The sequence below is a fragment of the Streptomyces sp. TP-A0874 genome, assembly GCF_001748085.1.
Classification (GTDB): domain Bacteria; phylum Actinomycetota; class Actinomycetes; order Streptomycetales; family Streptomycetaceae; genus Streptomyces.
The window spans coordinates 55,972-113,642 of record NZ_BBZK01000014.1; the positions used below are offsets into that span (position 1 = coordinate 55,972).

A 57,671-nucleotide genomic window follows, 5' to 3' on the forward strand; every position below is an offset into this window, starting at 1 on the left:
TCGTGGTGCGTGAAACGGTGGACGTCGCGGTCGGAGAGGCGCGGGTACGGTGCGAAGAAGCGGTAGTACTTCGACTCGTCCGAGACCCGTTCGTAGAAGTCGACCAGCCGCTGGGCGTCGTCCGGGGTGATGGGCCGGATCCGTGCGGTACCGCCGTCGCGCAGCACCACGTCGGCTTCCCAGTGGGCCGGGTAGACGTGCTCTGACGGCGTCTCCATGGAGCCACCCTAACGACTTGGTGCGCGGTGGCGGGGGTTCGGCGGGTGGCGCTGCGCGGCTCGGCCGTAACGGAAAGCGTGGCTGGGCGGAGGAGCCGGCACGGCAGTGGACCGGGGCGAGGCCGCGGCTCGCAGGCTCAACCGATGTTTTTCGAAAACGTCCTAAGATGACCGAAGGCGACCTGAAGGGCAGCAGACATGGTTGAACGCCGCGTCACCATCGGCTGGGCCGAGGGCTTGCACGCCCGCCCTGCCTCGATCTTCGTCCGCGCCGCGACCGCGTCGGGGGTGCCGGTGAAGATCTCCAAGGCCGACGGCGCGCCCGTCAACGCCGCCTCCATGCTGGCCGTGCTGGGCCTCGGGGCGGAGAACGGCGACGAGGTGACCCTCACTTCGGAGGCCGAGGGGGCTGAGGGGGCCCTGGACCGGTTGGCCAAGCTGGTCGCCGAAGGACTGGACGAACTGCCCGAGACCGTCTGACCGCCGCAGCGTCGCCGTCGCTCCGGCCACGGCGTCGGCCGGCGGCCACAGGGCTCCGGAGCACGTGTTCCGGGAGCCCGTGGCCGCCTCCCGGTCAGCCCGGGACCACCTCGACGCGGCCGATGCCCAGGGCCCGTACCGGCTCCTCGATGACCGCGGCGTCGCCCACGAGGACCGTGACCAGCCGATCCGCCGGGAAGGCGCTGACCGCGGCAGCGGTCGCCTCAACGGTGCCGGTCTCGGCGAGCCGCGAGTAGATCTGGGCCTGGAAGTCGTCCGGCAGATGCTGCTCGACCTGGTCGGCCAGGGTCCCGGCGACGGCCGAAGCCGTCTCGTACCTCAGGGGCGCCACGCCCACCAGGTTCTGCACCGCGACATCGCGCTCCTCCTCGGTCAACCCCCCGGCGGCCAGCGCGCCCAGCACCTTCCAGGTGTCCTCCAGCGCGGGGCCGGTGACCTCGGTGGCCACCGAACCGCTGATCGCCAGGATCGCGGCACCGCTTCCGTCCGGACTGGAGCGCAGCACCTGGCCGAAGGCGCGCACCCCGTAGGTGTAGCCCTTCTCCTCCCGGAGCACCCGGTCGAGCCGCGAGGTGAGCGTCCCGCCCAGGCAGTAGACACCGAGCACCTGTGCGGGCCACACCCGATCGTGGCGGTCGGGGCCGATCCGGCCGATCAGCAACTGGGTCTGCACCGCACCGGGCCGGTCGACGATGACCACCCGGCCGGTGTCGTCCGCGCGGACGGGGGGTGCGGTACGCGGCTGGGCGCTGTCCCCGGTCCAGGCGCCGAGGGTGTCGGCGAGCGTCTCGGCGAGCGGGATTCCGGTGAAGTCCCCGACGATGACCACCGTCGCGGTGGCCGGCCGGATGTGGGCCCGGTAGAAGGCGCGCACGGCCGCCGCGTCGATCGCCCGGACCGTCTCCTCGGTGCCCTGACGGGGCCGGGACATCCGGAGATCGGCCGGGAAGAGTTCCTTGTAGAGCTCCTTGGCCGCCCGGCGGGCCGGGGTGGCCAGCTCGTGCGGGATCTCGTCCAGGCGGTTGCTGACCAGGCGCTCCACCTCGCCCTCCGGGAAGGCCGGAGCGCGCAGCGCGTCGGCGAGCAGACCGAGCGCCCTGGCCAGCCGGGAGGCCGGCACCTCCAGGGTGACCCGGACACCCGGGTGGTCGGCGTGGGCGTCGATGGTCGCGCCGCAGCGCTCCAACTCGGCGGCGAACTCCTCGGCGGAGTGCTTGTCGGTACCCTCGGAGAACGCCCGCGCCATGATCGTGGCGACGCCGTCGAGTCCCTCGGGTTCGGCGTCCAGCGGGGCGTCGAGCACCACCTCGACCGCGATGACCTGTTGGCCCGGCCGGTGGCAGTGCAGCACGGTGAGCCCGTTGGGCAGGACATCGCGCTCGGGCGCCGGGAAGGCCCACGGCCTGGGCTCGGTGCCCTTCGGCTGGGGGTGGAGCGTCATGGTCGTGCCGGCGTCGCTCACTGGGCCGCCGCCTCCTCTTCGTCGTGACCGTCGTCGCCGGACTCGGTGCCGGCGGACTCCGCGGGTTCGTACACCAGGACCGCGCGGTTGTCGGGCCGCAGCCGGGCGGCGGCGACCTCGCGGACCTCCTCCGGGGTGATCTCCAGAATCCGCTGGACGGCGGTGAAGGCCAGCTGCGGGTCGTCGAACAGCACCGCGTAGCGGCAGAGCTGGTCGGCCCGGCCACCGGCGGTGGCGAGTTGGTCCAGCCACTCGCGCTCCAGCTGCGCCTGGGCGCGCTCCATCTCCTCCGGGGTCGGACCCTCCTCGGCGAACCGGGCCAACTCGTCGTCCACAGCGGACTCGATCTCGGGGACCTCCACCCCGCCGGCCGCCTTGACGTCCAGCCAGCCCAGCGAGGGGGCGCCGGCGAGCCGCATAAGGCCGAATCCGGCGGCGACGGCCGTACGGTCCCGGCGCACCAGGCGGTTGTGGAGCCGGGAGGACTCCCCGCCGCCCAGGATGGTGAGCGCCAGGTCGGCGGCGTCCGCCGCGCGACCGCCGTCCTGCGGCAGCCGGTAGGCGGCCACCAGGGCACGGGCCGGGACCTCCTCGACGATCTCCTGCCGCAGTTGTTCCCCGATGATCTCCGGGAGCGTTCCGTCGCGCGGCGGCTGTTTGCCGTCGTGGGAGGGGATCGTGCCGAAGTACTTCTCGATCCAGGCGAGTGTGGTGTCGGGGTCGATGTCGCCGACGACCGAGAGAACCGCGTTGTTCGGCGCGTAGTAGGTGCGGAAGAAGTTCCGGGCGTCCTCGAGGGAGGCGGCGTCGAGGTCGGCCATCGAGCCGATCGGCGTGTGGTGGTAGGGGTGTCCCTCCGGGAAGACCTGGGCGGTCAGCCGTTCGAAGGCGGTGCCGTAGGGGACGTTGTCGTAGCGCTGGCGCCGCTCGTTCTTGACGACGTCGCGCTGGTTCTCCATGCTCTCCTCGTCGAGCGCCGAGAGCAGGGTGCCCATCCGGTCGGCCTCCAGCCAGAGCGCGAGCTCCAACTGGTGGGCGGGCATGGTCTCGAAGTAGTTGGTCCGCTCGAAGCTGGTGGTGCCGTTGAGCGACCCGCCGGCGCCCTGCACGAGTTCGAAGTGTCCGTTGCCCGGTACGCTCGCCGAGCCTTGGAACATCAGGTGCTCGAAGAGGTGAGCAAGGCCGGTGCGGCCCTTGACCTCGTGGCGCGATCCCACGTCGTACCAGAGGCAGACCGCGGCGACCGGGGTCAGGTGGTCCTCGGAGAGCACCACGCGCAGGCCGTTGGCCAGCCGGTGCTCCGTCGCTGTCAGGCCTGCCCCGGCCTGGGGCGTGGCCGTGTGACCCATGGGCATGTACGTCCCTTCGATCGCTGGTGGTGCGGTGCTGACACTGTATGCAAGCACGTGGGAGCCCGGGGAAGTTCCCGTAGCGTGCGGGAGCGTGCCGGGTCGCGGATCACGCTGTCACCCGCTGGGTCCACAATGGTCGTCGGCACCGGCACATGGAGCCCCGAACAATATGCGTGCCAGACGCCACAAGCTGATCAAATCCCCATATTGTTCGGAGCCCTTACGCCCACCCGCAGTCGTTCGAGCAGCTAAGGAGCAGCAGCCGAGATGGCCCGCCGCAGCAAGACCCCACCATCGGGAGGCGACTCCCGGGCAGAGACGGGGACGGACTTCGAGGAGCGCATTCTCGACATCGACGTCGTCGACGAGATGCAGGCGTCCTACCTCGAGTACGCCTACTCGGTCATCTACTCGCGCGCGCTCCCCGACGCCCGGGACGGCCTGAAGCCGGTGCACCGGCGCATCGTCTACCAGATGAACGAGATGGGGCTGCGGCCCGACCGCGGCCACGTCAAGTGCGCCCGGGTGGTCGGCGAGGTGATGGGCAAGCTCCATCCGCACGGTGACGCCTCCATCTACGACGCCCTGGTCCGGATGGCCCAGCCGTTCTCGATGCGGCTTCCGCTGGTGGACGGCCACGGCAACTTCGGCTCGCTCGGCAACGACGACCCGCCGGCCGCGATGCGCTACACCGAGTGCCGGATGGCCGCCGCCACCTCGCTGATGACGGAGTCCATCGACGAGGACACCGTCGACTTCGCGCCGAACTACGACGGCCAGGAGCAGGAGCCGGCGGCCCTGCCGGCCGCCTATCCGAACCTGCTGGTCAACGGCGCCTCCGGGATCGCGGTGGGCATGGCGACGAACATGCCGCCGCACAACCTCGGCGAGGTGATCGCCGCCGCCCGCCACCTGATCAGGCATCCGGGGGCGGACCTGGACACCCTGATGCGGTTGGTCCCCGGGCCCGACCTGCCCACCGGCGGCCAGATCGTCGGCCTCGAGGGGGTGCGGGACGCCTACGAGTCCGGCCGGGGCACCTTCAAGATGCGCGCCACGGCGGCGGTGGAGGAGGTCACACCGCGCCGCAAGGGACTGGTGGTGACGGAACTTCCGTTCGCCGTGGGCCCGGAGAAGGTGATCTCCAAGATCAAGGACCTCGTCGGCGCGAAGAAGCTGCAGGGCATCGCGGACGTCAAGGACCTGACCGACCGGGAGCACGGACTGCGGCTGGTCATCGAGATCAAGAACGGCTTCAACCCCGAGGCGGTGCTGGAGCAGCTCTACAAACTGACCCCCATGGAGGAGTCCTTCGGCATCAACAACGTCGCGCTGGTGGACGGCCAGCCGCTGACGCTGGGGCTGAAGGAACTGCTGGAGGTCTACCTCGACCACCGCTTCTCGGTGGTGCGCCGGCGCAGCGAGTTCCGTCGCACCAAGCGCCGGGACCGGCTCCACCTGGTCGAGGGCCTGCTCGTAGCTCTGATCGACATCGACGAGGTGATCCGCATCATCCGCTCCAGCGATGACTCCGCGGCCGCCAAGACGGGGTTGATGACCCGCTTCCAGCTGAGCGAGACCCAGACCCAGTACATCCTCGACACCCCGCTTCGGCGGCTGACCAGGTTCGACCGGATCGAGCTGGAGTCCGAGCGCGACCAGCTCAACACCGACATCGAGGCGCTGACCCGGATCCTGGAGTCGGACGCCGAGCTGCGCAAGCTGGTCTCAAGCGAACTCGCCCAGGTGGCGAAGAAGTTCGGCATGAAGCGGCGCACGGTACTGCTGGCGTCGGAGGACGCCCCGGTGGCGGCGGTGCCGTTGCAGGTCGCCGACGACCCCTGCCGGGTACTGCTCTCCTCCACCGGGCTGTTGGCGCGGGCCGAGGGTGAGGCGCCGCCGTCGGAGGCGGGAGGCGGCAAGCGGACCAAGCACGACCTGATCGTCTCCGCCGTGTCCACCACCGCCCGCGCCCACGTCGGGGCGGTGACCTCCAGGGGCCGGCTGCTGCGGCTGCCGGTCATCGACCTGCCCCAGCTGCCTCCCTCCACCGGGGCGCCGAACCTGGCCGGCGGCGCTCCGATCGCCGAGTTCCTCTCGCTGGAGGAGGACGAGCAGCTGGTCTGCCTGACCTCGTTGGACGAGAACTCACCGGGGCTGGCGATCGGCACCGCGCACGGGGTGGTCAAGCGGGTGGTGCCGGACTATCCGGGCCACAAGGAGGAGTTGGAGGTCATCAGCCTCCGGGAGGGTGACCGGATCATCGGGGCGGTGGAGCTGCGCACCGGTGAGGAGGACCTCGTCTTCGTCACCGACGAGGCGCAGCTGCTGCGCTACCCCGCGTCCGCGGTGCGACCGCAGGGCCGGCCGGCCGGCGGCATGGCGGGCGTCAAACTGTCGGGAGGAGCGAGGGTGATCGCGTTCAGCGCGGTCGACCCCGCGGCGGAGGCCGTGGTGTTCACCGTGGCGGGCGCCGAGGGCACCCTCGCCGGCTCGGTGCGGACGGCGAAACTCACCCCCTTCGACCAGTACCCGCGCAAGGGGCGGGCGACGGGCGGGGTGCGCTGCCAGCGCTTCCTCAAGGGAGAGGACCGTCTCGTCTTCGCCTGGGTCGGGCCCGTGCCGGCCCGGGCTGCGACCAAGTCCGGGGCCCAGGTGGCACTTCCGGAGATCGACCCCCGCCGCGACGGCTCGGGGACCCCGTTCACCAAGACCGTCGCCGCGGTCGCGGGCCCGGCCTAGCCCCTCGGGTGGCTCCTTCCCCACGGGTGGGGTGGGAGTCACCCGTTCCGCGGGGGCCGCGGCGGGGGCGGCCGAGGGGGCGGCGCTCCCCCTCCCACCCGGTGCGGTGGCGTGTTCCGGCACCCCTTACTTTCGTCCCCATGAGCACAGCCACCCCGCTGGAGCGCGGTCCGGCGTCGCGATGGCGCATCGGCCGCCCCCGCCGCGTCTTCTCCCAGGTGCTGCTGATGCAGTTGGCCATCGCAACCGGGGTCACCACCCTGGCCACCGGCCTCTTCCTCGCCCCGCTCGGTGACCAGCTCGACGACCAGTCGATGCGGCGCGCCCTCGCCATCGCCCAGACCACCTCGGCCCGTCCGGTCCTCGCGGACCAGTTGAGGAGCACCCGGCCCAGCCCGGAGGGCCCTATCCAGGCGTACGCCGAGCGGATCCGCCGCTCCACCGGTGCGGAGTACGTGGTGGTCATGGACCGCTCGGGGATCCGCTGGTCGCACACCTCCCCCGAGCAGATCGGCCGGCGGGTATCGACCGATCCGAGCAGTGCGCTGGCCGGGCAGGAGGTCATGCAGATCGACGTGGGCACCCTGGGCCGCACCGCCAGGGGCAAGGTGCCGTTGCGCGACGGCAACGGCCGGATCGTCGGAGCGGTCTCGGTCGGCATCGCCTACGAGAGCGTCCATGACCGACTGCTGTCGGCCGTGCCGGGGCTGCTGGCCTACGCCGGCGGCGCACTCGCGGTGGGTGCCCTGGCGGCCTACCGGGTCTCCCGCAGTCTGCAGCGCCGCACCCACGACCTGGCCTTCTCGGACATCTCCGCCCTCCTCGCCGAGCGTGAGGCGATGCTGCACGCCATCCGCGAAGGGGTCGTCGCGCTCGACGGAGCCGGCCGGGTGCGGCTGGTCAACGACGAGGCGCAGCGGCTGCTCGGCCTCGACGAGACGGCGATCGGGCGGCCGGCGGCCGAGCTTCTGGGACCGAGTCGGACCGCCGAGGTGCTCGCCGGCCGGGTGACCGGGGACGATCTGCTGACGGTGGCCGGTGGGCGGGTGCTCGTCGTCAACCGGATGCCGACCGACGACGGCGGGGCGGTGGTGACGCTGCGCGACCGCACCGAATTGGAACGGCTCGGCAGGGAACTCGACGGCACCCGCGGGCTGATCGACGCACTACGCGCCCAGGACCACGAGCACGCCAACCGGATGCACACCCTGCTGGGGTTGTTGGAACTGGGCCTCCACGAGGAGGCGGTGGAGTTCATCACCGAGGCCGTGGGGGCGCACCGGGCGACGGCGGAGCAGGTGGCTGAGCGGGTGCGCGATCCGCTGCTGGCGGCACTGCTGGTGGGGAAGGCCACGGTCGCGGCGGAGCGCGGGGTCTCGCTGCGGCTCTCCCCGGGCACGCTGCTGCCGGACCGCGTGGTGGACCCGCCCGGTCTGGTGACCGTGGTCGGCAATCTCGTCGACAACGCCCTGGACGCGGCGAGCGGCAGCGCGGAGCCGGAGGTGGTGGTGGAGATCAGGGCGGACGGCCGCCGGGCCGTACTGCGGGTCGAGGACTCCGGACCTGGCATCCCTGCGGAGCAGCGGGAGTCGATCTTCACCGAGGGCTGGTCCACCAAGGAGCCGCCCGCTCACGGCGGTCAACGCGGCCTGGGCCTCGCGCTGGTGCGGCGGCTGGCGCAGCGGCAGGGCGGCAGCGTCCGGGCCGGGGTCGGCGCGGGGGGCGGGGCGCAGTTCACCGTCGTACTGCCGGAAGCCCTCACGGACAGGGAGACCGCCGGGCGGTGACCTTCGGGTAGGGGTGCGGCTGCGCGGCGGCCCGCGAAGCCGCACCCGCGGGGAGAGCGCCGGCCGGTCGGCTCCTCCGGGCCGGACCGGCGCTCCCCCCTCCGGATGCGGTTCAGGCGTCGATGCGCGATCGGTCCAGGGTCGCGGCGGAGCTGGTGATGAACTCCTTGCGGGGCGCCACGGCGTTGCCCATCAGCAGGTCGAAGATCTGCTCGGAGGCCTCCAGATCACCGATGTTGATCCGGCGCAGGGTGCGGTGCCGCGGATCCATCGTGGTCTCCGCCAACTGGTCCGCGTCCATCTCACCGAGGCCCTTGTAGCGCTGGATCGACTCCTTGTACCTGATCCCCTTGCGCTGGAACTCCATGAGGGTGGCGCGGAGTTCGTTGTCGGAGTAGGTGTAGACGTACTTGTCCTGGCCCTTCTTGGGGTGGGTCAGCTCCACCCGGTGCAACGGCGGGACGGCCGCGAAGACCCGTCCGGCCTCGACCATGGGCCGCATGTAGCGCTGGAACAGGGTGAGCAGCAGGCAGCGGATGTGCGCCCCGTCGACATCGGCGTCCACCAGCAGCACGATCTTGCCGTAGCGAGCCGCGTCAAGGTCGAAGGTCCTGCCGGACCCGGCTCCTATGACCTGGATGATGGCACCGCACTCGGCGTTCTTGAGCATGTCCGAGACCGAGGACTTCTGGACGTTCAGGATCTTGCCGCGGATCGGCAGCAGCGCCTGGAACTCCGAGTTCCGGGCGAGCTTCGCGGTACCGAGCGCCGAGTCCCCCTCCACGATGAACAACTCGCTCCGCTCGACGTCGTCGCTACGGCAGTCGGCGAGCTTCGCGGGCAGCGAGGAGGTCTCCAGGGCCGTCTTCCGCCGCTGTGCCTCCTTGTGCTGCCGGGCCGCGATCCTGGTGCGCGCGGCGGCGACGGCCTTCTCCAGGACGGCCCGCGCCTGCTGCTTGGCGTCCCGCTTCGTGGAGGTCAGGAAGGACTTCAGCTCCTTGGCCACCACGTTGGCGACGATCCGGGAGGCCGCGGAGGTACCGAGCACCTCCTTGGTCTGCCCCTCGAACTGCGGCTCGGCCAGACGTACGGTGACCACCGCCGTCAGCCCCTCGAGGGCGTCGTCCTTGATGATGTCGTCCTCCGCGACCCGCAGCAGCTTGCTGGAGCGGAGCACCTCGTTGACCGTCTTGGTCACGGAGCGTTCGAAGCCGGATACGTGCGTTCCGCCCTTCGGGGTGGCGATGATGTTGACGAAGGAGCGGACCGTGGTGTCGTAGCCGGTTCCCCAGCGGAGCGCGATGTCCACGCCGAGGTCGCGTTTGACCTCGGTCGGGGTCATGTGGCCGCGCTCGTCCAGGACCGGCACGGTCTCCTTGAAGGAACCGTGTCCAGTGAGCCTCAGGACGTCGCAGACCGGCTTGTCCTGGGCCAGGTACTCGCAGAACTCGCTGATCCCGCCGTCGTACCGGAAGGTCTCCTCGGTCGGCCGCTGCTCGGCGCCGTCCGCGCCGGTGAGCATGCGCTCGTCCCGGACGACGAGGGTGAGCCCGGGGACGAGGAAGGCGGTCTGCCGGGCCCGGGCGTACAGCGTCTCCAGGGAGAGCCTGGCGTCCTTGAGGAAGATCTGCCGGTCCGCCCAGTAGCGCACTCGGGTCCCGGTGCGGTTCTTCGGCACCTTCTTCTTCCTGAGCAGACCGCTGCCCGGGTCGAAGGGCGCGTCCGGGCCTGACTCGGTGAAGATCCCCGGGACACCCCGCCGGAAGCTGATGGCGTGGGTGTGCCCGCCCCGGTCCACCTCCACGTCGAGTCGGGCGGAGAGGGCGTTGACCACCGAGGCTCCGACACCGTGCAGACCCCCGGAGGCGGCGTAGGTGCCGCCGCCGAACTTCCCGCCGGCGTGCAGCTTGGTCATCACCACTTCGACACCGGACAGTCCGGTCTTGGGCTCGACGTCGACCGGGATGCCTCGGCCGTTGTCCCGGACCTCCACCGACCCGTCGTCGCAGAGCACCACCTCGATGTGGTCGCAGTGGCCCCCGAGGGCCTCGTCGACGGAGTTGTCGATGATCTCCCAGAGGCAGTGCAGCAGTCCCCGGCTGTCGGTCGATCCGATGTACATACCGGGGCGCTTGCGCACCGCCTCGAGGCCCTCGAGGACGAGCAGGTGCCGCGCGGTGTAGTTGGAACCGTCTCGGTCTGCTCCGGTCAGAAGCGCTGTGGACGGCACGGACGTCTCGGCGGTCACGCGGTTCGCTCCTCGCTGAATTTTTTGTCCGGCCCGTTCCCGGGCCAGGTCGGCTTGGGTCACCGGTGAGAGGGTACCGAGGCCTGGTAGAGCCTTTGTGCAGCCACCCAAGAGAAAGGTCACGACCATGATAATTCGATCGCGCGTTCGATAGACTGGGGGTGTGACGCGTACATCACGTTCCTTTCCGCGCATGAACCCTTTAGGCTCCGGGCACGTCCTCATGGACAAGCCGGCAAGCCAGCCGGAAGGACGAACCCAGACAAGCGCGATGAATACGTAAGCCCACGCACTACGGCTCATTCGCCGCCACCCGGCAACATCCGCACCACTTCGAAGAAATTTCGAGCGGAAGGGCAGAAGCGGGAACGTTTTCGGCCCGATCGGGTGTTGACCCTGGTACGACAGCTCGTCGAGCTAGAGAAGAGGCGACGTGACTACAGTTCTGACCCCCGCGAGCCCCCTGACCGCCGCCGATCGCTGCGACCGTTGCGGCGCCCAGGCTTATCTGCGCGTCCTGCTCAGCAGCGGTGGCGAGCTGCTCTTTTGCGCCCACCACGGGCGCAAGTTCGAGCCGGAGCTCAAGAAGGTCGCTGCGGAGATACAGGACGAGACGGAGCGACTCACGAGCGATTCGGCCTCCAGGACCGAAGAGGAACGCTGACACATCGCATCCACGACGAGCCACGCCGGCCTCCCTGGCCGGGGTTCGGGCGGTGCTTCTGGAGACAGAAGCACCGCCCGAACTCGTCTTGGCTGCCGCTCCACGGCCGCGGCCCCTGACGGGCCGAGCCGGCTCGCCCCCGGGCGGGGCGCACCCGCCCGAGCTCCGACGCGGCGCTCACATCCGCGCCGCCACGGCATCCGCGACCGCGGAGATCTTCGTGTAGACGCCCGGGCTGCCCGCCCGCCCGCAACCACTCCCCCATGACACCAGGCCGATCAGACGGCCCCGAGCGACCAGCGGCCCGCCGCTGTCACCCTGGCAGGCGTCACCGCCGCCACCCGGCTCCCCCGCACACACCATGGAGCCGGCCTGGTAGGTACCCTCGGGGTTTCCCGGGTAGGCCCGCTCACAGACGGCGTCCGCCAGCACCCGCACCGGTGCCGCGTGCAGCACGGCGGCGTAGTCCCCCTCACCGCTCGTGTCGCCCCAGCCGTACACCGTCGCTTCGGTGTCCGGCCTGTACCCTTCGTCATCCGGCTCCTCCGCCATCGGCAGGACATACCGCCCGGGCAGTGGCTCGCGGAGCGTCAGCACCGCGAGATCGCCCCGATTGGTCGTGCTGTCGTAGTCCGGATTGACCCAGCTCCGGAGTACCGGCAGCTCTTCACCCCCGCTCCGGCCCAGGTCCTCGCGCCCCGCGATCACCCGCAGGTCCCGCACCTTCGCCCGGTCCACCCCCAGCACCTTCTCACTGAGGCAGTGCGCGGCCGTCAGAACGGTGCTGCGCCCGACCACCACGCCCCCGCAGAACTGGCCCGACCGGTGGTCGCCGAACCGCTCCCGGCTGCCCAGCGCCACCGCCCAGGGGCTCTCCTCCACCTTGGCCGCCTGCCCGCCCACCACCACCTGGTCGGCGGCCGCGGACGGCGCGCCGGCCAGCAGCAACGCCACAGCGCCCGGCAGCAGTACCGGCAGTCCGCTCAATGCTCGCGAGATAGGGCCCATACCGTCTCCTCACTACGCGGTGCATCGGCAACACCCAGAGTGAGCCAGACGAGACCGGCCTGCCACCCGGACGGGGCACGGCGGCAGGCCCGGAACCCAGGTCGGGTTCCGGGCCTGCCGCCGTCGTATACCGGGAAACAGTCCTGCCGGGGATCAGTCGAGGTAGTCGCGAAGGACCTGGGAGCGGGACGGGTGCCGCAGCTTCGACATCGTCTTGGACTCGATCTGCCGGATGCGCTCGCGGGTGACGCCGTAGACCTTCCCGATCTCGTCCAGCGTCTTCGGCTGGCCGTCGGTGAGCCCGAAGCGCATGGAGACCACGCCGGCCTCCCGCTCGCTGAGCGTGTCCAGGACGGAGTGCAGCTGCTCCTGGAGCAGGGTGAAGCTGACCGCGTCGGCCGGCACCACGGCCTCGGAGTCCTCGATGAGGTCACCGAACTCGCTGTCGCCGTCCTCACCGAGCGGGGTGTGGAGGGAGATCGGCTCACGGCCGTACTTCTGGACCTCGATGACCTTCTCCGGGGTCATGTCCAGTTCCTTGGCCAGCTCCTCCGGGGTGGGCTCGCGGCCCAGGTCCTGGAGCATCTGGCGCTGCACCCGCGCGAGCTTGTTGATGACCTCCACCATGTGCACCGGGATGCGGATGGTGCGGGCCTGGTCCGCCATCGCACGGGTGATCGCCTGCCGGATCCACCAGGTGGCGTACGTGGAGAACTTGTAGCCCTTGGTGTAGTCGAATTTCTCGACGGCCCGGATCAGACCGAGGTTGCCCTCCTGGATCAGGTCGAGGAAGAGCATCCCCCGGCCGGTGTAGCGCTTGGCCAACGAGACCACGAGCCGGAGGTTCGCTTCGAGCAGGTGGTTCTTGGCCCGTCTGCCGTCCTCGGCGATGATCTCCAGCTCACGCTTGAGCTTGGGAGCGAGCTTGTCGGAGTTGGCGAGCTTGTCCTCGGCGAACAGCCCCGCCTCGATCCGCTTGGCCAGCTCCACCTCCTGCTCGGCGTTGAGCAGCGGCACCTTGCCGATCTGCTTGAGGTAGTCCTTCACCGGGTCGGCGGTCGCACCGGCCGCCGCGACCTGCTGCGCCGGGGCGTCGTCCTCGTCCTCGTCGGACAGCACGAAGCCCTGGCTCTCCGGTTCGGCCTCGACGGCAGGCCCTTCGGCGCCCGGCTTGGCCGCCGAGGGAGCGGCGGTCTCCTCGGCCACGCCGTCGACGTCGAGCAGCGCCTCGGTGTCCTTCTTGGCCGCGGTCTTCTTGGCGGTCTTCTTCGCCGCTGCCTTCTTGGCGGTGGTCTTCTTGGCCGCCGTCTTCTTCGCGGCCGCCTTCTTCGCGGGCGCCGGCGCCTCGTCGGCGGCTTCGACGGCCACGGGCTCGGCAGCCTTCTTGGCCGCCGTCTTCTTCGCGGTCACCTTGGTCGCGGTGGTCCTGGCGGAGACGGTCTTGGTGGCGGTGCGCTTCGCCGGAGCCTTCGCTGCGGCGCTCTTGCGAGTGCGCTTGGGTGCTTCTGCGGCACTGACCATCAGCGTCACACCCTCCTCGTCGAGGACCTGGTTGAGGCTGCGCAGAACGTTCTTCCACTGGGTTGGCGGAATCTGGTCAGCTTCGAAGGCCCGACGCACGTCATCGCCGGCGATCTGCCCCTCAGCCTTTCCCCGCTCGATGAGCGCCATGACAGACTCGGACTCGGCAATCTCCGGCGGGAGCGTACGGGAAGTGCTGGCCGACACGAACAACCTCTCGGAACGATGGAAACGGCTTCCGACCCCGGGGGATCCGGAGCCGACGACCGCCGGCGGGGATGGGCCGACGGCGCGCGGGCGGAGCCGCAGAGCAACTCAGCGTCGCGAACGACGGCCGTATTCCTGCAGCGGCTATCACCTCTTAAGTCATCGCGCTTCCCCAAAGAGCGTTACGCCCATCCCGCGTGTCCCGAGTCACACCGCACAACAGATCGAAACCCCGCAAAACGGTACGTACACCCCCAGCGGGCCCGTCAAACCGGGCGCTCAGGGACCTTCCAGGCCCGCACCGACGCTCCGGCGTCGGCGGTGCGGGGCCTGGAGCGTCGGGGCGGGGCGACGGCGTCCGCTGCTCCGTCAGTGCTCACGCGGAGCCGGAACCACTCGTTCCACCTCGGGCTGCGCGGTCAGCAGATGCCGCATCGCGGACTCGGCGGCTGCGGCGTCACCGGCGGCCACGCCCTCCACCACCCGCGCGTGGTGGCCGACCGAGGTCTCCGTCGGCCGGTCACATCCGGTGGCCTGCCCACCGGACACCTGGAGCGCCGAGGAGACGATTCCCGCGAGGTGCTCGAGCATCCGGTTGCCGGCGAGCTGCAGCAGCAGACCGTGGAACTCCGCGTCGGCGCGGGAGAAGGTCAGGGCGTCACCCTGACCGAGGGCGTGGCCCATGATCTCGGTCATGTCCCTGAGCCGCTGCTGGACCTCCTCCCGGTTGCGGCCGGCGGCCAGCCGGGCCGCCAGCGGCTCGATGGCCCACCGCAGCTCGGACAGTTCCCGCCGCTGGTCGTCGCGCTGCGGCCCGAAGGCCCGCCACTCGATGATGTCCGGGTCCAGCAGGTTCCAGTCGCTGACCGGACGGACCCTGGTGCCGACATTGGGGCGGGCGCTGACCAGGCCCTTGGCCTCGAGGACGCGCAGCGACTCGCGTACGACGGTCCGGGAGACCTCGAAGCGCTGGCCGATCTCCTCGGGCACCAGCGGCCGGTCGGCGCCGAGGTCGCCGGAGACGATCATCTGCCCGAGTTGCTGGACGAGTTGCCCGTGGAGTCCGCGACCTCGGTTCCCCGAGGCTCGGCGGCCGACCCGGCCCATCTCGCTCTCGCCCTCCCAGGAAGGGCTGCCGGTGCGGTCGCCCACCGGGGAATCGGCGTAGGGGTAACGGTTGAGCTCGCCCGACCCGGCGGAGCCGGGATCGACGGAGCGAGCCGTGGTCATCATGGTGTGCGCAAGGGTACTCACGCATCCTTTGTCGGCGGCCTTTCGGGCACCCTTGAGGTCTTTGGTGAAAAGCACACGAAAGGGTGATCGCCCATTACCGGATAATTGACGCTAAATCATTATGAACTGGGGTGCAAGCACTGACTCTGTGGTGGCCACTCGCCATGAACTGCCGTTATCCGCCTCCGCGCCCCATGGACTGCCGGCTCGGCGGCGGCCGATCCCCGGACGGCGATCGGCGAAGGTCTCGGCCAACACGGCGAGCGCTGCCGCCGGTTGGGAGAGCACCCGCCTGAGAACGCCTCGCACTGCTGCCCTCGTAGTTGTGGGACAGCCCTCGGCGCCTGGATGCGCCGGGGCCGGTGAATCCGGCGTCCCGGACCGCTGTCTTCGGCGGGGCGAGGCCCTCGCGTCCGCGGCAACCGGACCCCGTAAAGCAGGCCGACGCGCGTTATCCGCACGCCGCCGGTGTGCTGCCCGCGGCGGGGGGCCGTCTCCGGTCCGACTCACACCTCGGGGCGGAGCATGGGCGGGTTGAGGACCGTTGCCCCGCCCGCGCGGAAGAGTTGGGCGGGGCGACCGCCCTGGCGAGTGGTGGTTCCCCCGGTGGGCAGGAGGAAGCCGGGGGTTCCGGTGACCTTCCGGTGGAAGTTGCGCGGATCGAGAACCACCCCCCAGACCGCCTCGTAGACGCGCCGCAGCTCGCCGACCGTGAACTCCTGCGGGCAGAAGGCCGTGGCCAGCGAGGAGTACTCGATCTTGGAGCGGGCTCGTTCCACCCCGTCGGCCAAGAGCTTGGCGTGGTCGAAGGCGAGCGGTGGAGGGCTCGGCTCGGTCCCCCTGCCACCGTCCTTGCCGAGCAACTCAGACACCGGAGCCCAGCGTGCCCCGTGGACGTCGCCACCCGCCCGGGGCGTCGGCAGGTCCGGGGCCAGGGCCAGGTTCGCGACGCTGACCACGCGCATTCGCGGGTCCCGGTGCGGGTCGCCGTAGGTGGCCAGTTGCTCGAGATGGGCCCCCTTGCCACTCGCCGAAGTCGTCGGCCCGTCCGCCGAGATACCGGTCTTCTCGGACAACTCGCGAGCCGCCGCCTCCGCCAGGTCCTCGTCGGCACGGACGAAGCCGCCCGGCAGCGCCCACCGCCCCTGGAACGGCGGCTCACCCCGTCGGACCATCAACGCGCAGAGGGCGTGGCGCCGCACGGTGAGCACGACCAGATCGACGGTTACAGCGAAGTGGGAAACGGCCGACGAATCGGAGGGCGACATGCCGTGATCATAGTTGGCCCCTCCGCGGTGAACAGGCTCTTCACGGCCACTTCATCGGCGGCTCCTGGCGCCCCTTGAGCGGGATCCCCGAAAGGCGGCCCGCCGTCCGGCCGGGCGACTGCGGGACGTCCCGCCCCGGGCGGTACCGCTCCGCACCGGACGCCGGCACCTGAGGGCCTTCTTCCGCGGCCGCCTCGCAGCAGGCGCCCCCGGGGGCGCCTGCTGCGAGGCGGCGGGCGGGGCGTCCGGTGCACGCCGCGCGTCACGCTCCGCGCGTTCCTCCCGCAGGCAGCTCCGCAACTGCTCTGGATCCAGCCCCTCGTTCACGCCCTGGTGCAGGAGCCTGGCGAAGACGTAGTCCGGGTCCGCCTGCAGCGCCAAGGCCAGGGCCACCCGGGCAGTCGGTTCGTCACCGGTGGACCAGGCCACCCAGCCCGCGAGGGTCAGTGGTGCCGCGGCGTGATCGGCATAGGCTCCGACGCAGCGACGGGCCAGCGCGCGCCATAGTCGCAGCGCCGGCGCGGCTTCCGGCCCTTCCATCCACTCCGCGGCCCGGTCCCGGGTGGTGCGGTCCTGCAGACCGAGAACGACCGCCGCGGCCTCCTCCGGTGCCAGCAGCCCGTCGTCGACGGCGTCGCCCTCCGGGCCGTCTCCCTCCGGGAGCACGCCGGCGAACCGGGTCAGCAGCAGCCGGACGAGTTCCAGGGTCTCGGTCTCGACGACCTCCCGGTCCTCACCGCCCAGGATCCGGGGGACGAGATCGGCCGCGGCCTCGTCCAGCGCCTTCTCCTGCTCCTCGCCTCCGGGGCCGGACGGCGGTGCGAACCTCGCTTCCATCTCGCTGAGTGAGCCGCGGACCCTCAGGCCCGCGTAGGTGGCCGCCGCGGCCATCACCGAAGTGCCGGAGAGGGCCAGCGGTGCACCTTCGGCGGGGCAGCAGCGGGGGTCGGGGCAGCAGTACGACCAGTAGCGACCGTCCGAGACGCACAGCGCCTCCAGCACCGGTACGTCGCGTGTTCCGCAGGCCCGGCGGAGCCGCTGGGCGAGCGGCCGCAGCCACTCCATGACCTCCTGTGCGCTCTGGTCTCCGGTCGGCTCCTGACAGAGGAAGAGGACGACTCCGTCGGGCTTGCCGGTCCGCTTCTCGCTCCCCGAGATCAGGCACTCGGCGAGTTGCTCGGAGACCTCCCGCCACTCCTCCCGGTGGTCCGGGATACCGAGCCGGAGGCGGCCGCCGAAGCGGCCGCGGCGACCGTGCAGGGCCACCATCACCACGCTGTCGTTGGGATAGAAGCCCATGAGGTACGGCAGTGCGTCGGCGAGTTCTTTGGGGCTGCGCAGGGTGACCTGGTTCGCCGTCGTGGACTCGAAGGACCGGGGTGGTTCGCTGTTCTCCGTCATGCACCGAGGGTGCCGCCGCACCGGTCGTTTCCACCACCCCTGTGGATATCCCGCCCATATCCTCTGATTTTCCCTGTGGATTGTCTCGCCGGAAACCGGCAGCATCACCGACCGATCCGGGGGCAAATCCGGTTTCCGCGTGCGGTCTGCACGGCGGCGGAGTGGCACCCGGCAGGACGCGGCCGACGAGGTCGACCCACCGGATCAGGCCGAGCGGGCTACCGCCCGACGACCTGCTCTGCCGTTCACCCGACCGGGCTCAGGCCTGGCCGGCTGCGTGCCGGACGGCTTGACGGTCGGGCAGCCGGAGCAACTCCCCTCCGCCTGCCCACGGACTCGGTGCCCTGGACGGAGCCGCCTCGCGACCTCCCGGCTCGCCGGAGGCACACCTCCGCTGACGGTCTGTTTGGCGATGCCGCGCGCGCGGTAGCACAGATGCCTGGGCCGGCAGCGGCTCTGCAGCCGGTTCCCGCAGTGAGGAGACAGACCCGCTATGCCAAGCAGAACAGGGCGCAGACTGGCGGTGGTGACCGGTGGGACCGCCGGAGTGGGCCGGGCCACGGTGCGCGAGTTCGCCGCCCGTGGATACGACGTCGCCGTGCTCGCACGTGGTCGGGCGGGTCTGGACGGCACGGTGCGGGACGTGGCGGAGCTGGGTGGCGAGGCCCTGGGTATCCCCGTCGACGTCGCCGACCACGTGGCGGTGGGAGAAGCCGCCGAGCGGGTCGAGCGGGAGTTGGGCGAGATCGATGTGTGGGTCAACGCGGCCTTCGCCGGCTCGCTGGCCTTCTTCCGGGAGACCTCGCCCGAGGAGTACGAGCGAATCACCGCGGTCACCTACCTCGGTCAGGTCAACGGCGCCCGGGCCGCCTTGGAGCACATGCGGCCCCGCGACCGTGGTGTCATCGTCAATGTCGGCTCGGCCATGGCCTACCGGTCCATCCCCCTGCAGTCGGCCTACTGCGGGGCCAAGCACGCGGTGAAGGGGTTCACCGAGTCCGTCATCTCGGAGCTGATCCACGAACGGAGCAACGTCAGGATCTGCATGATCCAGCTGCCGGGACTCAACACCCCCCAGTTCAACTGGAACCTCAACCGGATGCCGCGGCACCCCATGCCCGTCCCCCCGGTCTTCCAACCGGAACTTCCGGCCAGGGGCATCGTCTTCCTGGCCGAGCACCCGAGGCGCAACATGTGGGTCGGGCTTTCCACCGCACTCACGATCTGGGGCGCGCGGCTGGCACCCAGGCTGGTGGATCTGTACCTGGGGCGCACGGGCGTGGGAAGCCAGCAGACCGAGGAGGACGATCCCCGCTGGGAGCCCAACCTCTTCCAGCCGTCCGACGCCGACACCGACCGCGGAGCCCACGGCCCCTTCGACCGCCGGGCCCACGACCGCGACCCGGTGCTGTGGATGTCGCTACGTCGGCGCCGCCTGGTCTGCGGTTTCGCCGCCGCGGCCGCGCTCGGCGCGGCCGCCGTCGGTGCGCGGGTGTGCGGGCGGGCCACGAGCGGTTCGAGTACCTGACACCGCACCGATCCCCGGTACTGACCACCCCGCCAGGGGCACCGCCCCTCCGCCGGGGCCGTACCGGACGGCTCACCGGATCGGCGGCCGGCGCAGGTCTCAGGGCAGCGGACCGGAGGCGTCACTGAGACGGACCGCGCACTCCAGCAGGGCGGCGTGCACGAATACCTGGGGCAGGTTGCCGCGCAGCTGCCGCTGCCGCACGTCGTACTCCTCCGCGAAGAGTCCGGACGGTCCGCAGGCCGCTCGGGTCCGCTCGAACCAGCGGAGCGCTCCGGTACGGTCCCCTAGACCGTCGGTGGCCAGCGCCATCATGAACCCGCACAGCAAGAAGGCGCCCTCAGCCTCGCCGAGCCGGGTGCCCGGGTGCTCGAAGCGGTAGACGTACCCGTCGGTGGCCAACCGCTCCTCGATGAAGGCGCGGGTGACCGCGGCCGCCTGGGGGTCGCGGGACGGACAGTGGCGGGCCATGGGGACGAGGAGGGCCGCCTCGGGCCCGTCGTCGTCGGCGGCCCGCCGCCACCGGCCGTCGGAGCGCAGGCACCGCCGCCGGGTCTCACCGAGAACGGCGTCGGCGATCTCGTCGAACCGGCGGGCCGCCGCCCGCGGCATGACCTCCGCGACGCTGCGGAGACCGCATACGACGCTCAGCCGGGAGTGGGTCCACCACCGGTCCTCCAACTCCCAGAGCCCGGCGTCGGGCCGCCGCCAGTTGCGCTCCACCGCCTCCGCCGCGATGTGCACCGCGCGCTCGGCGTCCGGCGTGAGCCGGTCGTGCCGCGCCGCGGCCGCCATCAGCTGCAGCACCTCACCGAAGGTGTCGAGTTGGAACTGCGCGGAGGCCTGGTTCCCGATCCGGTCGCTGCCGCCCGGGTAGCCCAGGAGTCGCAGCGGGCGCTGCTCGGGTACGGGTTCACCGGTGACGGCGTAGGCCGGCCGGACGTGTTCACCGTCCTCGATCAGGCGTTCCGCGGCGAACTGCACGGCTCTGTCGAGCAGGTCGTGGGCCCCGTGGGCGGCGATCGCGAGGCCGGCGTAGCACTGGTCCCGCAGCCAGGCGAACCGGTAGTCGTAGTTGCGCCCGGTGTCGGCACGCTCCGGCAGGGAGGTGGTGGCTGCGGCGACCATGCCTCCGTCGGCACTGGTGAGACCCCGGATGACGGCGTAGGCGTGTCGGGCGTCGCGTGGCGCGGCGAGCGCTGAGCAGTCCGGTACGGCGCTCGCCCACTCCTGCTCGGTTCTCCGCCACAGCTCGGCCGGATCGAGCGGGCCGGTGGACGGCCCGGTGGCGATTTCCAGCACGATGTCGTGCCGTTCTCCCCCGCGCAGCCGGAATTCACCGCTCAGCCCGGACCCGGGGTGCCAGCCGGCTCGGTCGGCGCCGAGCAGCCGCAGCCGCAGCCCGGGGGACTCCGCGGTCCACACTCCCCCCGCCTCCAGACGGTGGTTGCCCATGCTCCGCGCGCCGAACCCCGGGCGCGGATCGAGGCTCAGCCGCAGCACGGCCTCCCCTCGCTCGACGCGCATCCGCCGCAGCAACACCAGGCGATCGGCCGAAGCGGGCATCGCCAGCGCGTCCCGGCACTCGATCACGGAGTCGGCGGTCAGCCAGCGACTCACCCGGATGAGGGTGCCTTCCTCGTAGTAGCCGCCCCAGACGCGCCAGCGGTCGACCGGCTCCACCGAGAAGTGCCCACGCCCCCCGATCAGGGAGGAGAAAAGGGCGTCGCTGTGCCAGCGGGGCGCGCTCAGCCACACGATCCGCCCGTCGGGGTCGACCACCGCACCGCGCTCGCCGTCGGCCAGGACCGCGTAGTCCCGCAGGACCCGGGGCGGACAGGGGCCGTCCCGGGTCTCTGCTGGCATATCGGCTGTCCCGTTCGTGAGGCTCCGGTGCCACACCACCGAAGCGTTCGGTCGCGCCTCTCCCCGGCCGGGCGTGGGTGCGAAAGTGGGTGCGAAAGGGGCGTCTTCGAGGTCAGTGAAGTGGTGGGGCCGGCGGAGGCCCTCCCCCGCGCCGGCGAGGGCTCCGTAGGCCAAGGTAGGCGGCCGTCGCCGCCGTCGCCACACGTGCGCGACGGCGGCCCGGGAGGCCGGCGGGAGAACGCGCGCGGTGCCGATCCGCTCTCCGCCGCGCGGCGTCGACCGGCCGGTCAGCCCGCCGCGGCGAGGACCAACGGCAGAACTTGTTCGCTGCCGGCCCGACGGAGCAGGCGGGCGGCGACCGCGAGGGTCCAGCCGGAGTCGGTGTAGTCGTCCACGAGCAGGACCGGTCCCGAGGATCGGGCCAGCGCTTCGGCCAGCCCCTCCGAAAGGGTGAAGGCGCCGGACAGTGCCCTGAGCCGTTGGGCGGAGTTGCTGCGGCGTGCCGTGTGTGCGCCGTCCGGCCCCGTGTACGTCAGGGTGCCCAGGAATGGGAGGCGGCCGACGGTCGCGATCCCCTCGGCCAGCGAGCCGACCAGCCGCGGACGGGCCAGCGACGGCACGGCGACCACTCCCACCGGCCGGGCGGAGGCGTCCGGCACGTTCGACGCCCAGCCGCCGGGAGACCGGGCCCAGTCGGCCAGGACCTCGACCGCGGCCCGCAGGACGTCGTCGGGGACCGAAGCGTCGGGGGCGTTCTCGGCGAGCAGTGGGCGCAGCCGGTTTCCCCAGCCGATGTCCGAGAGACGCCCCAGGGCGCGCCCGGTGGAGCACTGCTCCTTGACCGGGATGCGCCCCTTGAGGTCGACGCCGAGTGCGGGCATCCCCGTCGGCCACATCCGGCGCGGCTCGACCTCCACCCCGGGGCGGTCCAGTTCCTTCGCCGCCCCGGTCAGCACCTCCGCCGAGACGGCGGCATCGGCCCAGGCCCCGGCGCAGTTGTCGCAGCGGCCGCAGGGGGCGGCGCCCTCGTCGTCCAGCTGCCGGCGCAGGAACTCCATCCGGCACCGGGACGTGCTCACGTAGTCACGCATGGCCTGCTGCTCGGCGGCGCGCTGCCGAGCGACCCAGGCGTACCGCTCGGAGTCGTAGGCCCACGGCTCGCCGGTGGCGATCCAGCCGCCCTTCACCCGCTTGACCGCGCCGTCGACATCGAGCACCTTCAGCATCGTCTCCAGCCTGGTCCGCCGGAGTTCCACCGACGCCTCCAGGGCGGGTACGGACAGCGGCCGCCCCGCGTCGGCGAGAGCCGAGAGAGTCTGCCGGACCTGCGCCTCGGGAGGAAAGGCGGTGTCCGCGAAGTAGCGCCAGATGGCCTCGTCCTCCTTGCCCGGCAGCAGCAGCACGTCGGCGTGTGCCACACCGCGGCCCGCGCGCCCCACCTGCTGGTAGTACGCGATCGGGGAGGACGGCGAGCCGAGGTGGACCACGAAGCCCAGGTCGGGCTTGTCGAAGCCCATCCCGAGAGCCGATGTCGCGACCAGCGCCTTGACCCGGTTTTCCAGCAGGTCGGCCTCGGCCTGCAGCCGGTCCGCGTTCTCCGTGCGCCCGGTGTAGGAGGCCACCGGGAAGCCGCGCTGCCGCAGGAAGGCCGTGGCCTCCTCGGCCGCCGCCACCGTCAGCGCGTAGACGATCCCCGAGCCCGGCAGTTCGTCGAGGTGCTCGGCGAGCCAGGCCAGCCGGTGTGCGGCGTCCGGTAGCCGGACCACCCCCAGCCGCAGGCTCTCCCGCTCCAGCGGGCCGCGGAGCACCAGGGCCTCGCCGGCGCCGGTACCCAGCTGCTCCGCCACGTCCGCCGTGACCCGTGCGTTGGCGGTCGCGGTGGTGGCCAGCACCGGTACCCCGGGGGCGAGTTCTGCGAGCATGGCCCGCAACCTGCGGTAGTCCGGGCGGAAGTCGTGGCCCCAGTCGGAGATGCAGTGGGCCTCGTCCACCACCAGCAGGCCGGTCGTGGCCGCGAGCTTGGGCAGCACCTGTTCCCGGAAGTCCACGGAGTTGAGACGTTCCGGACTCACCAGGAGGACGTCGGTCTCGCCCTGCTCGACCTCCTGGTAGATGGTGTCCCACTCCTCGGGGTTGGCCGAGTTGATGGTGCGCGCCCGGATACCGGCCCGGGCCGCCGACTCGACCTGGTTGCGCATGAGCGCCAGCAGCGGCGAAATGATCACCGTCGGCCCGGAGCCGCGCCGGCGCAGCAGGGCGGTGGCGACGAAGTACACCGCCGACTTACCCCAGCCGGTGCGCTGCACCACCAGCGCACGCCGGCGCTCCTCCACCAGAGCCGCCACCGCCTGCCACTGGTCCTCCCGCAGTTGCGCCGAGCCCACCGGGGCGCCGACGAGTTCGGCGAGGATGGCATCGGCTTCGGTCCGGAGCTCCAGATCGTCCATGCCCCCATGCAACCGGATGGCACTGACCATCGGCCAGTTCACCCGGTGTGACATCCGGCTCGCGGGCCGTTCCGGTCAGGGGGCGTGCCCGGCGGCGGGCGGGTACCTCGGCCGGACGCCCGTTCGGCGACTGCGAGGATCCGCCACCGCCGCTCGGCGTTGCTCCCCGGCCGGAGAGCCGGGGGGCCGGCCGGTGGCCACCGGTCGCCCCGATGTTCCCGCACGGAGCAAGGACGGCACCGGCGGGCGGCTCTCGCGACAGCCGCCTCCGGTGCCGTCCAACTGGATCCGCCGGTGGAATCCGGGGCGGAACTCAGCCGTTCGCGGTCAGCGCGTTGATCCGCTGCGGGTCTCCGCAGACGATGAGCAGCGCCGCCGCTTTCGAGCGCGCGGCCTGCAGCGCCCGCTCGGCTGTGTCGGCCGTGCCACCGTTGAGGGCGAGGACCACTACCGGCCGGGCGGCCGCTCGCTCGAAAGCGGCGGCGTCGGCGTAGAAGACGTCCTCCCCAGCATCGTGCTGCGCCCAGTAGGCATCCGCTCCGAACGACAACTCGTGGACGGCCCAGGGGTGTTGTTCCCCCGAGGTCAGCAACAGGACGTCGCTCGGCTCGCGACCCGAATCGAGCAGCAGGTCGACGGCTTCCTCAGCGGCGTCCAGCGCGCCGTGTTCAGCGGCGGGGATGAGCTGGATCTGCGGCGCCGACCCGGCCGGAGCGGCATCGGCCGCCACCCTCGCCTCCGACGGCGTCGCGGAGGCGGCGGCCGACTCGCCGGCGGCACGCTGCGCGGGCATCGAGGCGGGAGTGGTTCGGCCGGGCCGCGCTGGTCCCGGTCGGGGGCCCGGGCGCGGAGGACCGGGACGGGGGCCGGGGCGAGGGGTCGACGCGCTACGTCCGGTGGCCGGGGTCGCGCGAGGACCGGGGACTCTCTCGTGAATCGGTGGCTCCTCGGGGGTGAGAGGCATGGGCAGTTGTCTATCAAACACCGGTGCGACTCGGACAGCGGGGGCGGGGTTGGGCAGCGCTAGAAGTCAAAGCCGAGCTGTTCTTCAGTTCCGGCCGCTTCGGTCGGGGCGACCCGCTGCTTCCTGAGGTGCTGCCACCGCGGCAGCGCGTCAAGAAAGGCCCAGGAGACCCGGTGGTGCCTGGTCGGGCCGAACTTCGCCAGTGCGGCTCGGTGCACCGGGGACGGGTACCCCGCGTTGTCCTCGAAGGCGTACTCCGGGCAGTCGGCCCCCAGCTCGGCCATCAGAGCGTCCCGGCGGACCTTGGCGATGACCGACGCGGCGGCCACGACCACGCAGGACTGGTCGCCTTTGATGACCGTGCGGACTCGCCACGGCGGGCCCAGGTAGTCGTGGTTGCCGTCGAGGATCACCGCCTCCGGACGGACCGGAAGCGACTCCAGCGCTCTCGACGCCGCCAGCCGGAGCGCCGCGGTCATGCCCAACTCGTCGATCTCCTGCGGACTGGAGTGGCCCAGCCCGTAGGCGGTCACCCAGCCTTCCAACAGCTCGGCGAGCTCCGCACGCCGCTTGGGCGCTATGAGTTTGGAGTCGGTGAGCCCTTCGGGCGGCCGCCGCAGGCCGGTCACGGCGGCACACACGGTGACCGGCCCGGCCCAGGCGCCCCTGCCGACCTCGTCGACTCCGGCGACGATCTTGGCACCGGTGGTGGCTCGCAGGGAGCGCTCGACGCGATGGGTCGGCAGTTCGTACGGCATGACAGGGGTCAGGTTACGCCGGGCGCTCCCCGGACCCGAGGGCGGCCCCGCCCCGGACCCGGTTCTCGTACAGCGGCCAGCAGGACAGCTCCTTCGGGGCCGGCCGTCGGTGGAGGAGCGCCCGCGCTCGGCGCTCACCGAGACTGCTGGCGTACCAGGGCTTCGCCGCTTCCTCCGCCTCCGGTCCGATCCGCCGGGTGAGCGAGAGGAGGGAGCACGAACGCGCCGGTTCCGGTAGCCGGTCCAGAGCCGGTACCGCGTCTGCGGAGAGCTGCTGGAGGTACAGGACGTCGATCTTCCCGGTCCGCTGGTAGCGGGCCACGTTGTGCTCGGCGATCAGCGCGTCGGGAGAGAGCAGTCCGAAGAGCAGTACGGCGGCTCCGGCGCTGGCCAGCACCGCACGGGGCAGCCACCGCCCGCCGACCACCCCGGCGACCATGGCCAGGACCAGGACGACGCCCAACCACAGCTCCACCCCGGCCACGGACAGCCGCAGACGGGTCAACCCGTAGGCGTCGACGTAGAAGTCCATACGGCGGAGCGCCGCGGCCACCACGACCAGGGTGAGGACGCAGAGCGCACCGAGCACGGCACGGACGAGCACCCGGTCCCCGGGGCCACCGCGGGGCGCCCAGCGCAGCGCGAAGGCGATCACCACCAGACTCAGCAGAGTGACCGCCAGCAGCTGCCAGAACCCCTGTCGGGCGTATTCCGCGTACGTCAGCCCGGTCTCCTCCAGCACTCTCCGGTATCCGCCGAAGAGCACCGCCAACTGCACCGCTATGAAGGCGGCGAAGAGCACGTCCAGCAGGATCAGCGGCAGCGCCCACTCCAACCTGCCGCGCGGACGCCCCGGCTGGAACTCGATCCGGTCCCAGCGCAACGGGGCCGCGGCCGTCCTGGCGGCGGCCAGCGATCCCAGCAGGCCCAGCAGGAAGAACAGGGCGGACAGCGGAGTACCGTCCACCGCCAACTCGGGAGTGAGACCGTCGAGCAGCTCCGCGAAGGCCGCGTCCGCCCCCGCGAAGAGCGCACCGAAGACGAGCAGCAGCAACAGCGCCACACCCAGCGCCCGGATCACCCGCCCCCACTGCCCGCGGGAGCCCTTCAGCAGCACCACCCGGGCGCCCCGCCATCCCCAGCGCAGGCTCGGTCCCACCGAACCGAAGGTGCCCACGGTGCCCAAGAGGACACCGTGCCAGGTCCGTCCGCCGTGCAGAGCCAGCGAGGACAGCAGAACGGCGGCGCCGACCGCCAGGCCGCTGGGCCAGCCGGCGTCCCGCAGAGCGGGGACGGCGAGCAGCGCAAGGCCACCGATCCCCCAGACCAGTGTCCAGGGCCGGACCCGGCGCCCGGCTGTTCGCGCCGCGAAGGCCGCCGCCAGCGCTGCCGGGAGGGCGACCAGCAGGAGGTTGAGACCGAGTCCGTCACCGTCCAGAAGCACCGCGCTCAGCACAGCGGTGGCCAGTACGGCCCACAGGGTGTCCGGTCCGATGGCCGCTGCCGGTTTCGAGGGGTCGACCGCCGTGACCCAAGTCGGCACGGCGGCCTGCGCCCCGTGGGGCCGGCTGCTCGCGGTTGTTCTCCGGGGAGCAGCGGCGGGCGGCTGCCCCTTCGGTTCCGGTGAGACGGACACTTCTTCGGTCATCGCTAGCGGCTCCCCTCCCTGCCGGGCGCACCGCCGGGAGCGGTGTGAACGGACCCGGCCCTGTGCGAGCGGTCCCTGGCGTCCCGGCACTGTCTCTGCGCCGGCCGGAGTTGTCCTGAACCGATCGGCGACAGCGTAGGGGCCCGGAGACACGCACAGTGGATCTCGTCCCAGCCACGGCACACAGCTGTGGCATGACCGTGACATTGATCGGGTTTTGGGTTGTCCTGCCGCGCAGCGGACGCCGGCGCCGCGCCCCACGAGGTCGGCCCCGTCACGATGCCCGGCAGGCGCTCCCGGCCACCGCTGGTGGTTCTCACGCCGCACCGTCCTGGAGGCCCTGGCAGGGCGAGCACGAGGAAGACCCCCTTGCGGCCGCCCGCTATCGGCCGCCATTCCTCAGCGGACGGCCTCCGCCTGACGCGGCACTAGCTGCTGGCCCCGTACCACTCGGGCACCCGCCAACGCTGGAACGGGCGGTCCAGCGCGTACCGTCCGTCCTCGCCCAGCAGGAGCATCCTGCTCTCGGCGTTGTCCGGGTTGGTCAATGACTCGAATTCGGCCACCGTCCAGTGGAACCAGCGCATGCAGAACAAGCGCATGGTCAGTCCATGGGTCACCAGGAGCACGTTCGGCGGATGGTCCGGTTCCTCGAAGCTGCGGTGCAGACTCTCCAGGAAGGCCCCCACCCGGTCGTAGACGTCGGCCCCCGACTCCCCCTGCGCGAACCGGTAGAAGAAGTGGCCGTAGGCGTCACGGTACGCCTTCTGCAGCCGGACGTCCTCGGCGTTCTGCCAGTTCCCCCAGTCCTGCTCGCGCAGCCGGGGCTCCTCCCTGACCCGCATCCGGGAGGGGCTCAGGCCGAACAGCCGAAAAGTCTGGTGAGTGCGCCGGTAGGGGGAGACGTAGGCGCTGACCCGTTCCTCGCCGAAGAGCTCGCGGAGCCGTTCACCGGCCCGCTCCGCCTGCTGCTCACCGCGCTCGGTGAGCCCCAGGGCGTGGTCGGGCTCCCGTTCGTAGATCGTGTCGTCGTCGTTCCCCACGGACTCGCCGTGCCGGATGAGGACGATGCGCTGGGGCCGTGCCATACAGCCACCCTAAGAGCTCCGCCGGCGAGAGTACCCGCGGTCCCCGACTGCGGTCGGCGTCCGGCGCCGGTTCGCACCTTCCGCGCCGTCGGAGGGTCACGCGAACGAACGCTGTCCGCCACCGACCGGCCCACGCCCCACGAGCGTCAGATGGTCCAGGACGGCTCGAGGTCGACCACCGCGCCGTCCAACTCGGCCACATCGGCTTCCAGGCGCGCCCGCAGGGCGAGCCGCGCCACCCGATCGGCCCGGTACTTCCCGTGTTCGGCGGCGGACGACCAGAGGGAGAACACCACGAACTCGCCTGCCGGTGCCTCACCGAAGACACCCCGCAGCATGCCCGGCGACCCGGCCATCGCCGGGTTCCACACCTTCTCCTGCATCGAGGCGAAGTGCTCCGCCTGGCCTTCCCTGACCCGGCAGTGGGCGACCCGCGCCACGTCCGCCTCGGCGAACGTGGGACGGAACCCAAGCTTCACATCGAACTTGCGCTCGAACAGTCTCACCTGGGCGTCTTTGAACGTGCCGGTCTGCGCCGAGCCGAGCCGGTCATGCGAACGCGCCATGAACGAGTCGTAGAACGCACGACTCTCCCAGAAGCCGAAGAGATGGGCGACATCCGGTCGGCCCCGGCACCAGCCACCCCCCTGCGCCCGGAAGCCCGGCTCACCGAGCAACCCCGCCCACTTCCGCTGTCCCCGCTCGAAGCCTCGGCGGTCGACCACCGTGCAGCGAATCCACTTGACCAGCACCGCGCCATCGTACGGCCAGCACCCGACCCCACGGCACACCGCAGCGGCCCGACCACCCTGGGCCACCGCGGAACGTCGGCACCATCTCCGACTGGCGCGATCTTCGGATGACGCCGGAACAACTGGCGGCGCTCAACGCGGAGCTGATGGCCGTCATCGCCCGCCACACTCCTGACCCGGAATCCGAGCCGGCACCGGACGCCCTGCCCGTCGTCATCCAGCTCCAGACGTTCCCCCGCAAGCAGCGTGACACGTGAGCGGGGGTACACGCGGCGGCCTTCTGCGCCGCCACCGTGATTTCCGACTGCTGTGGTGCGGCGAGACCGCCGGCAAGTTCGGTGCCTCCGTCACCGGAGTGGCGATGCCCCTGGTCGCCGTCTGGACCTCGCATGCGAGCACCTTCGAGGTTGGACTGCTGAGCGCCGCGGCCTGGCTTCCCTGGCTACTCATCGGCCTGCCGGTCGGTGTCTGGGTGGACCGGCAGCGACGCAGACCCATCATGCTGGCCGCCGCCGCAGCCTCTCTCTTACTCTTCGTGAGCATCCCGGTTGCCACATGGTTCGGCACTGCTGACGGGCGTGGCGGCCGTCTTCTTCCAGACCGCCTACACCGCCTACATACCCAGCATCCTGAAGCCGGAAGACCAACCCGAGGGCAACGCCAAACTGCCCGGCAGCGATGCCACCGCCCAGATCGCGGGCCTCGGCTCCGCTGGCCTGATCGCTCAGTTGGCGGGCGCCGTGAACGGATGTTCGCCAACGCCGTGACCTTCCTCGTCTCCTTCCAAGCGATTGGCGAGGTACATCCGCGGGTTCAGAGCTTTTCCACGGGTAGTGCAGTTCCAATACGCCGGAGAGGGTGCCGACCAGCAGTCGGCACCCTCTCTCAAGTGCGGCCCGGCACCGTCGGCAGCTGGTACCTCAGCGCCGCATCAGACGCGACTCCGCCCCGGCTACTGGCGGAGATCACTTATTCCTGGCGTGTCGTATTCCTCGCCTCAACCGCGCTTCGTGCTCGACGTCGCGGGCCTGGCCAGCGGTAGCCGAGCTGATCGGCGAACTCCTTTGAACCGCCGCAAACCTCGGCGACCTCGCGAGGGTCTTCGGCCGTGAGACGCGCCTCAAGGCGCTCTGCTTGGTCACCCGGGTCATCTCCGGAGACCGGAAGGATCATCCTGAACTGAAGCCAGGGATGGTCTTCTCTGATCGCGGAACGGCCGGGATGGAACAGGAAGACACTGATCTGGTCAGGTTCCCAGTGCCAAGCTGAAACGGCTCCCAGTTCGCATTTCCAGGTCGTCAGCCAGCCGACACGCTCCCGGAGCCGTTGCTCCAGCAGCCTGGCGACCGTTCGGGCCGGCCACTCCCAGCTGTGGTCGGTCGAGGCCCGGCGGACCTCCGCGTCGTACTGATTGACGTCGAATCGAAGCTCTGAGAGGTCGATATCGTCCTCATCCGGGTTGCGCCAGCCGCTCCAGATCACGTGTTGTCCCTCGCGCCTGATGGTCACGTAGACAGCGCCGCAGCAACCTTCCGTGCACTCGGCCTCGGCAAGCCGAACCTCGCGGGGGGTGTCTGTCGCGTGAAGCGGCGAATCCGGCGCCAACAGATACCGAGGGTCATCTGCCGGCCCCTCGTCGAACACGTCGGCCAGGATGTCTCGTCCGTTGATGATCGGTCGGCATTCCACGGTGCCGTGTCGGCTTCCCAGCGGTGGCACGATGATGCGGAGGGACAGCAGATGCGGTTCTGTGGTCATTGGCCGATGGTCTCGGAGTCAGTGGCAGTTGTCCTGCGTGTTTCTGCTTGAAGGGAGACGGGCGACTCCGTCCTGGACATTCTTGCTCGGATGCGTCCGCATGTCGTGGGCTCGGGCGGCGAGGTAGTCGGCCCAGGAGGTCTTGGCGAAGCCTGACCAGCGGAGGCGGTGTTGGGATGGAGGCCGAGGATGCTGGCGAGGACCGGTGCGGGCAGGTCGCCAGCGAGCGCGACCAAGGCCGCGTTTCGGGCTGGCCGGGTGTCGATTCCGTGGGGCAGGAGTTTCGAGCTGAGGCCCGTCTGGGACGTGGGGCGGCCGGGGACGAGGCCGCGGAAGAGCCAAGGCTCGCCGCGGTTGGTGCGGGTGAGGGCGGCCCGGGTGTGGGGTGCTTCGGCCAACTGGTGGAGGAGGCTGGCGAGGCGGGGCGGTAGCAGGATCGGGTGCCGGTCGATGGTGAGGTAGCTGTTGCCGTCGCGGCGGCTGAGTTGGGGCGCGGAGAGGTGCCGGACGTGGGACGCGTGCAGGCCGAAGAGCAGGATCAGTGCGCCGGCGGCTCGGGTGTCCAGGGCCATGGTGGAGTCGGTCAGGCACCGTTTCAGCAGCTGCCAGCGGCCGTCTTCGTCCATCAGTTGGCTGGGCTGCTGACGTGGGATGGAAGGGACCACGAGCTTGTCGGTGAGGCCACGGCCGGTAGTCCAGGACAGGAAGTAGCGGATCGTGTAGGTGCGGGTGTTGCCTGCGTCCAACCAGCGGTCGAGGTCGTCTTGTCGAAGTCCTCCCAGGTCGAGGCCGTGATCGTCGAGCCAGGCAAGGAGCTCCAGGGCCACCAGGACGCGGGTGCGGAGGAACGAGCCCGGCTCCGCCGGGCGGCGGCGCTGGGCGGCGCGTCGTCGGGCTCGTCGCAGCAAGTGCCAGCGTGCGTAGGGACGGACCAGCTGGACGTGGCCGGCGGGACGGTCGGCCAAGACCGTCTCCAGCCAGGCGGGGATGCGGTCGAGTTCCTCATCGCGCTCTAGGAGGGCGCCGAGGTGCACGAGGGTGTGGCAGACGTAGTGCAGGTGTCGGCTGGGCGGGAGCTGATCGAGCCGCTGGTGGGTGATCGGTTCGCCGGACGCGGCCAGGCTGGCGACGAGGGCGGCGTTCGGGATGTGCTTGAGCCAGTGCAGGATGCCGCGGGGACGATCGGCCAAGGCGAGAGCGTCCCGCAGCGGCTGTAGCGGTGCCGGGATGCGCCCGTCGGGACCGGACAGTAGCTGCTGGAGGCGGGCGATGAGGACGCAGCGGGCGCACTGCGCGCCGGCGTAAGTCCGGCCGCCGAGCCCGCAGGTGCGGCAGGTGTAATCGAAGGCGGTGCCCGCGCAGGCTCCGCAGATCCCGGTGCCGTCCTCGGCGATCCCGATCAGCGGCTGGTGGCGGCCGCAGCCTGTGCAGGTTGCGGCCGCGTCCAGCACGACGGTGTAGCAGGTCGAGCAGACCGGGCCGATCGGCCAGCGGGTGTGGACGCGGCGGGCCCGTCCGCAGCGGCAGCACTCCTGGGTCAGCCCCGGGCGGCAGGTCCGGCAGGTCCATGCGCCGTCCGTCCTGCGGTGGCAGGGGCGGACTTTCCCGCAGGAGGAGCAGGTCTTGGTGGGCCCGTTGTAGCAGTCCTCGCAGATGTCCGGCCGCGAGCCGGTGGCTCGACGAGCGATGCGTCGTACTTGTCCGCAGCGGCCGCATTCCTTGATCGGCTTCTGTCGCTGGTGGTGGCAGGACGCGCAGAGCGGCCCGTCGGGGCCGTTCGACTTGGCTGGGCCGGGGATGCCGCAGCTCACGCAGGTGTACTGGGGGCCAGTCCAGCAGGACGCGCAGAGGGGCGAGTTGTCTGCGCGGCGGGCGACCGGCATGCGTAGTTGGCCGCAGGCGACGCATTCTTCGACGACGTCCGGGTCGACGCGGTAGCAGGAGTAGCAGATGAGGCCCTCGGCTCGGCGGGCGGCGAGCCGGGTGTCGGTGCGGCCGCATCGATCGCAGATGCCCTTGCTGCTGCGGGCGGAGCAGTTGAGGCAGAGGCGTCCGTTGGGGCCGAGCCGTGGGAGGTCCAGGTTGGATCTTCCGCAGTCGGTGCAGGCTGGCCGGACCACGGCTGTGTGTCCCGTGGTGTGCAGGATCTTGGCGAGGCGGACTATGACAGGCGGGCAGTGGGCTTCGCCGGAGATTAGGGCCTCGGGGTGGTCGGCGAGGTGCTGGTCAAGGTCGCGGAGCGGGATGCCTCGGGCGGCCCGTGCCTCGGAGACAGCCTGAACGGCCTCCGCGCGTTCGAGGCCGGGCAGTGAGGCCATAAGGGCGGTGATCACCCGGTCCAGGGCGGCCTGCCGCTGTTCGACTCTCCGGCGGTCGCGGGCCTTGGTCATAGTCCCTCAGGCCGGCGGATCATGGTCCGCCGGGCGGTCGGCAACGGCCGGACCGGTGCTTCATCTGCGGTCTTGCGGATCTCCTCGTTGATAACCCGGACCTCGATGAGGTCGCCGGGTTGGCAGTCGAGGATGTCGCAAAGCGCCGCGAGGGTGTCCATCGACAGCCGCTGCGGGGGCTGGGTGACCAGGCGGAAGACCTGTTCGCGGGAGAGGGTGATGCCCCGTTCGGCGAGCGGTCCGACCAGGTCGGTGGTCTGGAACATCTGCCGTGTAGCCATGATCTGCCGCAGGTGCCAGCGGTAGCCCATCTTCTTGATCACGTCTCGTCGTCCTCCCAGAGATCGCCGTGCCGTTCCTTCAACACCCGCTGGAGCAGCCGGTTGCGGTACTCGTCCGAGACGCCGGTGTAGATCGCGGTAGTGCTGGCGTATGCGTGGCCGACCTGGTCCTGGACGAACCGCTCGGGGTAGCCGAACTCGACGAGATGCGTGACGTAGCTGTGGCGGAGCCCGTGCAAGTCGAGTTCTTCCGGCAGATCCGCGGCCTTGCGGGCGGTTTCGAAGGCTTCGTCCAGACGCCGGGTCGACATCCTGCCGCGGCGTTCGGTGATCCAAAGGGCGGGGTGTTTCCCCGGGGAGAAGGCCGGGCGGACCTCCTCCAGGTACTGATCGAGGAGGCCGACGCTCCAGTCCAGTTCAGGGACGGTCAAGACGGTGCGGCGCTTGGGCGGGCCGCCCTTGGAGGACTTTCCGTAGCGTACGAACAGGCCGCCGAACCGACCGTACTGCGGCATCTTCGGGTTCCGCCGCATGTCTGCCAGGTCGAGGCCGCATGCTTCCTGGCGGCGCAGTCCGTAGGCGTAGATGGTCTTGAGGAGGATCGCGTCCCGAAGGGCGGCGAGGGATCCCTTGCGGCGCCGGGCCCGGATCTCGTCGACCCGTGCGTCCGCTGCGTCGAACAGGGCCTGGACCTCGTCGTAGGTCAGCGGGCGCCGACTGGCGTCGCCCTCGTATTCGCTGCTGTGGGTGACCGTGTTCCACTCGTGCAGGATCTGCACGGGCGCCTGGCCGAAGCGTTCCAGACAGCGCACGGGCCAGCCGTAGCGAGCGTCGGTGGCGTACTCGCAGAACATTCGGAGGGCGTTCTGGTAGTTCCGCCCGGTGGACACGGCGAACTTTTTGCGGCGCGACCTCAGGTGGTCGATGAACGCCTCGACCTCGGCAGGTTCCCACTGCCAGGGGTACTGGTTGGTGAACTCCGCGAACCGCCGCACCACCGACAGCCGCGGTTTGATCGTCCCGTCCTCATCCAGGAACCGGGTCCTCTGCTGCCGGGCCCAGCCGTCCAGCATCGCCTCGAAAACCGCTGGCTCCGGCTCCAGATGCACGACGCCGTCGGCCAGCACCAGGTGCGCGGCACCCGGAAGATCCACCCCTCGACTCACGATGCATTTAACGCAACATCGTTGAATCAGTTACGGCGGCGTCCCTGGCCAGGGGAAACGGGACTGGCCGCCCCGGGTGTAGGCCCGGGGCGGCCAGGTGTCACTTCTTCTTGGACTTGCCGGTCTTCGTCTGCGACAACGCGCTGGCCGCCACAGACTTCTGCGCCGGGGTCGACTTCGGGCTGTTCAGCTGCTTGCTGGCCTTCGCAGCAACCTTCTTGCTGGTCTGACGCTTGTTCGTCATGTTCATCACTCCCTCCCTGGTTGCTTTTGCATCGCAGACCAGGACGTGATGTCATGCAGGTTCCTACACGCGCAGGACATTACGTTCCTGACTGCAACGACCGCCCGGCCTCCTACAAGGCTGGGCGTTCGTCATTCCAGGGGCTTGAGCCCCTGGAACGATCTCTTCTCGCGCCTTCGGCGCGACGCGTGTCCTCAGAACGCAGCCGTGGTGTACCAACTGCGGAAAGGGAGGGGCGTCAGCCCAGGGCTGACGCCCCTCCCTCACAGAGATCACACTTCAGATTCAGCTACGTCGGGTGTTGCATCCGACGCAATTCCGCCCGGTATCAGCTGCAGCCGCTGGTCGAGCCGCAGCCTTCGCAGAGGTAGCAGCTGCCTGCCCGCCGCATCTTGGTGCCGCAGGAGAAGCAGAGCGGTGCGTCCGCGTTCACCCCGAGTTGCATCTCGACCAGTTCGGTGGAGCTGTGCGCCTGCTTCGGTGCCGGAGTCGCGGCGGCAGCGTGGGCCGCCTGGGCTGCCGACGGCCGCTGCGGCTGCTCCTCCAGGCGGCGCGGAGCGGTCTGTGCGAGCGTCTCCGCGTCGAACTCGTCGTCGGCGTGCTCGTAGGAGCCGGTCTCCAGGTGCCGCTGGCGCTCCTCCGCCGAGTGGATGCCGAGCGCGGACCTCGTCTCGAACGGCAGGAAGTCCAGGGCGAGGCGGCGGAAGATGTAGTCGACGATCGACTGCGCCATCCGCACGTCCGGGTCGTCCGTCATGCCGGCCGGCTCGAAGCGCATGTTGGTGAACTTCGAGACGTAGGTCTCCAACGGGACGCCGTACTGCAGCCCGACCGAGACGGCGATGGAGAAGGCGTCCATCATGCCCGCGAGGGTGGACCCCTGCTTGGACATCTTCAGGAAGACCTCACCCAGCCCGTCGTCCGGGTAGGAGTTGGCCGTCATGTAGCCTTCCGCGCCCCCCACGGTGAAGGACGTGGTGATACCGGGACGGCCCTTGGGCAGGCGGTTGCGGACGGCACGGTACTCGGCCGGCCGACCACTCGACGGCTCGGGCTCCGCCTTGGCCTTCTCCTCCCACTTCTTGGTCGAGAGAGGCTGGCCCACCTTGCAGTTGTCGCGGTAGATCGCCAGCGCCTTGAGGCCGAGCTTCCAGCCTTCGAAGTAGACCTGCTCGATCTCCTCGACGGAGGCCGACTCGGGAACGTTCACCGTCTTGGAGATCGCGCCGGAGAGGAACGGCTGCACGGCCGCCATCATGCGGACGTGGCCCAGCGGGGAGATGGAGCGCTCCCCCATCGCGCAGTCGAAGACCTCGTAGTGCTCGGACCGCAGACCGGGGGCGTCGACGACGTTGCCGTGCTCGGCGATGTGGTCGACGATCGCGTCCACCTGCCCCTGCGGGTAGCCCAGTCGCTTGAGGGCCTTCGGCACCGTGTTGTTCACGATCTGCATCGACCCGCCGCCGACCAGCTTCTTGTACTTGACCAGAGCCAGGTCGGGCTCCACGCCGGTGGTGTCGCAGTCCATCATCAGGCCGATGGTGCCTGTGGGCGCGAGCACCGACGCCTGGGCGTTCCGGAAGCCGTTCTTGGCCCCTGTCCGGATCACGTCCTGCCAGGCCTCGGTGGCGGCGGCCCAGACCGGTGTGTCCAGGTCGTCGACCCGCTTGGCGTCCGCGTTGGCGTCGGAGTGCTGCTTCATGACGCGCTTGTGGGCGTCGGCGTTGCGGGCGTACCCCTCGTACGGGCCCACCACGGCGGCCAGTTCGGCGGAGCGCCGGTAGGAGGTGCCGGTCATCAGCGAGGTGATCGCGCCGGCGAGCGCCCGGCCGCCGTCCGAGTCGTACGCGTGGCCGGTGGCCATCAGCAGGGCGCCGAGGTTGGCGTAGCCGATGCCCAGTTGGCGGTAGGCGCGGGTGGTCTCAGCGATCTTCGGGGTCGGGAAGTCCGCGAAGCAGATGGAGATGTCCATCGCCGTGATGACCAGCTCCACGACCTTGGCGAAGCGTTCGGCGTCGAACGCCTGGTTGCCCTCGTCGTCGTCGCGCAGGAACTTCATCAGGTTGAGCGAGGCGAGGTTGCACGAGGAGTTGTCCAGGTGCATGTACTCGCTGCACGGGTTGGAGGCGGTGATCCGGCCCGACTCCGGCGAGGTGTGCCACCGGTTGATGGTGTCGTCGTACTGGATGCCGGGGTCCGCGCAGGCCCAGGCGGCCTCGGCCATCTTGCGGAAGAGCGCCTTGGCGTCGACCTCCTCGAGCACCTCTCCGGTCATCCGGGCGCGCAGCCCGAACTTTCCGCCCTGCTCCACGGCCCGCATGAACTCGTCGTTCACCCGGACGGAGTTGTTGGCGTTCTGGTACTGGACGGAGGTGATGTCGTCGCCGCCGAGGTCCATGTCGAAACCGGCGTCGCGGAGCGCTCGGACCTTCTCCTCTTCCTTCACCTTCGTGTCGATGAAGGCCTCGACGTCGGGGTGGTCGACGTCGAGCACCACCATCTTGGCCGCGCGGCGGGTGGCGCCGCCGGACTTGATGGTGCCGGCCGAGGCGTCGGCTCCGCGCATGAAGGAGACCGGTCCTGAGGCGTTGCCGCCGGAGGAGAGCAGTTCCTTGGAGGAGCGGATCCGGGAGAGGTTCAGCCCGGCTCCGGAGCCGCCCTTGAAGATCATCCCTTCTTCCTTGTACCAGTCGAGGATCGACTCCATCGAGTCCTCGACCGCGAGGATGAAGCAGGCCGAGACCTGCTGCGGCTGCTGGGTGCCGACGTTGAACCACACCGGGGAGTTGAAGCTGAAGATCTGGTGTAGCAGGGCGTGGACCAGTTCGTGATCGAAGATCTCGGCGTCCGCGGGGGAGGCGAAGTAGCCGTTCTTCTCGCCGCTCTCCCGGTAGGTCCTGACCACCCGGTCGATGAGCTGCTTCAAGCTCCACTCGCGGTCCGGTGAACCGACCGCGCCGCGGAAGTACTTGCTCGTCACGATGTTGACCGCGTTCACCGACCAGAAGTCGGGGAACTCGACGCCACGCTGCTCGAAGTTGATCGAACCGTCACGCCAGTTGGTCATGACGACGTCGCGGCGCTCCCAGACCACCTCGTCATAAGGGTGCACGCCGGGGCTGGTGTGGATGCGCTCGATACGGAGTCCCTTGTTGGCCTTGCTTCCCCTGGAGCGCGAACCCCGTGCCGGGCCACTCGTCGTCTCTGTCATGCCGCCTCCCTGTACGGGCGAAAAACGCCCTGCTGTGCCCGGTTCTTCCTTGGCACGGTGTCTGTTCTGATCCGCCGGAACGCTGCCCACGCCCCCGCACGTCTAGGTGGCCGTCAGTCGGCCCGATGGCCGCCGGCCCGCGCCCCCGCGGTCTCCGGCTCGGCCTGCGGCCCGGGCACCCGGCGACCGGCGGCCGGGACCTCGTCCGCCGCCTCCGGGTCTTCGGCCGCGGGGTCCTGCCGCTGCTGCCGCAGTTCGGCCACTGCCGCCTCGAAGTCCTCAAGGGAGTCGAAGGCCCGGTACACCGACGCGAAGCGCAGGTACGCGACCAGGTCCAACTCCTGCAACGGACCGAGTATGGCGAGCCCCACGTCATGGGTGGACAGCTCGGCGCTCCCGGTGGCCCGCACCGCCTCCTCGACCTGCTGGCCGAGCTTGGCGAGGGCGTCCTCGGTGACCGGGCGCCCCTGGCACGCCTTGCGCACTCCGGAGATGACCTTGTCCCGGCTGAACGGCTCGGTGACCCCGCTGCGCTTGATCACCATGAGCGACGCGGTCTCCACCGTGGTGAAGCGGCGGGAGCAGTCCGGGCACTGGCGCCGTCTGCGGATAGCGGTTCCGTCATCGGCGGTGCGACTGTCGACGACACGACTGTCGGGATGCCTGCAGAAGGGGCAGTGCATACCTCTCCCTCCCTCCTCGACCCTCGGTGACCGGCGCACGGCACAGCGCGACTCCACGGCTCCGAAAGGCCCGGGGGACTCTCTCGGATTCTCCCACCAGCATAGGCGATACCCACCGGGCGTGGAGACCCGGGGACCACAACTTATGGGTGGTCAGCGGCTATCTAACCACTAGATCTGGTAGTCGGCAGCCAGCTGCACCCTATCCCGCGTGTCGACCGACCGGGCCCGCCCAAACACTATCGACGTCCGTCGGCCGCGCCCCACAGAGGGCCACCGACATCACGTTGCGTGACGACACCACGGCAAGCCCCGGGGGTCGGCGGCGCCCAGGCGCCGACGATACGGTGCACCGGGCACCGGATCCCGGGGGCGGTCCACGGACGCCCCGTGGCGGCAGAGCGGCGGGGCGAGAAGGGGCCGAAAAGAACCGGACACACGCTCCATACACCCGACCCTCTGATCGCGTCAGGTAAACCCATAATTTTCACTCGAACGTGTGTTTGGCGCAACCTTTCGAAAGCAACTACCGTTGTCCAGCTAGGGAGAACATATCGAGAGGGGCCGACGTGACCACCGCCGCAGAGAGCGCCACCATCACCGCAGAGGACCGCTCCCAGCATGGACTCGAACAGACACCGCCGATGACGGAATCAGCCACGGAATCCGAGGGACAGCAGCCCGCCCGCTCCCTCCCCGGCCGACCTCCGGGCATCAGGGCGGACAGCTCGGGGCTGACCGAGCGGCAGCGGCGGGTGATCGAGGTCATCCGTGACTCCGTGCAGCGGCGGGGCTATCCGCCGTCCATGCGGGAGATCGGCCAGGCGGTCGGGCTGTCCAGCACCTCCTCCGTCGCCCACCAGCTCATGGCCCTGGAGCGCAAGGGCTTCCTCCGCCGCGATCCGCACCGGCCCCGCGCGTACGAGGTCCGCGGCTCGGACGGTGCGCAGACTCCCCCCGCGGACACTGCGGGCAAGCCCGCCGCCTCCTACGTGCCGCTCATCGGCCGCATCGCCGCCGGTGGCCCGATCCTCGCCGAGGAGTCCGTCGAGGACGTCTTCCCCCTCCCTCGGCAGCTGGTCGGTGACGGCGAACTGTTCGTCCTGAAAGTGGTCGGCGACTCGATGATCGAGGCTGCGATCTGCGACGGCGACTGGGTGACGGTCCGCCGTCAGCCGGTCGCGGAGAACGGCGACATCGTCGCCGCCATGCTGGACGGCGAGGCCACCGTCAAGCGCTTCAAGCGGGAGGACGGCCATGTCTGGCTGCTGCCGCACAACGCCTCGTACCAGCCCATCCCCGGCGACGACGCGACCATCCTCGGCAAGGTGGTCGCCGTACTGCGACGCGTCTGACCCTCTCCGAACCGAGGTCCCCGGAACCACTGTGCCGGCTCCGGGGACCTCGGCCGTTGAGTGGCCTGCCGCGGACCGTCAGAAGGTCCTGCTCCACCCCTGAAACGGCGACGGCGACGAGGGTCGCCCAACACCCCGCCAGGAAACCTAGCCGGCCATCAGCGCCCCGGGCCGGTTGCGACAGCCGCACGTCAACTACCGGCCGCCAGAACAAGCGAGATCACGCCTCGGTTCCGCCCGACCGTTCAAGAGCAGCCGCCGGGGATCAACCTTCCTCATCCCCGGTAGCCGCCGCGTCGATCGCTGCCAGCGAGCGCCGCACCTGGTTACGGTCGGTGGTGCACCAGAAGTCCGGCATCGAGGCGCGCAGGAAACCGCCGTAGCGTGCGGTCGCCAGCCGGGGATCCAGTACGGCGACCACCCCTCGGTCTCCGGAGGCCCGGATAAGGCGCCCGGCCCCCTGAGCCATGAGCAGCGCCGCGTGCGTGGCCGCGACGGCCATGAACCCGTTCCCACCCTTCTCCTCTTCGGCCTTCTGACGAGCCCCCATCAGTGGGTCGTCCGGCCGCGGGAACGGGATCCGGTCCATCACCACCAGTTGGCAACTGGCGCCGGGGACGTCGACCCCCTGCCACAGCGAAAGGGTGCCGAACAGGCAGGTCCGCGGATCCTCGGCGAACCGTCGGATCAACTCGCCAAGCGTCTCCTCCCCCTGAAGCAGGATCGGCACCTCCAGCTCGGCCCTGAGTGTCTCCGCCGCCCCCTGTGCCGCACGCATCGACGAGAAGAGCCCCAGAGTCCGTCCCCCGGCCGCCGACACCAACTCGGCCAGTTCTCCGAGCATGTCGGTACGGCTGCTCTCCCGGCCGGGCGGTGAGAGGTGCCGGGCGACGTAGAGAATCCCCTGCTTCCGGTAGTCGAAGGGTGAGCCGACATCGAGCCCCCGCCACCGCGGGCCGTCCTCGCCGTTCGGGTCAGCCTGCCGGGGGCCGCCTGGCAACTCGGGAACGCCCGGGGACTCAGGGCCGAGCCCGAGCGAGGCGCCGACTCCGTTGAAGTCGCCGCCGAGCTTGAGAGTCGCCGAGGTGAGAATCACTGAGCGGTCGGTGAAGAGCTTCTCCCGGAGCAGCCCGGCCACCGACAGCGGAGCCACCCGCAGCGAGGCTCCGAAGCGGTCGTGGCGTTCGTACCAGATGACGTCGTCCTCCGCCCCGGCCACGATTCGCTCCGCCACCGCGTGGACGTTCTCCACAGAGGCCACCGCCTGCCGACGGACCGCGTCCTCGTCCGCCAGCGACTTGTCCCGGGTGTTACCGAGGGCCGTGAGCACCGTGCGGGCGGCGTCCCGCAGGGCGCTCAGAGCGTAGCCGAGGTCTTCGGGGATCTCCTCGAGCCGGCCCGGCAGGGCCAGCTCCATCAGCCGCTCGAAGCTCTCGGCCGCGGTCTGCAGGTCATCGGCGACCTTCTCGTCGACCAACTTCGCCGCGCGCCGCACCGCCCGGTTGACGGACCCCGGAGTCAGTTCGCCGGTCGTGGCACCCGTCACCCGGGAGACCAGTTCGTGGGCCTCGTCGATGACCAGCAATTCGTGCTCCGGTAGCACCGGGGCGCCCTCGATGGCGTCGATGGCGAGCAGCGCGTGGTTGGTCACCACCACTTCGGCGAGCTTGGCCCGCTCGCGTGCCGCCTCGGCGAAGCACTCGGCACCGTAGGCGCACTTCGCGGCGGACAGGCACTCCCGGGAGGTGACCGACACCTGGGCCCAGGCCCGGTCGGAGACCCCGGGGGTCAGGCCGTCCCGGTCTCCGGTCTCGGTCTCCTGGGCCCAGTCCCGCAACCGCAGCAGGTCCTTGCCCAGCTTGCTGGTCGGCGTGGCGGACTTGAAGACGTCGAAGAGCCCCTCCTCCTCTTCCTGCGGGACGCCCTCGTGCAAGCGGTGCAGGCAGAGGTAGTTCGACCGGCCCTTGAGCATCGCGTACTCGGGCCGGCGGCGCAGCAGTGGGTGCAGCGCCTCCACGGTGCGCGGCAGGTCCCGCTCCACCAGCTGACGCTGGAGCGCCAGGGTCGCCGTAGCGACGACCACCGGCTGGCCCTGTGCCAGTGCGGGCACCAGGTAGCCGAGTGACTTACCGGTGCCGGTACCGGCCTGCACGAGCAGGTGGGAGCCGTCGTCGACGGCCTCGGCAACGGCCTCGGCCATGGCGATCTGGCCGGGACGCTCGGTGCCGCCGACCGCCGTGACGGCCGCGTGCAGCAGGTCGGAGAGAGAAGGCTTCGTCATAGCTGCTCCACCCTAACGACTGGGTACGACTGCCGGTGATCTCCTGCGGGACCGGAAGGCGCCGGAGGCGCCAGCCGATGGCCCCCTTGCCGGGCGCCCCCGCCCGGTATGGCGGGGTGCGGCGCACCGGTCGCCCTCACACCCCGGCGGTCGTACCCAGCCCGTGCGGGCGGCGGCGACCGCCTCAGACTCCGTGGAGGGGGTTCGGCACGGTTCCGTGGACCGCTGCGTGCGGACGCTCCGAGCGGTCGCGGTAACCGTCCATGTGGAGTCGGTTGCGATTGAGGCAGAGGCGCTCGATCCGCGGGGAGAGCAGGTCGAAGGCCTCGAACCGCTCCTTGAGCTCCGGAAAGCGCGCGTGGTACCGCAGGATCTCCTCGCGGACCAACGCCCAGAACTCCGCCTCAGGCACCTTCAGTTGTGCTTCACAGAGTGGAGCCAGGTACCGGAAGACCCCGATGAAGAGCCCGGAGTGGATGAATTGCGGCAGGAACCCCGGCGCCTCGGTGAGCAGCACCTGCCGCACCTCGGCGGGCATGCCGACGTGCTCGGGCAGGGGTTCGGCGCTGATGTTCACGTCGTCCACGAAGTCCTTCACCGCGAGCCGGACGGGTACGTCCCGCTCGTCGAAGACGACGATGGCGTTCTCACCGTGCGGGGAGAAGACCGTGCCGTAGCGGTAGAGGAAGTGCAGCAGCGGCGGGAGCAGGGCGGCGAAGAGGTGGCGCAGCCAGACCTGCGGCTCGAGACCGGAGCGGCGGACCAGTTCGGCGGTGAACGACCGGCCCTGGGGGTCGGTGTGCGGCAGGGCGGCGAGGGTCCGGGCCCGCTCACCCGGCGCGAGCTGTGGTTCCAGCGGCTCCCGCCAGATGCATCCGAGCAGTTCCCGGTACTGGTAGGGCACGCCCGGCAGTCGGTCGTAGATCGGGTGCTCCACGGTGACCGAGGCGGTCTCACCGAGCAGGACGACCCGCGTCTCCTCGCCCAGGAAGGGGTCCGAGTCGCGGATGGCGTGCACCCAGCCGGTGACGGCCGGGGCCGCGAGCGTCCGTTGGGTGGGCAGGCCCCGCCAGACCAGGGTGTTGAGCACCGAGAGCGGGAGTTTGACCGAGCGCAGTTCGGGACGGCTGCTGTTGAGGAAGGTCCGGATGGACTGCTGGGGCAGCCGAAGGTCGCCGTCGGTGGGGAGCGGCACGATCTCTCCGGCCGCGATCTGTGGTGCGAAGAGGGTCGCGATGCTCTCGTCCCACTGCCACGGGTGGACGGGGAGCCAGAGGTACTCCTCGGGGTCCCTCCCCAGTTCTGCGACTGTCCGCGCGAAGCGGGCCCGGGCGGTGGTGGGCAGTTCCTCGGCGTAGAGGCGGTCTGGGGTGTCCAGGCCGGGGACGCCTCGGTACCGGGCGAGGCTCCGGTGGACGGCCAGCCAGGGCAGCCTCCGCGAGGTCCGTGCTTCCGGCGCCCACTCGGCGGCGTCCTGGCTGGAGAAGCCGATCCGCCCCTTGTTCGCCACGATCCACGGGTGGCCGGTCTGGTGGCCCTCCAGCTCGGCCGAGCCGAGATCGGCGAGTTGCCCGACGGGCAGCGCGGTGGCCGCCGACCGTACGTCGGCGGCCAGGGTCGCGGTGAGTTCGCGCAGCAGGTGGCCGGTGGTGTCTCCGGTGAGTCCCAGGACGGTGTCGTGGGCCTCGCTCAGGAACTTCAACGGATCGGCGGACGGGCTGATCGAGTCCGGGTCGACCCGCCAGTGGCCGTAGCAGCCGCGGGCGGCCCGGAAGCGGTAGGTGACGTCCGGCCTGACGGTGAGGCGGTACTCGTCGAGGGCGTCACCGTCCGGCTCCGGTGTGATGATCTCCTCGTAGGCGAACTCCGCGAACATCTTGGCGAGCATCCGACGGCCGGCTCGTTCCCAGTCGGCTGCGCCGGGGGGCGGGGTTGCGGACACGGTCTGGTCCTCCTCGGTTCGGGGTGCCGGTGGTGCGGGGTGGTGGTCAGTGAGGCGCGGGTCCGCTGCGCGGCCGGCACCAGTTGACTCGGCGGTGGCCGGCTGGGCCGTCGGAAGAGTTTGGAGCGGACGGGGCTGCCGGTTTCACCGGGCCACCGGGTTGGCGAGGGTGACGTAGACGGACTGGGTGTCGACCGGGCCGACGAGTTCGTCGAGCCCCTGCAGCCTGGTCAGGAAGTTCGCCTTGCAGCGGAGGGTCGGAGAGTCCAGAAGCCGTTCCGGGAGCGGGGATCCGCTGCCGGACGCCTCCTCGACGAGGAACCCGCGGAAGGCGGCGAGCAGCGTCTGTTCGTCGGCCAGCCGCTGCGAACCGAACGCGCCGATCAGGCCGAGGACGTTGTTCAAAGCCAGGTAGTAGGTGAACCGCTCGTCGGTGACCTGGTCGGAGACGAAGGTGTCGCTCTCCAGACCGATGCCGGGCAGCCGCCGGTCGAGTTGGTCACGGCGCGACTCCCGGAAGTAGTACCCCTGGTTGTCCCGGTAGCGCCCGCCGACCGGCCATCCCTCGGGGTCGAGCAGGACGAGCGTGTTCTGCTGGTGCGCCTCCAACGCGACCCCCGCGACGCCGTCCAGCCACAGGATGGGCCGGACCACCGTCCGCAGGTAGCGCAGCAGCCATTCCACCGCCACCACCCCGGCCGGTCGCCCGGCTCGGTCGGCGAGTCGTTCGATCAGGTCCGCCAGTCGGGAGCGGGTGACCGGTGGGCCCGAGGTGGGCCAGGGGCGGGGGGAGACCAGCCCTGCGAGGCAGACGGCGTCGTCCAGGGGGCCGAAGGGGTTGTGGCGGACGACCACGTCGGCCCCGTGCAGGGGTTCGCCGTCCAGGTCGGACACGGCGATCCACGCCGGGTCCCGGATGATGTCGAAGGTCGGATGGACGCTCTGCCACTCCTGTCCCAGGCCGGTCCGGAGCAGGCGGTGCACCTCCACCCCTCGACGCAGCTCCTTGCGGAGGTTCTCACGGCGGGAGTTGGTGATCCGTACGCCGAGGGAGAGCTTGAGCATCGCCGAGGCACCCGTCCGGTGGACCGTCCGGATCGAGGAGGTCGGGTGCCAGTCGGGGCCGTACGGGCCCAGGTCGCGCAGCAGTCCCTTGGCGAAGAGTTCGGCGGCGGCCGGCCTGCTCCGCAGCTGACGCGCCTGCCACGGGTGGAGCGGCAGCGCTGCACAGCCCTCGGGCAGTGGCAGGCCGGGGCCGGCCAGTCGGAGCGCGAGCTGTTCGGCGGGGACACCGCGGCCGCGCTCGGTCCAGGCCGAGTCGGTGGCCAGCACCGACCGGTCGACGGCGTACCAGTGCAGGGGGAAGGAGCCCCTCAGCTCAGGCGAGTAGGCACGGCACTCGCTCTCGGAGAGCTCCTCCCTGCTGTTGGGGGTCGGGTGGAGCGGGTGCCCGAGGATGAGGGACTGCTCGCCCTCCAGGTAGCGGTCGGTCGGCCCGGGGTGGGGCGCCGCTGCCGGGTGCGCCCTCCGGTCGGCGAGGAAGACTGCGGTACGGCGGACGGAGTCGGCGACTCGGGCCACTGTTTCGCGGCCCGCCTCCGAGGCGGCCACCGGACCGGGATGTGTGGCCGCGCCCCGGTCGTCCGCCACCGAGCGGCGGTGGCGGTGGTCGGCCTCCCTGCTGAGGAGCGCCGCGAGGGTGACCGCGTCGACCGTCGGAGCGTCGGCGGGCGCGTTCTCCAGAAGGGCCGGGCCGAAGCGGTGCCATCCGGTCGGCGACCAGTACCTGACCGGCGCCAGCAGGGCTCCGCCCGTCGCCGCGAGGTCGATGCGCAACCAGGCGGCCGGGGGGCGCGGCAGGTCGTGTTCGCGCACCCAGCAGCGCAGCAGGTTCTCGACGGTGGCGGCGTCCGCCGCCGCCACCGGGTCCGGATGGTCCAGCGGATCGACTGCGCGGCCCGCTCCGGCGCCGGCGCCGCTCTGGCGCGGCACGGTGGGCTCGGTCGCCCGCCCCTGGTCGGACCGTCCGGGCAGCACGTTCCTGGGCTCATCGGTGTTCATGGGCTGACCGGCGAGTGCTCCCGGCTTCTGGCCGGGGCGACTCACCGCCTCCTTCTCGGTCATCGGTGGGGAACGGCCATGGCGGGAGTCCTTCCGGCTGGACGGCCGGCCGTCGGTCACCACGGGGATCCCGACCGACCGCGGTACGGCGGCCGACTCCCGGCGCCGTCCGGACCGCTCGGCGGGGTGCGGTGTCCCCGTGGAGACGGAGCGGTACCGGGGCGGAACCGGCTGTCCCGTCCACCGTTGATCGCCCCTCCCGTCCTACGGCTGAGGACCGTCCCTGTAGGGACAACGACGGTGCGGGCGAAGGAACACGGGCCAGGTGGGGAGAAGCTCGGAGGGGCGGCCCGGAACCGAGGGCCGGCCGCAGCCGTCCTCAACTTCACCGGCATAGTGGCCTCAGCAAGCCGTCAACCTCAGGACCGTTCCGTCCTTCCGTTCCTCCAGGGGGAGTTCTACCCATGGCATCGATACGCCGGCCGGCTCTCGCCGCCGCCGCGCTGGTCGCCGCACTCACACTCACCGCGACCGCGTGCGATCCGCAGGACGAGGCGGGCGGCAAGCCCGACTCCACTGCCGACCACAGCAACAGCGACCTCGCCAAGGGGCTGAAGGAGCGGTTGCGCGGTCTGGGTGTCGATCTGGAGAAGTGGAAGGGCGGCGCCTGGAAGGACTGGGACCGGGACAACTGGCTCCGTGAAGCCAGCGACTTCATCAACCCGATCATCGACAACCTCTGGGATCCGGAGCGCATGCACAAGGCGAAGGATCCCGCGAACGAGGTCAACCCCGAGGCTCTCAACGAGCAGGGCGTCACCGACCCGGTGCCCGCCCCCGTCACCGCGAAGCCCGTCCCCACGCCGTACCACGAGAACGCCGCCCCGGTGGGCAAGGTGTTCTTCGACAGCCCCAAGGGGGCCATGGTCTGCTCGGCCACGGTCGTGAAGGATCCGAAGAACCCGGGCAAGTCCAACCTGGTCTGGACGGCCGGCCACTGCGTGCACTCGGGCAGCGACGGCGGCTGGTACCGGAACATCGCCTTCGTCCCGTCCTTCAACGACACCGGTGTGGAGCCCTCCCAACTCTCCAGCACCCCGCGCGAGAAGATCGCGCCGTACGGCCAGTGGTGGGCCGACTGGGCCTCCACCTCGAGCCAGTGGATCTCCGGTGGCTCCAACTCCGGCGGTGAGGGCGCACCCTACGACTTCGCGGTACTCCACGTGCAGCCGGAGAACGGGGGCGGCAAGTCCCTGGAGGAGACCGTGGGAGCGGCACTGCCGGTCGAGTTCGCGGCACCGGCCATCACGGAGCTCGACACCATGGGTGCCTGGGGCTATCCGGCGGCGCCGCCCTACAACGGGGTCAAGATGCACTCCTGCGTCGACAACCCCAGCCGACTGTCGATCAAGGCCGGGCTGCCCACGATGTACCGCATCGGCTGCACGATGACCGGAGGTTCCTCCGGAGGCGGTTGGTTCGCACCGCAGGCCAACGGACAGCCGGCGCTGGTGTCCAACACCTCCATCGGTCCCGCCAGCGGCAACGGCTGGCTCGCCGGACCACGGCTCGGCTCGGAGGCCAAGGCCGTCTACACCGCCGTCAGCGACAAGTTCGCCGGCAACTGAGTCTCCGGGAAACGACGCGCAGAGGGCCGTGGGCCCGTGCCCCTTGGTGGCACGGGCCCACGGCCCTCCGTCTGTCTCCGCTCACGCCCGTGTCTGTCCCCGATCACGCCGTCTGTCTCCGGTCGCTCACGGCATGGCGTGCGGGTCTCCGTGCGGCACGGAGACCCGCATGGCCCGCATGGTCCCGGTCTAACGCAGCGTGGCGAGCGCGTAGGGTCGAAGATCGGCGGCGAGTTCCTCGGACACCCTTGCCCTGAGCAGGGTGCCCTCGCCGGTGTGCTCCTCGGAGAGCACCTCGCCGTCCGCGTGCGCCCGGGAGACCAGGCCGCCCTCGGTGTACGGCAGCAGCGCCTCGACCTCCACCTTGGGACTCGGCAGCGATTCCTCGATCAGCGTGAGGAGTTCGTCGATCCCCTGTCCGGTGCGCGCGGACACCACCACCGAGTGCGGCTCCGCCCGCAGCAGCCGTTGGAGGACCAGCGGGTCGGCGGCGTCGGCCTTGTTGACCACCACGATCTCGGGGATGTCCCCCGCCTCCACGTCGCGGACCACCTCGCGGACGGCGGCCAACTGCTCCTCCGGCGCCGGGTGTGAACCGTCCACCACGTGCAGGATCAGGTCGGAGTCACCGACCTCCTCCATGGTGGAGCGGAATGCCTCCACCAGGTGGTGCGGGAGGTGGCGGACGAAGCCGACGGTGTCGGCGAGCGTGTAGCCGCGCCCGCTCGGGGTCTCGGCCCGGCGAACGGTCGGGTCCAGGGTGGCGAAGAGCGAGTTCTCCACCAGTACCCCAGCCCCGGTCAACCGGTTGAGCAGCGAGGACTTGCCGGCGTTGGTGTAGCCGGCGATAGCCACCGAGGGGACCTGGCGGCGCCTGCGCTCCTGCCGTTTGACGTCCCGGCCCCGCTTCATGTTCGCGATCTCCCGGCGGAGCTTCGCCATCTTCTCGCGGATCCGGCGCCGGTCGGTCTCGATCTTGGTCTCACCGGGGCCGCGGGTGGCCATACCGCCACCGGTGGAACCGGAGCCACCGCCACCCATCTGCCGGGAGAGCGACTGGCCCCAGCCCCGCAGCCGGGGCAGCATGTACTGCATCTGGGCCAGCGAGACCTGTGCCTTGCCCTCTCGGGACTTGGCGTGCTGGGCGAAGATGTCGAGGATCAGGGCCGTGCGGTCGACGACCTTGACCTTGACGACGTCCTCAAGGTGGATCAGCTGCCCTGGAGAGAGTTCTCCGTCGCAGACCACGGTGTCGGCGCCGGTCTCCAGGACGATGTCACGCAGTTCGAGCGCCTTGCCCGAACCGATGTAGGTGGCCGGATCGGGGGTGTTGCGGCGTTGGATCACGCCGTCCAGCACCATCGCGCCGGCGGTCTCGCTGAGCGCGGCGAGTTCGGCGAGGGAGTTCTCCGCGTCCTGGATCGAGCCGGAGGTCCACACTCCGACGAGAACCACGCGCTCAAGGCGCAGTTCCCGGTACTCGACCTCGGTGACGTCCTCGAGTTCGGTGGACAGGCCCACGACCCTCCGGAGCGCCGCACGGTCCGAGCGGTCGTACTGCCCGCCGTCGCGCTCCGCGTCGGTCTCATCGCTCCAAGCGACGTCCTCTTCCATCAAGGCGTCGGCCCGGAGGCTCTCGGAGCGGCGCTGGGCGTCCTGGGAAGAGAAAGAAGAGGAGGTCATTGCATCCTTTGGCTTGGGATTAAGTCCTTGTCCGGACAACGCCGCGTGCGCTCGGGAGATTCCCCCGGCTCCGGCCCTGCCGACCCCTCAATGGTCCCACGGCGGGTGCGAACCGTCACTCCGATTTGCGCTCGCCGGCCCGCCCCGCTCCCCGCACCGGCCCCGGCTCCACACCGGGATCGGCGCTCGACGGCAGCGCCGCGGGGCCCGGCCGACTGCTCCGCTCCACGTCGTAGACGCCCGCCACCTCGCGCATCGCCCTGATCAAGGACGGCAGGCCGGCGGCGTCCGCCAGCCGCAGGGTGTAGGTGTGGCGGACCCGCTGCTCGTGGGGCGGCTCGACCTCGGCGGAGACCACGGCGGCTCCGGTCCGGGCGATCGCCTCGGTGAGGTCGGCCAGGAGGTGAGCTCGGCCGAAGGCCCGGGCGACCAGCGTGACCCGGTGGCCGCCGCGCGCCGGCTCCCCGCGCCCGCGCCAGCGGACTCCGACGGTGTCCCGCCCGGCGACGGCCATCCGGGAGACCGCCGGACACTGGGTGCGGTGCACCGTGACGGCGCCCGCCCGCGCTTCGATGCCGGTCACCTGGTCGGGGGGCGCGGGGGTGCAGCACCCGGCGAGCCGTACGGTGGCCCCGGGCAGGTCGGTCTCGGCCGTCGGCTTGTCCGGCGTGGCCTCCGCTCTGGGCACCCGCCGTCCGAGAGCCGACGGCCGAAGCGATTCCGCGCAGCCGGTCCCCGCAGGTTCCCCCGTGACGGCCGGAGCGGGGCCGCCGCACTCCGGCTCGGGGTGGGCGTCCAGCCAGCGGCTGATCGCGATACGGGCCGACGGCGTACGGACGTGCCCGAGCCACTGGGGCGAAGGCCCCGCCGTGGGGTCCTGGGACATCAGCAACTGGATGGTGTCCCCGTCCCGGAGGACGGTGGAGAGGGTGGCCAGACGGCCGTTGACGCGTGCCCCGATGCAGGTGTGCGCGGCCTCGCCGTGGAGGGTGTAGGCGGCGTCCACGCAGCTGGCCCCCGGCGGGAGGAGCAGGGTGCCGCCCTCGGCGCGGTAGACCGTGACCTCCCGGTCCTGCGCGAGTTCCTCCCGCAGCGAGGCCCAGAAGGTGTCCGGGTCGGGTGTGGCCCGCTGCCAGGCCAGCAGCCGGGAGAGCCAGCCCGGCCGGGTCGGATCGCCCGGCTCGCCCTCGCCGGCGCCGCAGCCGTCGTCCGCGACGTGCGGGTTGCCCAGTGCGATGACGCCCGCCTCGGCCACCCGGTGCATCTGGCGGGTGCGGATGAGGACTTCGGCCACCGCTCCGCCCGAGCGGGCGGCGACCGCGGTGTGCAGCGACTGGTAGAGGTTGAACTTGGGAACGGCGATGAAGTCCTTGAACTCGGAGATGACCGGCGTGAAGCAGGTGTGGAGCTCTCCGAGGACCGCGTAGCAGTCGGCGTCCTCCGAGACCAGTACCAGAAGGCGGCCGAGGTCGGCCCCGGTCAGCTCGCCTCGTTTGAGGCTCACCCGGTACAGCGAGAACAGGTGCCGGGGGCGGATGAGGACCTCCGCCTCGATACCCGCCTCCCGCAGTATGCTCCGGAGCTCCTCGGCCATGCCGGGCAGCGGATCGGGGCGCCCCGCTCGGTCCAGCACCAGGCGGCGGGTGCTCTCGTACTCCCGTGGGCGCAGCACCCGGAAGACGAGGTCCTCCAACTCGGTCTTGAGCGCCTGGACGCCCAGCCGCTCGGCGAGCGGGATCAGGACGTCCCCGGTGACCCTCGCGATCCGGGCCTGCTTCTCGGGGCGCATCACGCCCAAGGTGCGCATGTTGTGCAGACGGTCGGCGAGCTTGATCGACATGACCCGCACGTCGTTGCCGGTGGCCACGAGCATCTTCCGGAAGGTCTCGGGCTCGGCCGCGGCCCCGTAGTCGACCTTCTCCAGTTTGGTGACCCCGTCGACGAGGTAGCCCACCTCGTCCCCGAACTCCGCCTGGACCTGCTCGAGCGTCACTTCGGTGTCCTCGACCGTGTCGTGGAGCAGAGCGGCCGTCAGCGTGGTGGTCTCCGCTCCGAGTTGGGCGAGGATCAGGGTGACGGCCAGCGGGTGGGTGATGTACGGATCCCCGCTCTTGCGCATCTGACCCCGGTGCGAGGACTCCGCCAGCAGGTAGGCCCGGCTCAGGGTGTCGAGGTCGGCGGCGGGATGATAGGCGCGGTGCACCTTCGCCACGTTCTCGATGGCGTCCGGCAGTCGGTGCCGCGGCGGCGGTCCGAGAAGCGCGGCCCGGCTGAGTCTGCGTAGGTCGATGCTGGGTCGGCCGCGCCTGCGGCCGAGTGAACCGTGCGGCGTGTCCGCTGCACTCATGGGCTCCTCCGGCGGCGTCGACCGGTTGGTCTGGGGCGGCCGTTCCGCCCGTGGCCCCGGTGCGGGCCCACGGCGAGATACCCCTGGACGCCTGTCGCGTCCGGAACCGGTGCTTGATGCTACCGACCCCGGAGGCCGCCGTCGCACCGCACCCGCCAGGAGTGAACGGGATCACCCGTTGGGGCCGTTCGACAAACGGACGTTCGATCAGCGGGCGGCGTCCGATGGTGTTTCAAAAGCCGACGGAACGCCCGGTGGAAGGCTCCGGGACGTGCCGGCGAACTGACCGGAGCCGGAGGACCCCACCCGCGACGATCCGAGGGGTGGGGGCGCGGAGTTCAGTGGTCGGCGGAGGTTTCGGGGTTGCGCTGCTCCAACCAGGCGGGGTCGATCGTGCCCTCGGCGACGATCTCCGCCGGACCGGTCATCTCGACGGTGCCGTCGACCGCCTCGGAGATGACCAGGCGGCCGCCCGGCAGGTCGACCGTGTAGGTGACGGGGTGTCCGTCGGCCCCGGGGTCGAGGCCGTCCCGGCGCGCGGCAGCCACCATCACGGCGCAGGCCCCGGTGCCGCAGGAGCGGGTCTCGCCGGAACCGCGTTCGTGCACCCTCATCGCGACGTGCCGCGGGCCGCGGTCCACGACGAACTCCACGTTCACGCCCTCCGGGTAGACTCCGGCGGGGGCCACTCCCGGCGCCCGGAGGAGGTCCCCGGCGTCGGCGAGGTCGTCGACGAAAACCACGGCGTGGGGATTGCCCATGTTCACGTTGCGGGCGGGCCAGCCGCGCTCACCGACGGTGACGGTGACCGGGCCGTCGGGCAGGCTCACCGGCCCCATGCCGACCGTGATCTCCCCGCCGCGACCGGCCGACGCGCGCTTGGCGATGTGCACCCGCCGAACGCCGGCCCGGGTCGCGACGGCCAGGTCGCCCTCCCCCGTGAGCCCGGCACGCTGGAGATGGCGGGCGAAGACCCGCACGCCGTTGCCGCACATCTCGGCGATACTGCCGTCGCTGTTGCGGTAGTCCATGAACCACTCGGCCTCGGCCGCCATCTCGGCGGCTTCGGGGTGTGCGGCCGACCGGACGACCCGGAGCACCCCGTCCCCACCGATTCCGGCCCGGCGGTCGCAGAGCAGGGCGACGGCCGCCGGCGACAGTTCCAGCCGGTTGTCCGGATCGGGGATGATGACGAAGTCGTTCTCGGTGCCGTGCCCCTTGAGGAACGGGAGGTGCTCGGTGCTCACCCGGCCAGTGTAGGAGCTCCACCCCCAGGCCGACGTCCGGGCGTCCGGCCCACTGGACGGGGCTCGCCTGCGGGGAGACCGGGCGCGGTGCGGGCAGGCGCGGCTCAGCGCAGCCGGGCCACGCGCCACAGGGCCAGTAGCGCCAGGGTGGCCACCAGAAGGGCGTAGAGCGCGATCACCCGCCAGTCCCGGGTCCGGCCGTCCTGCGCCCGCAGCCCCGGCCAGGTGTATCCCACCCGGCGCGCCGCCATCATTCCCCAGCCGGCGGCACAGCAGCTGATGAGCAGCCCCAGCATGGCCACGACCGCCCCGCCGTCGCCGAACTCGAAGGCGAGCGGGAAGGCGAACATCAGTGAGCCCAGAGCGGCCAGTGCGACGATCGGGGCCAGCTGCCACAGGCGCAGTCGCCGCGGCGGGCGCAGCTCCCGGAAGGATTCCCCGCCCTCCGGACCGCCGGTCCCGGAGCCCCGCTCCTCTTCTTCGACGCCTTCCGGAGCAAGCAGCCTCGCAAGGTCCTCCTGCTGCGGCTGCGGTCTGTCGCGAGGGCCGGCTTCCATCGCCACGCGCCCTCCCAACTCAGACATCATGGCTTGATCGAAGTCGATGATGACACGCCCGACAGTGCCCCGAAGACACACCGAGCGTCCCGATGCCATCACGTGATCAGGATGTGACCGTCCGTTCGACCAGGGCCAGTGCCCGCTCCAGGATCTGCCCTCGGTGCGTGGCCGATCCGTCCAGCCAGTGCACCCGGGGGTCGCGTCGGAACCACGAGTCCTGACGTCGCGCGAAACGCCTGGTGGCCCGTACCGTCTCGGCCCGCGCCTCGTCCTCGGTGCACTCCCCGGCCAGCGCGGCGAGCACCTGTTGGTAGCCGAGCGCCCGGGAGGCCGTACGCCCCTCCCGCAGCCCCTGTTCCTCCAGGTCCCGCACCTCCGCCACCAGCCCCGCGGCCCACATCCGGTCGACTCTCTCGCCGATCCGCGCGTCGAGTTCCGGTCTGGCCACGTCGACGCCGAGCTGGAGCGTGTCGTAGACCGACTCGGGCCGCGGCAGGTTGGCGGTGAAGGGGCGTCCGGTGATCTCGATGACCTCCAGCGCGCGCACGATCCGCCGTCCGTTACCCGGCAGGATCGCCAGGGCGGCTTCGGGGTCGGCAGCCGCCAGTCGCGCGTGCAGCGGCCCGGAGCCGTGTTCCGCCAGCTCCTCCTCCAGTCGGGCCCGTACCCGGGGGTCCGTGCCGGGGAATTCCATGGCATCGATGGCACCGCGGACGTACAGCCCGGAGCCGCCGACCAGGACCGGGGTGCGGCCCTCGGCGAGCAGCTGGTCGATCTCCGCCCGGGCCAGCCGCTGGTACTGGGCGACGCTGGCGGTCTCCGTCACGTCCCACACGTCGAGCAACCTGTGCGGTACGCCCTGGCGCTCCGCGGCGGTGAGTTTCGCGGTACCGATGTCCATCCCCCGGTACAGCTGCATGGAGTCGGCGTTGACCACCTCACCGCCCAGGTGCCGGGCGAGGGCCACACCGAGGTCGGACTTGCCCGCTGCGGTCGGGCCGACCACTGCGATGACGCGAGGGGAGGTTGCGGAGCTGTTCACCGCTCCAGTCTCGCAAACCCGGTGTCGACCACCGAATCACCGAGCGTGAGCCGTTCTCCGGTGCCTGGAGGTTGCTTGAGACCAGGAGCGGCCGGTGAGGCCCAGAGCCGTCAGGACCACGCCGCGACGAGGTAGCCGACGCCGTACGGGGCCTCGTCGTAGAGCAGCTCGCCGCTCAGCGCGGCCCCCTCCCCGGCCCCGGCGAGCACCTGCCAGGGAGCCCGCCCGACCGCCCCCAGCTCCTGTGCGAGCCCGGTGTCGAGCGCCAGCAGGCCGGCCGGGTCCGCGCCGCCGAGGGCACGGGCGGCCTCGGCGTCGAAGTCCGCGGCCCGCTCATCGAGGTAGCCGGGCGCCTTCACGCTGCGGCAGGCGCTCCCGTCACCCATGACCAGCAGCGCGACCCGGTCCGCGGGGGAGGCCGTCTCCGCTCCTGCCTCGGCGCACCGCTCCGCGGACAGCGACGTGTCGATCCCGAGTCCTTCGACGGGTGCGGCCGCCCACCCGGTATGCTCCAGCAGCCAGGCCGCCACGGCGAGGGAGGCGGGCAGCCCGTCCTCGGCCGGCCGTTCCCCGGCCGCCTCGCCCAACCGCACTTCGAGGTCGACCCCGAACTCCCGGAAGGAGCCCGCAGCACCCTGCGGGTGCCGGCTGATGCCCGGCTGCTCCGCCGGGCCGAGCACCACGAGCCGGTCCGGTCGGGCGGCGGTCACCACGGCGAGCGCGTCCGAGCAGGCGGCCCGCAGCGGCTCCACTTCGGCGGCCGCCCCGGCCGCGACCTGGGGAACCAGCAGCGGGGGGCAGGGACAGACAGCGGCAGCGACGAGCATGGCCGAGACCCTAGCAAGCTGCCCCGGCGTCACCGCAGAGGTGACCACCGCCGGCCCGTTGGTCGCACCGGGGGAAGCGCCGTCAACGCACCGAGCAGCCGTCCGTCACGGGCGGCAGTGGCTCGGGAACACCGACCTTCGGCAAGCCGAGCAGTACTCCGCCCGCCCCCTGCGGAGTGGCGTTCCGCCTCTCCCAGGCATCCCCCGCCCGGGTTCGGCGGACCTTCCGCACCGGCCCCTCGGCCAGCAGGTGGTGCGGGGCGGCGTAGCTGACCTCGACCGTGACCACGTCTCCCGGGCGCACTGGCTCGTCGGGCCTGTCGAAGTGCACCAGCCGGTTGTCCGGAGCCCTCCCCGAGAGCCGCTGGGTGGCGCCGTCCTTGCGCCCCTCGCCCTCGGCGACCAGGACCTCGAGCTCCCGCCCCACCTGCTTCTTGTTCTCCGCCCAGCTGATCTCCTCCTGGAGCGCGACCAGACGCTCGTACCGGGCCTGGACGGTCTCCTTCGGGATCTGGTCGGGCATCTCGGCCGCGGGGGTGCCCGGCCGCTTCGAGTACTGAAAGGTGAACGCCTGGGCGAACCGCGACTCCCGGACCACGTGGAGCGTCTCCTCGAAGTCCTCCTCGGTCTCGCCCGGGAAGCCCACGATGATGTCGGTGGTGATGGCCGCGTCCGGCATGGCCGCACGCACCTTCTCGATGATGCCGAGGTAGCGCTCCTGCCGGTAGGAGCGCCGCATGGCCTTCAGCACCCTGCTGGATCCCGACTGCAGCGGCATGTGCAGCTGCGGCATGACATTGGGCGTCTCGGCCATCGCCGAGATCACGTCGTCGGTGAAGTCCCGGGGGTGCGGGGAGGTGAAGCGCACCCGCTCCAGGCCCTCGATCCGACCGCAGGCGCGCAGCAGCTTCGAGAACGCCTCGCGATCGCCGATGTCGGAACCGTAGGCGTTGACGTTCTGTCCGAGCAGGGTGATCTCCGAGACCCCCTCGGCGACGAGCGTCTCGATCTCGGCCAGGATGTCGCCGGGCCGGCGGTCCTTCTCCTTGCCGCGCAGCGCCGGGACGATGCAGAAGGTGCAGGTGTTGTTGCAGCCGACGGAGATCGAGACCCAGGCCGCGTAGGCCGACTCGCGGCGGGTGGGCAGCGTCGAGGGGAAGGTCTCCAGCGACTCGGCGATCTCGACCTGCGCCTCCTCGCGGACCCGGGCCCGCTCCAACAGCACCGGCAGACTGCCGATGTTGTGGGTGCCGAAGACGACGTCCACCCAGGGCGCGCGCGCGACGATGGCGTCCCGGTCCTTCTGGGCGAGGCAGCCGCCGACGGCGATCTGCATGCCCGGTCGTCGGGCCTTCATCGGCGCCAGGCGACCGAGGTTGCCGTAGAGCCGGTTGTCCGCGTTCTCCCGCACCGCGCAGGTGTTGAAGACCACGATGTCGGCGTCGCCCTCGGCATGGCCGTCGGGCGCGCGGACATAGCCGGCCTCCTCCAGCAGTCCGGAGAGCCGCTCGGAGTCGTGGACGTTCATCTGGCACCCGTAGGTGCGCACCTCGTAGGTCTTCGCGCTCATCTCGCACACCAGACTACGTGCTTGGGCGGTGTGCCGGCCCCCGAGTCCGGGACGCGGCTCACCGCCGTCGACCGCCCCTGGTCACGAGGGTGCCGGAACTGGCAGGATTCCGGACATGGCCACGGCCCGTCCCCACCCAGGCCGCCGCACCGTGCAGGTCGCGGCGGCCGCCGCGGTGGCGCTCGCGCTCCTGCTCTGGTGGCTCGCGCCGCTGCGGAGCAGCCCCGACCCGCACGGGCGGGTGTCGTTCACGACCGGGGTCTCCAGCGGGGTCTACTCGCGCTACGGCGAGCTGCTGAAGCGCTATCTGGCGGAGGACCTGCCCGGGGTGGACGTCCGACTGCTCTCCAGCGAGGGCTCCGTGCAGAACATCGAGCGGCTGGTGTCGGGCGAGGCGACCTTCACCATCGCCACCGCCGACGCCGTGGCCGCCTACCGCGACGAACACGGTGAGGCCGGACTGCGGGCCTGCGCACGGCTCTACGACGACTACATGCAACTGGTCGTGCCCGCGGACTCGCCGGTCAGGAGCGCTTCCGACCTGCGAGGGCTGCGGGTGGCGATCGGCCAGCCGGGCTCCGGTGTCAGTCTGATAACCGGCAGGTTGCTGGAGGCGGCCGGGCTCGACGAGGAGCGGGACATCGACGCGGTGCGGGTCGGCATCGCCGAGATGCCCCGGATGCTGCGCGAGGGAACCATTGACGCCTTCTTCTGGTCCGGCGGGCTGCCGAC

42 protein-coding genes and 1 pseudogene (2 of these 43 only partly in view) are annotated in these 57,671 nt (G+C 70.9%); 10 read left to right on the forward strand and 33 right to left on the reverse strand.

What is annotated here, in order from left to right:
- On the reverse strand, positions 1-218 hold the start of the coding sequence (locus tag BGP73_RS20760) for a bifunctional acetate--CoA ligase family protein/GNAT family N-acetyltransferase (protein WP_069817189.1). It extends 2,659 nt beyond the left edge of the window; only the first 218 of its 2,877 coding nucleotides appear in the window; its start codon is at positions 216-218; its stop codon lies beyond the left edge, outside the window.
- Positions 219-416: 198 nt separating this feature from the next.
- On the opposite strand from BGP73_RS20760, the gene BGP73_RS20765 reads away from it, so the two are divergent.
- Positions 417-698 carry an HPr family phosphocarrier protein gene (locus tag BGP73_RS20765; RefSeq protein WP_069817191.1) on the forward strand — a complete coding sequence of 94 codons (282 nt, stop codon included), beginning with the start codon at positions 417-419 and terminating at the stop codon, positions 696-698.
- A 94-nt stretch (positions 699-792) separates the two neighbouring features.
- Here BGP73_RS20765 and BGP73_RS20770 read toward each other — a convergent pair whose 3' ends face one another.
- Both BGP73_RS20770 and BGP73_RS20775 read right to left on the reverse strand, forming a co-directional pair.
- Positions 793-2,160 (reverse strand): M16 family metallopeptidase, encoded by a 1,368-nt coding sequence (locus BGP73_RS20770; protein ID WP_069817289.1) that lies wholly within the window; start codon positions 2,158-2,160, stop codon positions 793-795.
- A gap of 17 nt (positions 2,161-2,177) precedes the next feature.
- A complete protein-coding gene (locus tag BGP73_RS20775) occupies positions 2,178-3,536 on the reverse strand; it encodes a M16 family metallopeptidase (protein ID WP_079127725.1) in 1,359 nt (452 codons plus the stop codon).
- A 264-nt stretch (positions 3,537-3,800) separates the two neighbouring features.
- Here BGP73_RS20775 and BGP73_RS20780 point away from each other — a divergent pair, with 264 nt between their 5' ends.
- Positions 3,801-6,275, forward strand: a complete 2,475-nt coding sequence (locus BGP73_RS20780; protein WP_069817196.1) for a DNA gyrase/topoisomerase IV subunit A — start codon at positions 3,801-3,803, stop codon at positions 6,273-6,275.
- Positions 6,276-6,415: 140 nt separating this feature from the next.
- Complete coding sequence (locus tag BGP73_RS20785) at positions 6,416-8,062, forward strand: ATP-binding protein (protein ID WP_069817198.1); 1,647 nt, start codon at positions 6,416-6,418, stop codon at positions 8,060-8,062.
- A 112-nt stretch (positions 8,063-8,174) separates the two neighbouring features.
- On the opposite strand, the gene BGP73_RS20790 is transcribed toward BGP73_RS20785, so the two are convergent.
- Entirely contained in the window at positions 8,175-10,310 is a 2,136-nt protein-coding gene (locus tag BGP73_RS20790; RefSeq protein ID WP_069817200.1) for a DNA gyrase/topoisomerase IV subunit B, read from the reverse strand.
- A 433-nt stretch (positions 10,311-10,743) separates the two neighbouring features.
- Between BGP73_RS20790 and BGP73_RS20795 the strand changes: the two genes are divergently transcribed.
- Positions 10,744-10,974, forward strand: coding sequence for a DUF7455 domain-containing protein (locus BGP73_RS20795; RefSeq protein WP_069817202.1), 231 nt, complete (start codon positions 10,744-10,746; stop codon positions 10,972-10,974).
- Positions 10,975-11,151: 177 nt separating this feature from the next.
- Here the strand turns inward: BGP73_RS20795 and BGP73_RS20800 are convergent, their stop codons facing one another.
- The 5 genes from BGP73_RS20800 to BGP73_RS20820 form a co-directional block, all read right to left on the reverse strand.
- Positions 11,152-11,982 (reverse strand): S1 family peptidase, encoded by an 831-nt coding sequence (locus BGP73_RS20800; RefSeq protein ID WP_069817204.1) that lies wholly within the window; start codon positions 11,980-11,982, stop codon positions 11,152-11,154.
- A gap of 153 nt (positions 11,983-12,135) precedes the next feature.
- Entirely contained in the window at positions 12,136-13,716 is a 1,581-nt protein-coding gene (locus tag BGP73_RS20805; RefSeq protein ID WP_079127726.1) for an RNA polymerase sigma factor, read from the reverse strand.
- A 363-nt stretch (positions 13,717-14,079) separates the two neighbouring features.
- Positions 14,080-15,018 carry a FadR/GntR family transcriptional regulator gene (locus BGP73_RS20810; protein WP_079127727.1) on the reverse strand — a complete coding sequence of 313 codons (939 nt, stop codon included), beginning with the start codon at positions 15,016-15,018 and terminating at the stop codon, positions 14,080-14,082.
- A 431-nt stretch (positions 15,019-15,449) separates the two neighbouring features.
- Positions 15,450-16,211, reverse strand: a complete 762-nt coding sequence (locus BGP73_RS20815) for an NUDIX hydrolase (RefSeq protein ID WP_069817211.1) — start codon at positions 16,209-16,211, stop codon at positions 15,450-15,452.
- Positions 16,212-16,262: 51 nt separating this feature from the next.
- A complete protein-coding gene (locus BGP73_RS20820) occupies positions 16,263-17,612 on the reverse strand; it encodes a DUF4192 domain-containing protein (RefSeq protein WP_069817212.1) in 1,350 nt (449 codons plus the stop codon).
- A gap of 493 nt (positions 17,613-18,105) precedes the next feature.
- Here BGP73_RS20820 and BGP73_RS20825 point away from each other — a divergent pair, with 493 nt between their 5' ends.
- Complete coding sequence (locus BGP73_RS20825; RefSeq protein WP_069817214.1) at positions 18,106-19,140, forward strand: SDR family oxidoreductase; 1,035 nt, start codon at positions 18,106-18,108, stop codon at positions 19,138-19,140.
- Positions 19,141-19,239: 99 nt separating this feature from the next.
- Here BGP73_RS20825 and BGP73_RS20830 read toward each other — a convergent pair whose 3' ends face one another.
- The 7 genes from BGP73_RS20830 to BGP73_RS20860 form a co-directional block, all read right to left on the reverse strand.
- Positions 19,240-21,006 (reverse strand): glycoside hydrolase family 15 protein, encoded by a 1,767-nt coding sequence (locus tag BGP73_RS20830; RefSeq protein WP_069817216.1) that lies wholly within the window; start codon positions 21,004-21,006, stop codon positions 19,240-19,242.
- 287 nt (positions 21,007-21,293) lie between these two features.
- Positions 21,294-23,453 (reverse strand): RecQ family ATP-dependent DNA helicase, encoded by a 2,160-nt coding sequence (locus BGP73_RS20835; protein WP_069817291.1) that lies wholly within the window; start codon positions 23,451-23,453, stop codon positions 21,294-21,296.
- 313 nt (positions 23,454-23,766) lie between these two features.
- Positions 23,767-24,417, reverse strand: coding sequence for a hypothetical protein (locus BGP73_RS20840; RefSeq protein ID WP_069817218.1), 651 nt, complete (start codon positions 24,415-24,417; stop codon positions 23,767-23,769).
- A gap of 59 nt (positions 24,418-24,476) precedes the next feature.
- Complete coding sequence (locus tag BGP73_RS20845; RefSeq protein WP_069817219.1) at positions 24,477-25,175, reverse strand: ribonuclease HII; 699 nt, start codon at positions 25,173-25,175, stop codon at positions 24,477-24,479.
- Between the two features lie 13 nt (positions 25,176-25,188).
- Positions 25,189-26,823, reverse strand: a complete 1,635-nt coding sequence (locus tag BGP73_RS20850) for a DUF4153 domain-containing protein (protein WP_079127728.1) — start codon at positions 26,821-26,823, stop codon at positions 25,189-25,191.
- 428 nt (positions 26,824-27,251) lie between these two features.
- Positions 27,252-27,911 (reverse strand): histidine phosphatase family protein, encoded by a 660-nt coding sequence (locus tag BGP73_RS20855; protein WP_069817224.1) that lies wholly within the window; start codon positions 27,909-27,911, stop codon positions 27,252-27,254.
- Between the two features lie 146 nt (positions 27,912-28,057).
- Entirely contained in the window at positions 28,058-28,663 is a 606-nt protein-coding gene (locus tag BGP73_RS20860) for a YdbC family protein (protein ID WP_069817227.1), read from the reverse strand.
- Between the two features lie 107 nt (positions 28,664-28,770).
- On the opposite strand from BGP73_RS20860, the gene BGP73_RS20865 reads away from it, so the two are divergent.
- On the forward strand, positions 28,771-28,920 hold the full coding sequence (locus tag BGP73_RS20865) for a hypothetical protein (protein ID WP_244501299.1): 150 nt from the start codon (positions 28,771-28,773) through the stop codon (positions 28,918-28,920).
- Positions 28,917-29,457, forward strand: a pseudogene (locus BGP73_RS20870) (MFS transporter); the annotation flags it as partial. The gene BGP73_RS20865 and the pseudogene BGP73_RS20870, both read left to right, overlap by 4 nt.
- Before the next feature lie 175 nt (positions 29,458-29,632).
- On the opposite strand, the gene BGP73_RS20875 reads toward BGP73_RS20870, so the two are convergent.
- The 7 genes from BGP73_RS20875 to nrdR all read right to left on the reverse strand — a co-directional run bounded on the left by BGP73_RS20875 (position 29,633) and on the right by nrdR (position 38,396).
- A complete protein-coding gene (locus BGP73_RS20875) occupies positions 29,633-30,421 on the reverse strand; it encodes a hypothetical protein (protein WP_069817229.1) in 789 nt (262 codons plus the stop codon).
- A complete protein-coding gene (locus BGP73_RS22800; RefSeq protein WP_069817231.1) occupies positions 30,418-32,811 on the reverse strand; it encodes a hypothetical protein in 2,394 nt (797 codons plus the stop codon). Before BGP73_RS22800 ends, BGP73_RS20875 begins: the two co-directional genes overlap by 4 nt.
- Positions 32,808-33,134, reverse strand: a complete 327-nt coding sequence (locus BGP73_RS20885) for a helix-turn-helix domain-containing protein (protein WP_069817233.1) — start codon at positions 33,132-33,134, stop codon at positions 32,808-32,810. The genes BGP73_RS22800 and BGP73_RS20885 overlap by 4 nt, the downstream gene beginning before the upstream one ends.
- The gene (locus BGP73_RS20890) at positions 33,131-34,246 is read right to left on the reverse strand and encodes a tyrosine-type recombinase/integrase (protein WP_079127732.1); all 1,116 of its coding nucleotides are present in this window, start codon (positions 34,244-34,246) and stop codon (positions 33,131-33,133) included. Before BGP73_RS20890 ends, BGP73_RS20885 begins: the two co-directional genes overlap by 4 nt.
- Before the next feature lie 112 nt (positions 34,247-34,358).
- On the reverse strand, positions 34,359-34,502 hold the full coding sequence (locus BGP73_RS23235; protein ID WP_170837901.1) for a hypothetical protein: 144 nt from the start codon (positions 34,500-34,502) through the stop codon (positions 34,359-34,361).
- Between the two features lie 328 nt (positions 34,503-34,830).
- Positions 34,831-37,713 carry a vitamin B12-dependent ribonucleotide reductase gene (locus BGP73_RS20895; RefSeq protein WP_069817240.1) on the reverse strand — a complete coding sequence of 961 codons (2,883 nt, stop codon included), beginning with the start codon at positions 37,711-37,713 and terminating at the stop codon, positions 34,831-34,833.
- Between the two features lie 113 nt (positions 37,714-37,826).
- On the reverse strand, positions 37,827-38,396 hold the full coding sequence (nrdR, locus tag BGP73_RS20900) for a transcriptional regulator NrdR (protein WP_244501300.1): 570 nt from the start codon (positions 38,394-38,396) through the stop codon (positions 37,827-37,829).
- Between the two features lie 569 nt (positions 38,397-38,965).
- On the opposite strand from nrdR, the gene lexA reads away from it, so the two are divergent.
- Positions 38,966-39,751: a transcriptional repressor LexA gene (gene lexA / locus BGP73_RS20905; RefSeq protein WP_069817242.1), complete on the forward strand. Its 786-nt coding sequence runs from the start codon at positions 38,966-38,968 to the stop codon at positions 39,749-39,751.
- 265 nt (positions 39,752-40,016) lie between these two features.
- Here lexA and BGP73_RS20910 read toward each other — a convergent pair whose 3' ends face one another.
- The 3 genes from BGP73_RS20910 to BGP73_RS20920 all read right to left on the reverse strand — a co-directional run bounded on the left by BGP73_RS20910 (position 40,017) and on the right by BGP73_RS20920 (position 46,098).
- Positions 40,017-42,032, reverse strand: a complete 2,016-nt coding sequence (locus BGP73_RS20910) for an ATP-dependent DNA helicase (RefSeq protein WP_069817245.1) — start codon at positions 42,030-42,032, stop codon at positions 40,017-40,019.
- A gap of 184 nt (positions 42,033-42,216) precedes the next feature.
- Positions 42,217-43,920: an IucA/IucC family protein gene (locus BGP73_RS20915; protein WP_069817247.1), complete on the reverse strand. Its 1,704-nt coding sequence runs from the start codon at positions 43,918-43,920 to the stop codon at positions 42,217-42,219.
- A 198-nt stretch (positions 43,921-44,118) separates the two neighbouring features.
- A complete protein-coding gene (locus BGP73_RS20920) occupies positions 44,119-46,098 on the reverse strand; it encodes an IucA/IucC family protein (RefSeq protein ID WP_244501301.1) in 1,980 nt (659 codons plus the stop codon).
- Positions 46,099-46,499: 401 nt separating this feature from the next.
- Here BGP73_RS20920 and BGP73_RS20925 point away from each other — a divergent pair, with 401 nt between their 5' ends.
- Positions 46,500-47,663, forward strand: coding sequence for a trypsin-like serine peptidase (locus BGP73_RS20925; RefSeq protein ID WP_069817249.1), 1,164 nt, complete (start codon positions 46,500-46,502; stop codon positions 47,661-47,663).
- Between the two features lie 189 nt (positions 47,664-47,852).
- Here BGP73_RS20925 and hflX read toward each other — a convergent pair whose 3' ends face one another.
- From hflX to miaB, 7 genes are all read right to left on the reverse strand, one after another.
- On the reverse strand, positions 47,853-49,346 hold the full coding sequence (hflX, locus tag BGP73_RS20930) for a GTPase HflX (RefSeq protein WP_069817251.1): 1,494 nt from the start codon (positions 49,344-49,346) through the stop codon (positions 47,853-47,855).
- A 115-nt stretch (positions 49,347-49,461) separates the two neighbouring features.
- On the reverse strand, positions 49,462-51,693 hold the full coding sequence (locus tag BGP73_RS20935) for a RelA/SpoT family protein (RefSeq protein WP_079127733.1): 2,232 nt from the start codon (positions 51,691-51,693) through the stop codon (positions 49,462-49,464).
- A 338-nt stretch (positions 51,694-52,031) separates the two neighbouring features.
- Entirely contained in the window at positions 52,032-52,940 is a 909-nt protein-coding gene (gene dapF, locus BGP73_RS20940; protein ID WP_069817253.1) for a diaminopimelate epimerase, read from the reverse strand.
- 104 nt (positions 52,941-53,044) lie between these two features.
- Positions 53,045-53,527, reverse strand: a complete 483-nt coding sequence (locus tag BGP73_RS20945; RefSeq protein WP_244501302.1) for a hypothetical protein — start codon at positions 53,525-53,527, stop codon at positions 53,045-53,047.
- A 76-nt stretch (positions 53,528-53,603) separates the two neighbouring features.
- On the reverse strand, positions 53,604-54,542 hold the full coding sequence (gene miaA, locus BGP73_RS20950) for a tRNA (adenosine(37)-N6)-dimethylallyltransferase MiaA (protein ID WP_069817257.1): 939 nt from the start codon (positions 54,540-54,542) through the stop codon (positions 53,604-53,606).
- A 110-nt stretch (positions 54,543-54,652) separates the two neighbouring features.
- The gene (locus BGP73_RS20955) at positions 54,653-55,369 is read right to left on the reverse strand and encodes a class III extradiol dioxygenase subunit B-like domain-containing protein (RefSeq protein ID WP_069817259.1); all 717 of its coding nucleotides are present in this window, start codon (positions 55,367-55,369) and stop codon (positions 54,653-54,655) included.
- Between the two features lie 82 nt (positions 55,370-55,451).
- Positions 55,452-56,939, reverse strand: coding sequence for a tRNA (N6-isopentenyl adenosine(37)-C2)-methylthiotransferase MiaB (gene miaB, locus BGP73_RS20960; protein WP_069817261.1), 1,488 nt, complete (start codon positions 56,937-56,939; stop codon positions 55,452-55,454).
- Between the two features lie 115 nt (positions 56,940-57,054).
- On the opposite strand from miaB, the gene BGP73_RS20965 reads away from it, so the two are divergent.
- A protein-coding gene (locus BGP73_RS20965) for a TAXI family TRAP transporter solute-binding subunit (protein WP_069817263.1) crosses the window boundary here: on the forward strand, positions 57,055-57,671 show its 5' portion. Its footprint extends 373 nt past the window's final position; 617 of the gene's 990 nt are visible here — the first part of the coding sequence; the start codon lies at positions 57,055-57,057; its stop codon lies off the right edge, out of view.

Coding starts and splice junctions, on each gene's coding strand:
- BGP73_RS20765 (WP_069817191.1), top strand. CDS start 417: ATGGTTGAACGCCGCGTCACCATCGGCTGGGCCGAGGGCTTGCACGCC.
- BGP73_RS20770 (WP_069817289.1), bottom strand. CDS start 2,160: ATGACGCTCCACCCCCAGCCGAAGGGCACCGAGCCCAGGCCGTGGGCC.
- BGP73_RS20775 (WP_079127725.1), bottom strand. CDS start 3,536: ATGCCCATGGGTCACACGGCCACGCCCCAGGCCGGGGCAGGCCTGACA.
- BGP73_RS20780 (WP_069817196.1), top strand. CDS start 3,801: ATGGCCCGCCGCAGCAAGACCCCACCATCGGGAGGCGACTCCCGGGCA.
- BGP73_RS20785 (WP_069817198.1), top strand. CDS start 6,416: ATGAGCACAGCCACCCCGCTGGAGCGCGGTCCGGCGTCGCGATGGCGC.
- BGP73_RS20800 (WP_069817204.1), bottom strand. CDS start 11,982: ATGGGCCCTATCTCGCGAGCATTGAGCGGACTGCCGGTACTGCTGCCG.
- BGP73_RS20815 (WP_069817211.1), bottom strand. CDS start 16,211: ATGTCGCCCTCCGATTCGTCGGCCGTTTCCCACTTCGCTGTAACCGTC.
- BGP73_RS20820 (WP_069817212.1), bottom strand. CDS start 17,612: ATGACGGAGAACAGCGAACCACCCCGGTCCTTCGAGTCCACGACGGCG.
- BGP73_RS20825 (WP_069817214.1), top strand. CDS start 18,106: ATGCCAAGCAGAACAGGGCGCAGACTGGCGGTGGTGACCGGTGGGACC.
- BGP73_RS20830 (WP_069817216.1), bottom strand. CDS start 21,006: ATGCCAGCAGAGACCCGGGACGGCCCCTGTCCGCCCCGGGTCCTGCGG.
- BGP73_RS20835 (WP_069817291.1), bottom strand. CDS start 23,453: ATGGACGATCTGGAGCTCCGGACCGAAGCCGATGCCATCCTCGCCGAA.
- BGP73_RS20840 (WP_069817218.1), bottom strand. CDS start 24,417: ATGCCTCTCACCCCCGAGGAGCCACCGATTCACGAGAGAGTCCCCGGT.
- BGP73_RS20845 (WP_069817219.1), bottom strand. CDS start 25,175: ATGCCGTACGAACTGCCGACCCATCGCGTCGAGCGCTCCCTGCGAGCC.
- BGP73_RS20850 (WP_079127728.1), bottom strand. CDS start 26,823: ATGACCGAAGAAGTGTCCGTCTCACCGGAACCGAAGGGGCAGCCGCCC.
- BGP73_RS20855 (WP_069817224.1), bottom strand. CDS start 27,911: ATGGCACGGCCCCAGCGCATCGTCCTCATCCGGCACGGCGAGTCCGTG.
- BGP73_RS20865 (WP_244501299.1), top strand. CDS start 28,771: ATGACGCCGGAACAACTGGCGGCGCTCAACGCGGAGCTGATGGCCGTC.
- BGP73_RS20875 (WP_069817229.1), bottom strand. CDS start 30,421: ATGACCACAGAACCGCATCTGCTGTCCCTCCGCATCATCGTGCCACCG.
- BGP73_RS22800 (WP_069817231.1), bottom strand. CDS start 32,811: ATGACCAAGGCCCGCGACCGCCGGAGAGTCGAACAGCGGCAGGCCGCC.
- BGP73_RS23235 (WP_170837901.1), bottom strand. CDS start 34,502: ATGACGAACAAGCGTCAGACCAGCAAGAAGGTTGCTGCGAAGGCCAGC.
- BGP73_RS20895 (WP_069817240.1), bottom strand. CDS start 37,713: ATGACAGAGACGACGAGTGGCCCGGCACGGGGTTCGCGCTCCAGGGGA.
- nrdR (WP_244501300.1), bottom strand. CDS start 38,396: ATGCACTGCCCCTTCTGCAGGCATCCCGACAGTCGTGTCGTCGACAGT.
- BGP73_RS20910 (WP_069817245.1), bottom strand. CDS start 42,032: ATGACGAAGCCTTCTCTCTCCGACCTGCTGCACGCGGCCGTCACGGCG.
- BGP73_RS20915 (WP_069817247.1), bottom strand. CDS start 43,920: ATGCTCGCCAAGATGTTCGCGGAGTTCGCCTACGAGGAGATCATCACA.
- BGP73_RS20920 (WP_244501301.1), bottom strand. CDS start 46,098: ATGACCGAGAAGGAGGCGGTGAGTCGCCCCGGCCAGAAGCCGGGAGCA.
- BGP73_RS20925 (WP_069817249.1), top strand. CDS start 46,500: ATGGCATCGATACGCCGGCCGGCTCTCGCCGCCGCCGCGCTGGTCGCC.
- hflX (WP_069817251.1), bottom strand. CDS start 49,346: ATGACCTCCTCTTCTTTCTCTTCCCAGGACGCCCAGCGCCGCTCCGAG.
- BGP73_RS20935 (WP_079127733.1), bottom strand. CDS start 51,693: ATGAGTGCAGCGGACACGCCGCACGGTTCACTCGGCCGCAGGCGCGGC.
- BGP73_RS20945 (WP_244501302.1), bottom strand. CDS start 53,527: ATGATGTCTGAGTTGGGAGGGCGCGTGGCGATGGAAGCCGGCCCTCGC.
- BGP73_RS20955 (WP_069817259.1), bottom strand. CDS start 55,369: ATGCTCGTCGCTGCCGCTGTCTGTCCCTGCCCCCCGCTGCTGGTTCCC.
- miaB (WP_069817261.1), bottom strand. CDS start 56,939: ATGAGCGCGAAGACCTACGAGGTGCGCACCTACGGGTGCCAGATGAAC.